The organism is Succinatimonas hippei YIT 12066, from assembly GCF_000188195.1.
Lineage (GTDB): Bacteria > Pseudomonadota > Gammaproteobacteria > Enterobacterales > Succinivibrionaceae > Succinatimonas > Succinatimonas hippei.
In genome coordinates this window covers 1-40,384 of record NZ_GL830971.1, presented here as the reverse complement: position 1 = coordinate 40,384, position 40,384 = coordinate 1, and the positions used below count along the sequence as shown (strand labels likewise).

Below are 40,384 nucleotides of genomic sequence, written 5' to 3'. Positions count from 1 at the left end.
TTTATATATTTCTTTATTATTTTTGTTATTAGTAAACGAAAATTTGTGGGATCTTAAAAAATTTCTTTTATTTTAAGATCTTATTTAAGATTAAGTCTTTGGAAAAATTGTTTTAGCACTTATATTTTTGTGTTAAAAATGGGCTGTTTTTCAACAGTATAGTTTTTATAGTGATTTTACCAAAAGTTTTTATTAAAGTATTTTTGATACTTTTCAACAGGTTTTCCAACAGATCTGTTTTTTGCAGATATAAAAAAAGCAGGAATAAATCCTGCTTTTTGGGAAAAATCGCTTAATTAAACGCGCTTTTTGAACTCGTTGGTGCGAGTGTCGATTTCAATCTTATCGCCGATGTTTACGAAATCAGGAACCTGAATTTCAAAACCGGTACCGGCAAGACGTGCAGGTTTGGTTACTTTGCCTGAAGTGTCGCCGCGAACTGCAGGCTCGGTATACTCAACTTCACGAACAATGCTGATAGGAAGTTCAACACTGATTGCTTTGCCGTTGTAGAAGGTTACCTGGCAAACATCTTCCATACCGTCGACTAAGTAGTTAAGAACATCACCTAAGTTGTCTTTCTCTACGTCATACTGGTTGAACTCTTCGTCCATAAAGACATAAAGAGGATCATTGAAGTAAGAATAGGTGCAATCTTTGTGCTCTAAGATGACATCTTCAAGACGATCATCAGCGCGGAATACGGTTTCAGTACCGGCATCAGACAATAAGCTCTTTAACTTCATTTTGACAACAGCTGCATTACGGCCTGATTTGTTGTACTCGGTTTTTTGAACTACCATCGGGTTGCCGTTAAGCATGATAACGTTGCCGGCACGGATTTCTTGAGCTAATTTCATGAGTTTACCTTTAAAATTTACCTTGATTTAAGAAATATTCTTTAGGTTAACCGGGCTATTCATGCCCTAAACTTTGCTATTTTAGCATAGTAAAGCCTGTAAAAATCGCAGCTTATGAGTTAAGACTTAGTAAAAAATCGCAAAGATTATCGCTAAGCGAGCCTAGATTTTGTAAGTGTATAGACCAAAGTTTAAATATTTCATTGATGTTTTGCTCAAACTCATCGTATGAATCAATTAAAGGAACTTCGTGAGCATCGTTATATGCAAGCATTAAATCTTTAAGAGTTAAAAATGTTTCAGACGGTTTAACTACTTCTTCAAGTCGGTCAAAGAAAGACATCAACTTTAAAATGTGTGCATTGTCTTCCTGAACGTATATTTGCCATAAAAAAGGTTTTCCGCTTAACATTGCACGGACAATCGAATCTTCTCCACGAACCAGATTTAACTCAGATGACAGCAGATAATCGTCATATTCATCTTGTGAAACCATTTTTACTGCTTTTATAGATATTTTTTCATTTAAGTCAAAATGTTGTCCCGGAAGTATATTAATTTTTAATTGCTGATTAAGATTGTTTAGCGCTTTACCTTCAAAAACGGTGATCTCACTTTTTTTGGCGGACTTTGCAAGTAAAGATAATATGTCTTTTATATGAGAATTTTCATAAGAAAATAATGTTACTTTTCTTATTTCATTGTTTTTGTGATTATATTTTTTATTTTCAATTAATTTTTTTATAAATTTTTCTTCGGTAATAATTCCTCCGGTTTTTTTTGTAAATCCCGGGAAAAAGAAATAGCTTGTAAAGCCGTCACCAAAAGACGGACGTTTATGACAATCCTCAATCCATTTTTCAGCACTTAAGTATTCTAAATTGACTACTTTTACTTTATTTTTTTTGATTTTTTCTATAGCGTTTTGACAAAGACGGCAGGAAAAAGCCTGGATAACATATTTGCTTGGATTATAGTCATCAAGTGCGCTATCCCATTTTTTTATGTGAAGATTCGGGTTTTCCTCATCATTTTTATCTTTTATAGTATTAAGAGTTTTAAGGTCGTCACAATATAGAAAAACGTTGAAATTCTTAAGACTTAAATCTCTTGCCAAACGAAGACACACTCCCGCATCCCCGTAGTTATCAAGAACTGTACAAAAAATATCAAAACTATTTTCTATTTTTGTAATCATGAGCTTAAATTTGTTTAAAAAAAAATCGTTAAATAGGAGCATAAACAATTTTAACCGCTAAAACTCATTATCTTTTTTTTGTAGAGATGAGTTTATTTTTTGTATATATAATTATTATATTGATATGGTTAATATTATAGGTGTTTAATATTTAAATTATTCTAATATAAACATTTTAATTTAATTAAATCTGAGTTTTTATTGCTTTGTGCTTTCTGTTTTATAAAGTATAAAATTTATCTTCTGATAAAATTTTTTAACTTTATTTAATGCCAAAGAAAACTCTTTAAAGCCTAATCCATACCGTGTTGAGCGGGATTTTTAATAATGCGTTTATATATAAAATATATTTTTTTTTATATATAAATCAAAATATTGTTTTTGATTTAAGGCTGTATTGATATATCTGCGCTGCATTAGTAAAATTGCCGCGATTATCTTTGAACATACAAAAAAGGCAAAGTCCATGATTAGATTTATTGTTAAAAGAGACGGACGTAAGGTTTCTTTTAACCAACAGAAAATTGCAAATGCCATTAAAAAGGCCTTGGTTTCAGTTCATCCTGACGATGATGTAACACCTCAAGATGAGGAACTTGTCGTTCAGTTAACCGAAGAAGTTATAAATGCTATTGAAAGTGAAGTTACCAAGGTTCCTACTGTTGAACATACTCAGGACTTAATTGAAAGGATTTTAATTAAGCACGATCTTGCTGATGAGGCTAAAAATTTTATTTTGTATCGTCAGCAGCGTACTAATGTGCGTACCTACAATGCCGAACTTACCCAAATTTATCGTGATTTAACCTCTAAATCCACTGATGATATGGATTTAAAGCGTGAGAACGCCAATATTGATGCCAATGCACCGATGGGCCTCATGCTGCGCTTTGGTTCTGAGGGATCAAAAGATTTCGTTAAGCGTTATGTCTTAAAACCAGAGCATGCATTGGCTCACAGCAACGGCTCTATCCATATTCACGATTTGGATTTTTATCTTTTAACTATTAATTGCTGCCAAATCAGTCTAAAGAGTTTATTTAAACGCGGTTTTTCGACCGGACACGGTTTTTTACGTGAGCCGCAGTCTATTCAGTCAGCATCTGCTTTGTGCTGTATCGCCATTCAGTCTAATCAGAACGATATGCACGGCGGTCAATCTATTCCTATGTTTGAGTATGATTTGGCCCCTTATGTAGTTACTTCTTATATTAAGCATTTGTGCAAGGTAATTCAGATAACTTTGCGCGATGACTCTATTGATTTGTCTTTGCTTAAAGATTTTTGTCGTGAAGTTTACAAGGAGTTTGAGACTGTTTTAAGTGATGAGGCGGCAGTAAAAATCAAAGCAAAGGTTATGGATATAATCAAACCGTTCTACAAAGACGATGAAGCTTTGCAAAAAGACGGTTCTTATATCATGACTGAAGCTTATAAGCTTACTGAGCGTGAAACTTATCAGGCTATGGAAGCCGTTATTCATAACTTAAATTCCATGCAAAGCCGTGCCGGAGCACAAGTTCCTTTTTCATCAATTAATTACGGAACAGGAACTACTCCTGAGCAGCGTATGATTATGAAAAACGTGCTGCTTGCCACTGATGCCGGTTTGGGCGGAGGTGAAACTCCTATTTTCCCGGTTCAAATTTTCAAGGTAAAAGACGGTATCAATACTAAAGAAGGCGATCCTAATTATGATTTGTTCCGTCTTGCCTGCAAAGTTTCAGCAAAACGTCTGTTCCCGAACTTTTCATTTTTGGATGCTCCTTTTAATTTGCAGTACTATAAGCCCGGACATCCTGAAACCGAGCTGGCTGTTATGGGATGCCGTACCAGAGTTTTCGGAAATTACTATGATAAAACCAGAGAAATTATTCCTGGTCGCGGTAATTTATCTTTTACCACAGTTAACTTGCCGCGTTTAGGTATCGAAGCTCATGGTTCTATAAGCAAGTTCTATGAATCATTGGATTCTGTCGTTCACCTTATTTTTAATCAGCTTTTAGATCGTTTTGAGATTATTGCCAATAAGCACGTTTATAACTATCCTTTCCTCATGGGACAAGGCGTGTGGATTGATTCAGAGCGCCTTAACATGGATGACAAGATTGAGGATGTTATTAAGCACGGCTCTCTTTCAGTTGGCTTTATCGGTCTTGCAGAAACCCTTGTCGCTTTAACCGGTAAACATCATGGTGAAAGTGAAGAATCTTATAAGTTAGGTTATGAGATTATTAAGCACATGCGTGCCTTGACCGATGAGCAAATGGTTAAGACCGGACTTAATTTCTCGCTGTTCTCAACCCCAGCCGAAGGATTATCCGGAAGATTCGTTAAGATTGACCGTCAAATTTACGGATCTATTAAAGGTATAACCGACAGGGAGTATTACACCAACAGCTTCCATATTCCTGTTTATTACAATATAAGCGCAGCAGATAAGATAAGACTTGAGGCTCCGTTCCATGAGCTGTGCAATGCCGGTGCTATTTCTTATGTGGAAATGGACGGAGATTTGACTCGCAATGTCGATGCTTTTGAAAAAGTTATTTTATATATGAAAGAATGCGGCATCAGCTACGGATCGGTAAATCATCCTGTAGATCGCTGCCCGGTTTGCGGTTATGTCGGTGTTATTAACGACGTATGCCCTAAATGCGGTCGTCATGACGGTGAAGGTGTTACAATAGAAAGACTAAGCAAACTTGGCGTTGATTGTATTTGTCGCGGATAATGGTTTGTTTTTAAAGGAGAAAAAAATGGTAACAAGATTAAATGCCCGTAACGGTGTTGTTGGTGAAGGCGTTAAATTCGAGCGTATCAGAAGAGTAACCGGTTATTTGGTCGGAACTTTAGATCGTTTTAATAATGCAAAGCGCGCTGAAGAAAAAGATCGCGTTAAGCATATGCATGTCTAATTGAGGTAAAAGTTATGGATCTTCGGGTTCTTGATGATACTTATATTCGTATTGCCGGAGTAGTTCCCGAGTCCATCGTTGACGGCCCCGGTATTCGTTATACGATTTTTACCCAAGGATGTCCTTTCCATTGCCATGGCTGTCATAATCCTCAGGCTCAGCCTTTAAACGGCGGTATGGAAGTAAAATTAAGGGTTTTGTATGATGAAATTAAAGCAAATCCCTTAATTACCGGCGTTACATATTCTGGCGGTGAGCCGTTTATTCAAACCCGTCCTTTAATTACTTTATCAAAGATCCTTAAAGAAGAAGGTTATTCTCTGTGGTCTTATTCGGGATATACTTTTGATAAGTTAAGTGATGATTTTATGCGCCATGAGCTTTTAGATCTTTTGGATGTAGTGGTTGACGGTCCTTTTGTTCAATCTTTAAAATCTCTTGATTTAGATTTTAGAGGTTCAAGCAATCAGCGCATTATTGATGTGCAAAAATCATTATCTTTAGGTAAAGTAGTTTTGGCTGAAGGTTTTAAATAATTAATAATATTGCAGATAAATCACAGGTTAAACTTTGCCCTTCCTGTGATTGGGCCGTTACACTGCCTCCTTATAAGAAAGGAATAAAGTGTTCTTGCCCGCGCTGCGGAGCTACTTTAAGAAGCGGCCGAATTTATTCATTGCATCATTGTGCTGTAATTTCGATTGCGGCACTTATCTTTTTTATATTGTCTATTTTTGAGCCTTTTCTTTCCTTATCTATCCTCGGAATTAATCAGGAAATGCGGCTGATTTCCATTTTTACCGTTCTGCATACTAATTGGATTTTGCTGCTCTACGTTTGTGTTCTGTTTACTTTTTTGTTTCCTTTGTTCATGTTATTTACGATTATCGGTACCGGTCTTTTTAATTTAAAAGTTACGCCGATAATCGGTGAGATATATGCCTTCAGTCATCGTTTTTGTATGATTGATGTGTTTATTTTGGGAGTTTTAGTAAGTCTTATCAAGTTAACCGCTTTAGTTGAGGTCGAATTCCATAGCGGTTTTATTTTATCCGGTATTTTTTCCGTCATGATGATTTGGCTTTATACCAAAGTAAAACCTCAAGATATTTGGAATAAAGTAAAATCTGCAAATATTGATATTGTTCCCGGAATTTCAGGCAAAAAACAAGATTTATTGTTATGTAGGCATTGTTCTTTTGTTTATAATGCGCGTTTCTATAAAAGATGTCCGCGTTGCGGTCATATAGGACGAGTAAGAAATTACGATTGTTATCAAAAAGCTGCGGCATTACTGTTATCTGCAATAATTTTATATTTGCCTTCAAATTTATATCCGATCATGTTCACATCATATCTTGGAAATGAAACAGGATCTAACATCTTAGAAGGTGTTGTTACTTTGTGGCAAATGGATTCCTATTTTGTTGCGTGTGTAATTTTTTTAGCCAGTATCTGTATTCCGGTTTTGAAAATTATTGCATTGCTTGTTTTAATGTTTATCGTTAAATATCGTCGTTCGCAAAAGCCTCAATTACTATCAAAATGTTACAGAATTGTTTCTTTTATCGGCAAGTGGTCAATGATTGACGTTTTTGTTGTGATTATAATGACATCAGTGGTCAGATTCAGCGGCTTGATGACAATCGATCCCGGATTTGCCATTATCACATTTTGTCTTGTAGTTATTATCACAATATTTGCAGCTGAAGAATTTGATGAAAGATTGATATGGGATTCAATTGATGAAAGAAGAAAAAAAGCAAGATAGCGATGAAGTTGATTTAAGTAAAGCTAAAGAAAGTAAGGCACATCGTTTTTCCCTAGTGTGGGTTATCCCTATCATCGCTTTTATCGTTTTTGTGATCCTTTTATGGAATAATTCTTTAAATAAAGGTCCGCAAATTACGATTAAAATGCCTAGTGCAGAGTCTGTAGAAGAAGGAAAAACCTTAGTAAAGCTTCATTCTGTAACTGTAGGAAGAGTAACTGAAATCAAGCTTGATGATGATTATGACAGTGCCGTGTTAACTGTACAGATGGCAAAGGATACAGAAGATCTGCTAAATGAAGATTCTTTGTTTTGGGTGGTAAAGCCGCGTGTGGAAACAACAAGCATTTCAGGTCTTGATACTCTTATTTCCGGTTCTTACATAGAAATGAGACGCGGAAAATCAGATAAAATGTCCGCAACTTTTTCCATGCTTTTAGATCCGCCTACGGATATAAACAACACCAAAGGTATTGAGCTTATCTTATATTCTGACGGCAATAAACGTTTAAATCCCGGAGATTTTGTAACATATCGGGGGTTTAATGTAGGCAATGTTTTATCAAGCTCGCTAGATCTTGACAATAAACGCATCCGCTACGTGATTTTTATTGCAGATCCTTATACAAAGCTTGTAGACAGTAATACTAGGTTTTGGATTTCAAGCGGTATTGATGTTTCTATCGGGACTGAAGGAGTTAATTTTAATACCGAATCTATTAACAATATTTTACGTGGCGGAATTGCATTTGACTCCTTCTCTTCAAAGAAAGGAGAAATGTTAGCTCCTTTGAGTGAACATAACCTGTTTAAAAATCAGAATGAGGCTCGTATTGATTCTGCTTCATCCGGTATTTTATATGCAGTAATGGTGGAAAACGGATTACATAAAATCAAGCAGGGAGCTGATGTTGTTTTTCAAGGTATAAAAGTCGGTGAAGTAATTACCGCTCCATGGCTTGAAAATATTGACACTATTTTTACCGATTACAAGCAAATACCTATATTGATAGCAATTAATGCTTATGACAGCTCGAATCTTAATAAGATAAGGGAGTCTTTAGATAATAAGCTTAAACAGGGTAAATTATGCGCATCTGCAGTAGCATCAAGCTTTATAAGCGGAAATAATCAAATAGAGCTTAGATATTTATCAGATAGTGAAAAAGCTGTTTTTGCCGATAATAAAGTTTATAGAAATGTAAATGTTATTCCTTATCTTAAAGCAGGATCCTTACAAAATGAGATCTCTTCTTTCATAAATCGTTTAGAACAATTTGATGTTGAAGGAATATCGAATAATGTAAAAACAGCTTTGGCTTCTGTAACGGATGCTATGAAAGCCTTTGAAAAAAGCAATCTTGATGTTAATAAATCTGAACTTATTCAAAGGTTAACCGTTGCTTTTACAAATTTTAATGAAACGGTTAAATCTTACGGTCCTGATTCTGATACTTATAAGAAATTAAATGCTACTTTAAAAGATTTGGATAGGATTGTTTCAGAGTTATCTTTAACTGCGACAAAGATTGGAAATAAACCTAATTCTTTAATTTTCGGATCTGATAATAAAGATCCTATTCCGCTTAAAAAGCAATAAGAGTTTTTTATGATTAAATTTTATATAACTTTAATTTGTGCAATTCTAACTTTTGGCTGTACATCTTCAAATGAACAGCGTTATTCTTTAGTTGAGGATTTAAGTATTTCTGCCGTTTCGGAGAATTTGTATAAAGTTAATTTAAATATAAGCGGTGTAAGCGATAGCGGTGGGATCATATTACAGACATCCGAAGTTACAGTTAACGAAGCTTTATCTAATCGCTGGAGTTTTGATTTAGGAGATCAGCTTACCGTTTTATTAAAGGATGCTTTATATAAAAACAAAGTATCAACTGATTATTCTTTTGATGTTTTAGTATATCGTTTTCAAGGATCTTATTTAGGTGAAGCACAAGCTGCGGCACTTTTTGTCGTAAAAAATAAAAATGACAAAATAATTTTAAATAAGGATTTTACGGCGGTAAAAGATTTGACTAAAGACGGATATGCAGAGCTGGTTTTAAAATTAAAAGAAGCTTGGCAGGATATAACTCTTAAGGCAATAGATTCTTTGCCTTAAGAGTGCATATTATTTTCCAATACAAAAAGTACTGAAAATTTTGCCTAAAATATCGTCAGAGGTTACTTTTCCTGTAATGGTGCCGAGGTGATCTTGTGCAATGGCTATTTCTCTTGCACAGAGTACTAAATCACCGAGATCTAACATTTCAATAGATCTATGTAATGCATCTATTGTTTCTTTTATAGCATTTACATGGCGACGGCGGGCTGAAAAAACACCTTCTGCCGGAATTTCACCTAAAGCTTTTTTAAGTTCAGCTCTTAAATTATCAAGTCCTGTAGGGTTTTTGGTCGAGCTGCTGATTTGTTTATATTGAGAAAAGTCAGGGTTGTTAAGAAGCTTAGCGGTTTCCTTATTTTCAGGTAAATCACTTTTTGATTTTATTAAAAGTAAATTAGTATTATCCCCGAAAATTTCTTTAAGGCGCTTTAAAGTATGTTCTGCTTCAGGTGCCGGAGATGAAGCATCAACCATTAAAAGAACCAGATCTGCTTTTTTTAGCATCTCTATTGCTCTTTTTATTCCGATAGCCTCGATTTCATCGCTTGGAGTATCGCGAATACCGGCAGTATCGGTTATTGTTACGGGGATTCCGCCTATTTCGATATTAATCGACAATATGTCGCGGGTAGTTCCGGGAATATTGGTGACGATAGCTCTTTCTTCTCCTGCTAAAGCGTTTAGGAGACTGGATTTACCGGCGTTAGGCGATCCTGCAAGCACTATTCTGGCACCTTCGTTTAATTTGACTCCTTGTTTTGCAGTTGTTAACGATTCATCGGCTATTGCAATCAAATCATGCAAATCATCGGCTGCTTTTCCTGAATCAAAGAAATCCTCATGCTCTTCAGGAAAATCAAGACATCCTTCAAGGCGCATTCTGAAGGTGGTAAGCTTATCGGTAAGAGTATTGAGTTTTGCTGCAAACTCACCTTCAAGAGAAGATAATGCTGCTTTTGCCGCACTTTCTGATCCGGCGGAAATCAGATCTTCAACCGCTTCTGCTGCAGTAAGATCCATTTTTCCGTTTAAAAAAGCACGACGGGTGAATTCACCAGGCTCTGCTTGTCTTACTCCTGCAATTTTCAGCACTGAGCTTAATACTCGCTGCGGTGCGACGTTACCACCGTGTCCTTGTAATTCTACGGTGTCTTCACCGGTATAGGAATTAGGCCCAGGAAAGTAAAGTAAAACACCTTCGTCAACGATGCTTTGTCCGTCGTAAAATTTGCGAAAATAAGCTTTTCTTGCTTCAGGAATAATATGACAGACGTTTTTTGCAACGTCCAAAGCTTTAGAACCTGAGACCCTAATAATGGCAATGCCACCGCGCCCTGGCGCAGTGGCAATTGCAGCAATTGTATCTTCACAAGACATAATTACTTTTTGACTTTTTCAGCCTTTATTTGAAGACCTTTCTTTTCAAGAGATTTGTAAATAATAATCTGCTGGAAAATTGTAAAGCAGTTTGATACCAACCAGTATAAAGTTAAACCGGCCGGGAAAGTACAGAACATGAAAGTAAACACGAAAGGCATAGCCATCATTACTTTACGCTGCATCGGATCAGTTATCGGTGTAGGTGACATCTTCTGAATGAAGTACATAGTTACACCGTAAAGGAGCGGAGTTACAAAGTAAGGATCGTGTACTGACAAGTCGGCAATCCATCCGATAAACGGAGCGTGACGTAATTCAGTTGACTCCATCAATGTCCAGTATAGAGCGATGAAGATAGGCATCTGAATAAGTAACGGGAAGCATCCGCCTAAAGGATTAACTTTTTCCGTCTTGTATAAACGCATTGTTTCCTGACCGAGTTTCTGGCGATCGTCTTTATAACGTTCGCGCAGTTCCTGCATCTTTGGTGTAAGAAGACGCATTTTGGCCATTGAAGTGTATTGCGCTTTGGTTAAAGGGAATAATACTGAACGGACTACTAAAGTCAGAACGATAATTGAGAAACCCCAGTTGCCGATATAGCTGTGGATGAATTCAAGGATCTTGAATAGAGGAATTGAGATGAACCATAACCAGCCGTAATCTACGGTTAAATCAAGGTTCGGAGCAACTAATTCCATATTGTCCTGGTTCTTAGGACCGATCCACATTTTTGATTTGAAGTCATGCTCAGATCCGTTTTGTATAACGGTAGGCTCAGTACGAATACCGATGATAGCATCTCGATCTGCATTGCTTGAGTTTGAGTAAATAACGTTTTCCACGTTTTCATCGGTATCACCTATCCATGAAGCAACGAAATAGTGTTGAATCATGGCAACCCATCCGCCTTTGGTCTGAACATTAAGGTTTTGTTTTTCTTTTGACAGGTCGACTAAATCATCAAATGTTTCTTTTTCGTAGCGGGTTGAATCTGTTGAATATGCTGAACCGCGATATGCTCCGGCAACCATACCGAAAGCTCCGCTGTTTTGCTGCTGCGAAACATCAACTGTCTGTTTTAACTGGCCGTAGAAAGCCATGGAAAGATCTTTGCCGCTGTTGTTTACAACCTTATAAGATACGTCAACAACATAAGAATCACGGTTTAAGGTGTATGTTTTAACGTAAGTTACTCCGTCCTGCTCGAAGGTAAGGTTTACGGAGAGTGTATCTTCCCCGTCAGCTAAAACATATTCATTAGCATCGGTGGTAAAGGTAGGGCGGACCTTTGAATCAGGACCGTCTTTTCCTGTTAAACCGCTTTGAGCCAGATATACGAAATTCGGCTCGCTCATGAGTAAATGGAACGGATCGTCCTTGCCTAATTCTTGCTTAACTTTGCAAAGCTTGGCATCAACGATATCACCGCCTTTAAGATCAACGGTTAATTCAAGAGCATCGCTTTTAATTTTTATTAATTTGCCGGCACCTTCGCTTGCGGCAATGCTGTTATTGAATATTTCAGCCTGCGCTGCTTGTTCGGCAGAGACAGCTGCATGATATTTATCACTTTCCCATGTCCAGAACAGGAAAAGAGAAAAAATTAAAAACAAAATTAGCAGTATGTTTCTTTGTTGTTCCATTTTTTAACCCTTTAGCGGTTATTTTGGGTTTATATTTTTCTTAGGAACCGGATCGATGCCTCCCGGATTTAGCGGATGGCAACGGCAAATCCGTTTGGCTCCTAAATAGGAGCCGCGAATAAGACCCCATTCTTTAATTGCTTCAAGGGTATATTGAGAACAGCTTGGATAAAAGCGGCAATGTTGTCCGAGTAACGGACTGATGAGCTTTTGATAGGTTCTTATCATTAAGATTGCGGATTGTCCAAGCGGCGAGAGACGTGGTTCCATAATCTTTGAAGTGTTGAACTCAGTTCGCTGTTGCTGATATCCCCTATCTTTGGTCTGGCAATAAAAACCAGATCAGCTTTGGGAAGGTTGTCTTGTGAATTCCTGAAAGTCTCTCTAACAATGCGTTTTATGCGATTACGCCAAACGGCACGTTTTAAGACTTTCTTTGATATTACCAGTCCGAGCCTGGGCTTGTCGAGATTGTTGTTTTTAGCAAGAACAAGCATTCCCTGAGCACTGGCGCGGACAGGGTTTTTAAATACCTGATCAAAATCCCGAGAATTTAATAATCTTAATTCTCGAGGAAAGGTATTATTAGTCATTAACGGTTGTCAAACGCTTACGACCCTTGGCACGACGACGAGCCAGGACTTTGCGGCCGTCAGCAGTACGCATACGTACGCGGAAACCGTGGGTGCGCTTGCGTTTTAAAACGTTAGGCTGGAAAGTACGTTTCATTTAAAAATACTCCAAGAGACGGTTTTAACGTCTTTTTACTAAGGTTAATGCGATCAATACTTCAGATCGCTTTTGAACACGACATTTTACTCTTATATTAGAGTTTAGGTCAACACCCAAACTATGATATGATCTCATAACTGTATTTCACATTCTTTTACGGTTATAAATTCATGAATTATATGCAAGTTTGGCTGGACTCTGTCGCTGCAGTCGTCAGGTCTATGGATAATGAAAAAGACAAAGCCATCGTGCAGCTGTTTGCCACTCAGGTGCAAATGGATGTCCAAGACAATAAAATCCGTTTTTTATGCAATTCACCGGTGGTTTATAGCTTATTTTTAAAATTCAGTACGACTTTTTATGATGCCGCAAAGTCTTTACTCGGAAGGGAAGATTTAGGTTTGTCCGTGGAAGTCGGCGCATCGGTTTCTCCTTCGTTTTCACAGCCGGTTTCACAAAATGTTTCTCAGACGTCAGCCGTTCATAACGATGGTGTTTCAAGTCAAAATTCTGCTTATGATTTTAAGTTAAATCGTGAAACTGCAGTTCCCCAGGTTCAGGCGCAAAGCACTTACGGAACAAAGAATTTTCATAATAAAAACACGCGCAGCGGTAACATCAATCCGAATAAAACTTTTGAAAATTATGTTACCGATCCTGAAAATAAACTTTTGTATGCAACGGCCGTAGCCGTTGCTGCAAATCCCGGAACCTCGAATTACAATCCTTTTTATATTTACGGAGCTTCAGGGCTTGGTAAAACACATTTGCTTTTTGCTATAGCCAATCGTATCCGAGAAACTCATCCGGAGGTTTCTCTTATATATACCCGTGCCGAAGAATTTATTCGTCATTACGTTGAATCAATGGCACGTATTAAAAAGAATCCGTATGATGATGAAAGAATGCATTTTCAGGATTTATACACATCTTACGATGTGTTTATCGTGGATGATATTCAAAACTTCATAAAGGCTGATAAAACCCGTGATACTTTCTTTGATATCATCGCGGATTTTATTGATCAGCCCAATCGCCAGCTGATTTTGGCATCCGATGTTCCGCCGGGAAATCTGAAAAATTTCAATCCGCGTCTTACTTCCCGTTTCGGCTCAGGTGTTTGTTGCGAGGTTGTTCCCCCAAGTCCTGAAACCAGAGCCGCAATTACGCTTAAAAAGTGTAAAGAACTCAATGCTGATTTGCCTGATGATATTATTCAATATATTGCTCTTCATATTCGCTCGAATGTTCGAGAAATTGAAGGTGCGATAAAAACTCTTAATACGCATAAACAGGCTTTCGGAACTATTACGACCGAAGATGCGGTTAAGATTTTAGGCAACCTTGTAAATGCCTCTAATCAGATCTGTACCATTGATATGATTAAGGAAAGAGTTTCAAAAGAATTCGGTGTTCCTGTTCCATCAATGGAGTCGGCTGAGAAAAAGAAAATGGTGTCAATTGCCAGAGCTACTGCCATGTGCTTAGGGCGTGACTTAATTCCGGCTTTGTCTCTATCTGATATCGGCAGAAATTTTAATAAAGATCATTCTTCTGTTCATGAAGCTATTAAACGTACCAGGACACGTATAGAAGAAGATCCTGAGTATGCTTCACGTTATCGCCATTTATTATTGTCATTAAAGAAAGAATAAACAAACTTAAGAAGTCAGGATTATATTTATGAAGTTTACATTGCCTTTAGTTTCTTTTATAAAACATCTGTCGCAGGTTTCCGGCGTCGCCGGGGCTCCTGGCGGAAAAGACGACATTACTCAGAATGTTTTAATCAGTATTAAAAATAATGAGCTTACTTTTAAATGTACTGTTTACAGCATTGAAATGTCTGTGGTCATTCCGGGGGTTGCTGATGTCGAATCTGAAGGTGCCACAACTGTAAACGCGGCAAAGTTAAGAGATTCTTGTAAAAATCTTGATCAATCTGCTTTAGTAACTTTTGATTATGATGAGAGTAACGAAGTTTTGTTAGTTAGTTCCGGTACTGCGCAGTTCCAAATTCGTACTCGTAACGTGCTTGAATTTCCTACTTTTGAACATGAAGATGTTGAGCAGAGAATTGTTTTAAAGCAAAACCAGTTAAAAGCAATCATTGATAAGTCTATTTTCTGCATTTCAAACGAGGATTTTCGTGAGTATTTAAAAGGCATGCGATTTGAGGTTGACGGAGAAAATGTGTCGGTGTTTACCTCAGACGGTCATCGTATGGCAGTTATTGAGACTACGTTGGATGTGCCGCTTGCTCAGCCTTTAGGCTCAAATCTTACTCGTCGTTGTGCAGCAGAACTTACCAAGATTTTAAAGGACAGTGATGAGCCTGTTGAACTTGCTTTTACCAAGAATTCAATATCGACTTCTTGTAACGGATATACTTTAACGTCAAAGCTTTTGATTTGCGGATATCCTAATGTTCGTGCGGTTATTCCTAAGAGCATAGATGTTTCGGTTGAAGTTCCCAGAGCTGAGCTTAAAAATGCTATTTCACGTGTTAACGTTTTGTCATCTAAACGCGTTAATGCTGTTAATTTAGTATTTGCTGATGACAGACTGAATTTAAAAACAGAAAATTCAGAGCACGAAGTTGCAACTGAGTCTTTAAATATAAGCTACAACTTACATCCTATTGATATGTCTTTAAACGCAGGTTATGTCATGGAAGTTTTAAATGCTATTTCCACTGAGAATGTGCGTTTTTGTTTTGCAAATCCGATAGTAAGTACGCTCATTGAGCCTTGTTCGAATGATTATGAGTATGGTGTGCGTACCCGTTATATTATTTCTCGTGTCGTAGTTTGATTTAACTTAGCGCCTTTTACGGTGCTAATTAAATATGTTTTTATCAAGACTTGTCATAAGCGATTTTCGCAACCTGGAGATGTTGGATTTTAAGCCCGCTCCGGGTTTTAACGTTATATATGGGCCTAACGGGAGCGGAAAGTCTTCGGTTCTTGAAGCTGTCTCATACCTTGCTTTAGGACGGTCTTTTCGCGGATATAATTATCAATATTTGATAAAAAACGGTAGAAAGTCTTTTTCTGTCTTTGCATCTGTTAATGAAAATCATGCAGCTCTTACTGATAATATAGGTATAGCAAAAGGCAGAGGCGAGGATCTTCAGATTAAAATCAACGGGTCTAAAGTTCAAAGACTTATTGATTTGGTGGATAAGATTTGTGTTCAGATAATCCATCCTCAGGGAATTGAGCTCGTAACGCAAGGTCCTGAGTTAAGACGCAATTTTATAGATTGGGGAGTCTATTATTCAGAACCTAAGTTTAAAGATTTGTGGTTTAATTATAAAAGAGTAATAAAACAGCGTAATATCTTGCTAAAAAGCAAAGCTTCAGATTTTGAGATAAGTGTGTGGGACGATCTTCTCTCTTCTTTATCTGAAAAAATTGATGAGTTTCGCTGTTCTTATCTTGAAAAGTTAAATGTTTTTTTAAGCGCTCAATGTGAACAGTTTTTACCTAAGTTTTCTTTAAAATTTGAATTGCATTCAGGATGGAATAAAGACTTTAAACTCAGGGATTTGCTGGCGCAAAACCTTGAAAAAGACAGGGTTTTAGGATATACTTTTTACGGTTGTCATAGGGCTGATTTGAAGATTAAATCCGACTCAGTTTCAGCAGGTGCAACCCTGTCGCGAGGTCAATTAAAGTTATTGGTTTGCGCAATGAGACTTGCACAAGGTCTCTTATTGAAACATGAAACCGGCAGAAGTTGTATCTATCTTATTGATGATCTTAATTCCGAATTAGATAGCAATTCTCAAAAGATTCTGCTTGAGAATCTCAAGCAGTGTTCATGTCAGGTTTTTATCACTAATATTTCACGTGAGATGATGCTTAATAACGATGTAGATATATGCTACGTCGGACTTAATAACGGATTTTTAGAAAACTCTTAAAGAGGTAAAAATGTCTGCAGAAAACAATTACGGAGCTTCAGGTATTAAAGTTTTGCATGGCCTTGAAGCGGTTCGTAAGCGCCCTGGTATGTATATCGGTGATACCGATGACGGATCAGGCTTGCATCATATGGTTTTTGAAGTAGTTGATAACTCGATTGATGAAGCGTTAGCCGGTTTTTGTACAGATATTGAAGTAACTATTTGTGCCGACGGATCTGTAAAAGTCAAGGATAACGGTCGCGGAATTCCTGTAGACGAGCACCCTGAAGAGCATCGTTCGGCAGCAGAAGTAGTTATGACTGTTTTGCATGCAGGCGGTAAATTTGATTCTAATTCCTATAAGGTTTCAGGCGGTTTGCACGGTGTCGGTGTTTCTGTAGTGAATGCTCTGTCCGATAAGTTGGTGCTTACTATTTGGCGTCAGGGACATGTTTGGCAGCAGACTTACTTAAACGGCGGTAACCCGGAGGCTCCGTTAAAGCAAATCGGTGATTCTGATGCTACAGGTACCGAGGTCCGTTTTTGGCCTTCTCCTTCGATTTTTTCTAATACCACGTTTGATTATAATGTGTTGGCCAAACGTTTAAGAGAATTGTCTTTTTTAAACTCCGGCATCAAGATTATTTTGACTGATGAGCGCGAAGCGGGTAAATCGCATACTTTCCATCATAATGGTGGTATCGAAGAATTTGTTCGTTATTTAAATCGCGGTAAAAATCCTTTAAACAATAAGATTTTCCATTGCACCAAGATGTGTGAAGATCACATTATGGTAGAGATATCAATGCAATGGACTGATGCTTATAATGAGAGCGTTTTCTGCTTTACCAATAATGTTCCGCAAAAAGACGGCGGTACTCATTTATCTGGATTTAAGAGTGCCGTAACCAGAATTTTCAATAGCTTCCTCGAGTCTCACGGTTACTCTAAGAAACATAAGGTATCAACCTCTGGTGACGATGCCCGCGAAGGTTTGACCGCTGTTATTTCGGTTAAAATGCCCGATCCTAAGTTTTCGTCACAAACTAAGGATAAACTTGTTTCTTCTGAAGCCGGCAACGCAGTAAGCGGATGTGTTTCTGAAAAATTAAAAGACTTTTTGGAAGAGAATCCTGCCGAAGCTGATAATATCTGCATGAAGATTATAGAGAGTGCTCGTGTGCGTGAGGCTATGCGCAAAGCACGTGATTTATCACGTAAAAACGGGAAACTCGACATTAATTCTTTGCCTGATAAATTAGCAGCCTGCCGTGAAAAAGATCCTGCTTTATGCGAGCTTTTTATCGTTGAGGGTGATTCTGCCGGCGGATCGGCAAAAGGCGGACGAGATTCTAAATTCCAAGCTATCTTGCCTTTGCGCGGTAAGATCCTTAATGTAGAGAAAGCTCGTTTTGATCGTATGATTCAGTCTCAGCAGGTCGGTACTTTGATTACTGCTCTGGGATGCGGTGTAGGCAAGGATGAATACGATCCAGATAAATTCCGTTATCACAATGTCATTATTATGACTGATGCTGATGTTGACGGTGCGCATATCCGTATTTTGCTTTTAACCTTTTTCTACCGTCAGATGCCTGAGATCATCGAGCGCGGATACGTGTATATCGCACAACCTCCTCTTTATCGTTATCAGAAGGGTAAACAGGTTGTTTATGTGCAAAGTGATAAAGAAGCTTTACAGTATCGTACAACTTTAGCTTTGGACAACGCGGCAATTTATGTCAACAAAGCTGCTGCGCCTATAACCGGTCTACCTCTTGAATCATTGTTTAATGATTACAATAAGGTAATGACTTCATTACCTAAAATGTCGCTTAAGATCCATAAGGATATTCTTATTAATTTAATGTATTATCCATTATTCACCGCCGACATGTTTAATGATGAGGGCAAGGTAAAAGCTTGGGCAGACGGTTTTGTTAAGCAATTGCCGTCACAGCCTACAGAAGGCGTGTTTTACCGTTCTGAAGTTAAATATGATGCTGTTGAGTCTGCTTATTACCCTTCAATTGTTCATCATATTCACGGTATTGACTATAGATATAATTTAAATCGCAATTTCTTTGAATCTTCTGATTATTCTTTGCTTAAGTCTTTAAATGCTAAAGTATTAGATTTAATCGAAGCTGACGGTTATGTTGTATCCGGATCTAAACAAATTCCTGTGAAGAATTTCCATGAAGCCTATGAAGTTTTAATGAAGGAAGGTTTTTCAGGAGTTAAGATTCAGCGTTATAAGGGATTAGGAGAGATGAGTGCCGAGCAATTGTCCGACACAACTATGAATCCCGATACCCGTACATTGCTTAAAGTAAGCATTGAAGATGCGATTGAGGCTGATCGTCTATTAACCGAGCTTATGGGCGAAGAAGTTGAATCCCGTCGTGTTTTTATTTCCGAAAATGCCGATAAGGCTACTTTAGATATTTAAATCCTGTCCTAAAGATAGCTCAGATTGACACTGAGCTATCAATTCTTTTTGACTTAATCTGTCGTATATATTGTCACTTCGTCTATTTCTCTATTAGCGCTTACTATAATATCTTTACCTTTGTGATGGTATATGTATGCATTTGCCGGGCCGCAATGTTTATCTATAATTTCACAGGTATAGTTTTTGTCTTCGTTAAACATTAACTTAAATAACTCTTGTTCTCCTTCTCTGTACCCTATAACAACGCATGGACGATTATCAATTTTATCTGCCCATATAGCGTGTAAAAACGGCATGTTTTGGAGATGTTCATATTTAAGTCTGTAGACACCGTTATTATCCAGTTCATATACTTTCAGTTTATTGCCGTGGAACGGAGATAAGGTAATCAGTTCGTATTTTCCGTCATTATTTAAATCGCATAATGCAGCATCGCTTGTCGGCTCTGCTATTAATTGTTTTATGTTCCACGGACCACCATTTTCTTTGGGAGGTTCAACTTTGAAAACACCTTCATCGCTGCAAGTTATTACAAAGTCACCGTCTGCTTCATGCATTATGTAAAAACCGTGGTTTCTATAAAGTTCGTCTTTAATTACGTCAAAGCGGAAAGGTTCTTTTAAGTTTTGTATTTCTTTAGGAAGAGGTGCTGCGTAAATTTTTCCACCGGTTGAAAAATCACCCATGAAAGTGTGTGATGATTTGATTGTGCATGCAACTAAATAATTTTCATGCGGTGTTTTTAAGATACCAAAACGATGAACAAATGGTAAATGGCAAAGTTTTTTGGTTTGCCATTTAAACAGTTCAGTCGGGTAGACTATGTCTATTTCACTGTATATTGAGTCGTCAGGAGAATAAAATTTTTGTGTAGCTAAAAAGATTCCATTGCTATCAGGAATTTGTGCCATGGACATTGTGCCGCCCGGACCATCCCAAATGTTAGCAATAATATTACCGTCAAGATCAAACAATAAGCACGGGTCGTTTTTTTCAGATGCTACTAGAAAATAGTCTTCATTCATGTAGTGTAGGGGAGCTATTGAATAACACTTATTTAATTGTGCTAAAACTTTTTTATGCATCATTCTTCTCCTTATTTCGTTTTCTATATTTATATTTTAATTTTTAATTTTAACAATACAAAATTGTTCCACGTGGAACATTACATTTAATTTATACTTTATCCTGATGTTGATATGTAATGTGTTATGTTAGCCTCATCTTTGTTAATACTTTCTTGATAATCTGTTTGGGGAAGATTATTTAGGAATCCATTATGAGTATTTGCAGTGCAGACGTAAAGCATCTGTTAGTCGCTTTATTATTTATAGTTTTTACAACATATAATTCTTATGCGGCAGGAACATTTGAAGATCAGGTATATAAAGAATTTAAGAGCAGCATCAATTCAGATGAAGTATATGATGGAGCATTAAATAGTTTTCATTTTAAAAGTGAAGTAAAGCGACAACTCTTAAAAGAACACCTAAAATTGTTATTTAGTAATGATGCATTGGTTGATGAATTTTGGCTTGAATTAAAGTCCCTTTTAGGAAGACCTATTACAAATAATCCTAATGACATAAATCTAATAGTAAAAAATTCAGCTCTAGTAGCTATGTCATATGTCGAAAATCTATCTACTAAAGGAATGCTTAGATTATCTGCAAATGAAAGAAAAGAATATTTTATGCAGACTTACGAAATTACAAATTTTATGGATGACAGGACCTGCGCTGCTTTTCAATTTGGAAATGATTTTATTGATCCTCTTAAGATCAGAGAAGTTTTAATTGATTACTACAATTCATTATCAGATGCAGAAGTACGTCATAAATTAGCCTTAGTCAGAAAAGCAGTATTTGCGGAACTTGATAAATATCCTATGCCGAAAATTATTACTTCAAATGATTTATATTTGGCCGATCAAGCAATGTCCTCGGCATTAGAAAATTGGGCTGCTACTGCATCTAAAGAAGAGATACAAAATTTTGTTTTAGTGCTGAGTAATCCCTCAGCCTATTCTTATCGCGATCAATGTCATGCAGCAAAAACATTTTTAGAAATTGTTATCGGTATGGATGGAGCTTATGCTGACATTAATCGTATTCAAATTCTGCAGAGCATAATTAGATGATTATGTTCCACGTGGAACATTTTACAATTGTTTTTATTTAAATAACTTTCTCATCAGTGATTTTTACTGTTGTTAATTTATGTATCAATACGAATAAATGACTTTATTGAAAGAGTTTTAAATGTAATTTATAAATTTTGAATTGTTCCACGTGGAACAAAAAAGCCAGCACGCGGCTGGCTTAATTAATCAAATAAACTTAATAAAGAACTGAAATATCAGCAGTCTTGGAGAAGACAGCATTAAGCTTTTGCAAAATCGCAATTCGATTAGCTTTTACCTGAGGATCTTCAACATTTACCATAACATGTTCGAAGAAACCGTCAACATCTTCTTTGAGCTCTGCAAGCGTAGTCAGTGCTCTTTCATAATCACCGTGATTATAAAGTTCATCAATAACCGGCAATAAATGATTTAAGTGATCAACGAGTTTAATCTCGGCATCCTCTTTAAGAAGATTGGTCATTATCTCGCCATCGTGTTTTTCGTTCTTAGAAAGAATATTTGCGACACGCTTGTAAGCAGAAGCAAGGTCAGTAGCTTCAGGAAGTTCTTTAAACTTTACTACTGCTTTAATGCGTTTATCAAAATCAAGAAGATTTGTAGGATGTGTTGAAAGCACCGCTGCAAAAATTTCTCCGCCGATATTTTGATCTTGATAATACGCTTTCAAACGACCGAAGATATAGTCTGCTACATTCTTTCCGGTGTTATCGGCTTTGAATTTATCTTTTAATAATTCACAACCTTGATTGATGACATCAACTAAATCAAAATCAAGTTTGTTTTCGATAACAATACGGATAAGACCAATTGCAGCTCTTCTTAAACCGTACGGATCTTTATCTCCCTTAGGAAGTAAGTTGATACCGAAAATACCGATTAAAGTAGTGAGCTTTTCTGCCAGGCTTACAGCTATTTGAACCGGCTTTGTAGGAATTTTATCTCCGGCAAAACGCGGTAAATATTGTTCAAAAATAGCTTCAGCGACATTTTGATCTTCACCGTCAAGCTCTGCGTAATGCATACCCATAATACCTTGGGTGTCGGTGAATTCGGTTACCAGTGTGGTAGCTAAATCGCATTTAGCCAAGTGGGCAGCTCTTTCACAAAGCTGCGGATCGGCATTAATGAGAGAAGCTATATAAGCTGCCAGTTTTCCTACTATCTCTGAACGATACGCAATAGTACCGATGTCTTTTTGATAGACGATGGTCTCAAGGCGTGGGAAGAATGATTCTAAAGATTGTTTACGATCAGTGTTGAAGAAAAATTCAGCATCTGATAAGCGCGGTCTTACTACACGCTCATTTCCTGAAATTAATGCAGTTGTGTCAGAAGGATTAATGTTGCTGACAAAAGCAAATTTAGGCAAAAGTTTTCCCTGACCATCATAAATCGGGAAATACTTCTGATCTCCTTTCATGGTGTAAACGAGAGCTTCAGACGGTACTTTTAAGAAGCGATCTTCAAAAGATGCCAGGAAAACGTGAGGGTTTTCTACCAGAGAGGTTACTTCTTCAAGCAATGCATCATCTAAATCAGCTACCCCGTTTATGGAAGAAGCCAACTTTTCAACTTGAGATCTAATTGAAGCTTTACGCTCATCGTAGTTGGCGATAACTGCACCTTCATCTTTTAATTGAGATAAATAAGAATCGGCGCTATCGACGGTTAAGGTCTGCTGTCCCATAAAACGGTGACCTTTAATTGTCTTTGATGAGCTGACCCCTAAAATATTACCTTCGATAAGTTTGTTGCCAAAAAGCATGCACAAGGTATGTACCGGACGGACAAATTCTTCTTTTTTATCACCCCAGTGCATTAATTTAGGAATAGGCAGTGCACTTAATGCTTCTTTAAACATCTGCGGAATTAAAGTCGCGGTATCAGATCCGTGTTTTACGGATTTAATATAAAGCCACTCTCCCTTGTCGGTCTTAAGACGATCAGCTTGATCAACGGTAATACCGTTGGCAGTAGCCCAACCTATAGCAGCTTTAGTAGGATTTCCGTTTGCATCAAAAGCGGCTTTGACTGCAGGTCCTTTAATTTCAATTTCACGGTCGGCTTGTTTGGTCTCAAGATCTTTTATGATTAAAGCTAAACGGCGCGGAGTTGCGTACCATTGTGCTGATGAGAATTTAAGACCGGCTTGATTTAGGTGTTTTACAAAATCGTCATGTAAAGCTTGAGCAAGTTTACGTAATGCTTTAGGCGGTAATTCTTCAGTGCCAAGCTCTAATAAAAGATTTTCAGTGGTCATGATTAATTCCTATTTTGCAGCGTCGTTATTTTTGCACATCGGGAAACCGAGAGCTTCACGAGATTTGTAATAAGCTTCAGCTACAGCTTTGGATAAGGTTCTGATCCTTAAAATATAACGCTGTCTTTCAGTTACTGAAATGGCATGACGTGCATCTAGAAGGTTGAAGCAATGTGCAGCTTTTAAAATACGCTCGTAAGCCGGTAAAGGAAGCGGCTTTTCAAGATTAAGTAATGCGCTGCTTTCTTTTTCCATCTTGTCAAACATGTTAAACAGGAATTCAGTATCGGCATATTCAAAGTTGTATGCAGATTGCTCAACTTCATTTTGATGGTAAATATCCCCATAGGTTACAACACCGGTTTTGGTGTGTGCCCATACTAGGTCGTAGATGGAGTTTTTACCTTGGATATACATGGCAAGACGCTCAAGACCGTAAGTAAGCTCGCCGGTTACCGGATAGCACTCTAATCCGCCTACCTGTTGGAAGTAAGTGAACTGTGACACTTCCATGCCGTTAAGCCAAACTTCCCAGCCAAGGCCCCATGCTCCTAAAGTCGGGTTTTCCCAGTTGTCCTCAACAAAGCGAATATCATTTACCGTAGGATCAAAGCCGAGCTCTTTAAGCGATCCCAGATATAGATCCTGAATATTGTCAGGAGACGGTTTTAAAATAACTTGGAACTGATAATAGTGTTGTAAGCGATTAGGGTTTTCACCGTAGCGGCCGTCAGTAGGACGGCGAGACGGCTGAACGTATGCGCAGCAAATCGGCTCAGGTCCTAAAGAACGTAAAAAAGTCATCGGATGGGAAGTACCTGCGCCGACTTCCATATCAAACGGCTGTGCAATCATGCAGCCTTGGCGCATCCAGTAATCCTGCAAAGTGAAAATCAAACCTTGGAAAGTTTGAAGGTCGTATTTATTTGGCATTTTATTTTATCCGTGGTACGACGTTGATGTTTTTCCGGATTTTCCGGTTTTATAAGTAAGAAAGTAATGAGAAAAGTCTCTGCAAAAATAAACGGAATCAAAATATATAGCTTTGACTCCATGTACAAGAGCTTTTCCTTAAACGAATAAGTCTAGCACTTTATAAGCCTGATATCTACGGCAAAAGCATAAGAGAGAACTATCGCGGAACATGCGACTTTACATGCCTATTCTTTCTTTTTAATGATAAAGCGATGGGGATGTTGGTCATCAGGCAAAGAGACAAGCTTATGTCCCATAAAATTGCAAAAAGCAGGAACATCGCGCAGTGAGACAGGATCGTCCGACAGTAAAGTTATTTCTTGACCGGGCTCTGCTTTTCTTACCAGATTACGCAGCAGGGTCAGCGGTTCGGGACATGAAAGACCGCGGCAATCTAAAGTTTTATTTTCATTTTTAGACATAAAAATCGTATTTATTAAGGAAAAATTTTAAAGAGATCTTGAATTAAACAAGTCTCTTGATATAATTACCACACTTTTGCTGGCTTAGCTCAGTTGGTAGAGCGCCTGTTTTGTAAACAGGGGGTCGCGGGTTCGAGACCTGCAGCCAGCACCACCTTCCTGGTTTTTCTCCTCTTAATAAAAATTATCATTTTTGAAACAAAGAGAAAAAGCGTGTATATGACTGTATTGCGCAAGCGTTGATCTGTCAAGTTTTCATTAATATTAGATTGTTTAATATAAAGATATTTTTTGATACAAAACGGTTAAAATTGATCTGAAAAGGTATAAAAATATTACTTTATATTTTATAAAACTGATATTTAAGCGCTTTTTAGTGATATGATTGAAAGTGGAATTCTATCTCTAATCAAGGTTCATTCTTGGTTTAGATATTTTTCTTGCGAGATTTTTAGATAAAAGCGGAAGTTAAAAATGAAAGCTAAAATTTTATCATTATCAGTTATTGCAGCATTAGGTTTTGCCGTTGCTGCACAAGCTGCAGTCCCTGAAACTGCATACGTCGGTGTTCGCGGCGGTTGGGCACATATGGATAACGTTGACTGGGCATCTGCTGATGACAAAGATGCTGTAGGCTACGGTATTTATGCCGGTTATAACCTAACCTCTTGGGCCGCAATTGAAGCAGGTTACAACTACTTTGACGGTTTCTCTGCTAAAGATGTTGAAGGATCTCATGATTTTGATGTTCACGGTCCTGAGGCTGCATTGCGCTTAGCCTTCCCGTTAGGCCCGGACGGTTCTGATATCTATGTTCGCGGTGGTGCTTTCTGGGCAACTACTAAGGTTGAACATGGTATATCCAACCATGAGATTGCTCCGTTCGTCGGTGCCGGTGTTCAGTATGCTGTCACCAAGAATTTTGGTGTTCGCGTAGGCTATGATTACTACTTTGATGTAATTGATGACAAAGACGCTCCTGAAACTGATATCGGCCTGCTCTATGCCGGTTTGCAGTTCACCTTCGGCGGTTCAGAGCCTGCACCGGCTCCTGCTCATGCTCCGCAGACCGTTACCGAGAACTTCACTTTAGATGCCTCTACCCTCTTCCCGTTTGACGGCTCTTCACTTTGTGAAGAAGGTGTAAAGGCTGTAAACGATGTTGTTGATTCAGTTAACGCTAAGAACATCCAGAATGCTGCTTATGATGTCAAGGGCTATACAGATCGTATCGGTTCTGAGGCTTACAACCAGACCTTGTCAGAGAAGCGCGCTCAGGCCGTTGCTGACCAGCTCCAGGCTGCAGGTGTTGCTCCTGAACAGCTTACCGTTACCGGCATGGGCGAAGCCGATCCTGTTTCAACCGGTTGTGAAGGCTTACGCGGCAACAAACTCGTTGACTGCTTAGCTCCGGATCGCCGTGTTGAGCTCTCAGTTACAGGTGAAGTTACTGAAGCTGAATAATTTATTTAACTAAGATTTTCTAGTTAAATTAAAAGAAACCCCGAGATGAAAATTTCGGGGTTTCGTTGTAATGAGCTTTAGTAAATTTTATTGATTGATTTGTTCGGCGTTGCTTATTACTTCCTGATAATACCTAATCGCTGATTCATCAGGATTTTTAAGTGCTTGCTCGAAAATATACTTTATCTGCTCCAGTACCGTAGCCCTTACGATAAACACGAGCTTGCTGTCATGATCATCATCAGGCCAGCTGTCAAGCTCGGTTAACGGATACAGATTTCCCTGGACTCCGTGAATGACTACCGGTTTTTCCTGATCTTTAATATTGACGATGCCCTTGATGCGCAGGATCGAATCACCGTATTGCTCCTGAACTAGAGAAATTGCAGATAACAAAACCAAAGGATCTAAAGGATCCGATACTGAAACGCAGAAGCTTTCGATATTGGAGTGGGCAATGATTCTTGGTTTGGCAACACCGATAGTATTGGAAACTGATGCCGGTTTAAACGGTGAGGCAACAGTTTTGTCTTTAATGTTAAGCCAAGCTGCAACTTTATCCGGATTTTGGTGATCGGAATTTTTATATGGTCCTATTTCCTCAATGATTTTAGGGGTGATATTGCCTTTTAACATCGGATAGATACGAGCTGACGGATTGATTTTTGATGCAACTTCAGTAATTGCGTCAATTTCGTCAGAATCGATTAAATCGGTTTTGCTTATAAGAATGATATCGGCAAGAGCGATTTGTTTTACGGCTTCATATTGGTTTTTAAGTTGCTCTCTGACAAATTGTCCGTCAAGAACGGTTACCGTACCGTCATAACGATAATAAGTCATAACAAACTCATCACCGGCAAGAGTTGAAATTACGCCTGAAGGATCGGCAAGACCGGTAGTTTCGATTAAAACACGCTTAAAGTTCGGAATAAGTCCTTTTTTGGCACGAATAAAGTTGGTGGTTAACGAGTCGATAAGCTCGCCCTGCAAAGAACAGCAGATGCAGCCCGATCCAAGTAATACGACAGTATCATCAACCGCTTGGACTAATTCATGATCAAGTCCCACGTCACCGAATTCATTGATTAATACCAAGGTATCTTTAAACTCTTCGGTATTTACCCATTTATTAAGCAACGTGGTCTTTCCCGAGCCCAAAAAGCCGGTAATGATATTTACGGGGATTTGAAAATCCTCTTCTTCAATAACTTCTGTCACTTTATTTCACCGTTTAATAAAAAATGAAAAGCATATGTTAACGCTAAATTGCGGTATTCGTCAGATTCATTTAGCAGATCATGATAAGCGCCTGACAAATTGAAGTATTTTGGTCTGCTAAGATCGTTTAAATGCTTTCTCATAAAATTTATTGTGTGAGGAGTTGATACGACATGATCTTCTCCTGCCGTTACGGTCAGCATCGGGATGGTGAAATCAACGTTGCTGTTCATGATTTCAAGCTGCTTTTTTAAGGCTTCTTTAACAAAAGCAAAAGAGGGGCCTCCCAAAGCTAAATCAGGATGTAATCCGTAATAGTCATGATAAGTCTCATAGCGATCAAAACAGTGGCTGTGGATATTCTTTTTAAACTCAATCCTTTTGTACTCAGCTCCGTGCGGAGTATACAAATATTTTAGCAGCGGTATATTGCCTACCGTGTTGACCAATAGTTTTAATACGGGCTCAGGCAGTTTAAAGGCAGGCCATAAATATGGAGCCAGAAGAGCGACGCGCTGCGGTTTGTTTTTTTCATGAAGCAAAAAATCCAAGGAGATGAGCCCGCCCATAGAAAAGGCCATTAACAGATACGGACTTTTGACATTAAGAGCATCAAGTGCAAAAGCAAGATCTTTTCTATAAACATTGAAATCATCAATATGACATTTAAAACTGCCTTTGATGACTTTAGAAGACATGCCTTGGCCCCGAACAAAAATTACAAAAACCTGCAGATTCTGCTGACGTAATGAATATAAAAGTTCAGCGTATTTATGTTCGCATTCAGCTCTACCCGGGACGATTACTAAAGTATGTTTGGGGGTTGCGCTTGTAAGTTCAATCGCACTTAATGTGACTTCATCGGAAACTTTTATAGAGTGCTTAATGATTTTGTGCTTATAAAAATCCTCTATATGCGCAAGTTGGCGCATATAGTCAGATACAGTGGTGAGAAAAGGAAGATCATTCATAATAAGTCCTGCAAACTAGTACACATTCTAGTTTAGCACGGCTAACTACACTGTCTGTGACGCTAATAAAAATTAGCGCTTTCTAAAGATTTTAATTACATTAGGGATGGTTTTTATACGGCGGATAATGCCGGCAAGGTGCAGTCGATCGCGTACGGTAACCGTAAGATTAATGATATACACTTTGCCTTCTTTGATTTCCGAATTAATGGAATCAATTTGCGATCCGGCTATATCAACGGCGTTGGAGATTTCGGACAAAATACCTTGACGGTTTTCCAGTTCAATTCTAAGGCCGGTTTGAAAATCCATGCTGGCTGCAACTTCTCTGTCCCAGCTGACATCAAGGAATTTATTCGGATCTTTTGCCATATCACGAATATTAGAGCAGTTGAAATTATGGATAACAAGGCCTTTTCCGGGAGAAATATGCGCAATAATATGATCGCCGGGGATCGGCATGCAGCATTGAGCAAAAGAATAAGGCAAACCTCCGGTTCCGGTAATCGGCAGGGTCTTTTCATCGGCAATCTTTTTGCCGATTTCTTTAGATAGGCGTTTGGCAACAATTACGGTAAGGATGTTGCCGAGGGCGATATCAATTAAAAGAGCATTAAGATCAGGCTCTTTAAACTCTTTAAGGACTGCGCTTAAGTGCTCAGGCTTGATTTCATCAAGATGTACGCCTTTTAATGAAGTTTGCAGCAGACGACGACCGATAAGCACGCATTCCTGGGCTTTTAAGCTCTTTAGATACTGTCTTATCTTGGAACGGGCCCGAGGAGTAACTACTGATGATAGCCAGATGGCATTAGGCTGAGCGCTTGGAGAAGTGATGATTTCGACTGTTTGTCCTGATTCAAGGGCATGACTTAAAGGGAACATGCGGTGATTGACGCGAGCACCGATACAGTGTTGCCCTATGTCGGTGTGGACGGCAAAAGCAAAATCCACCGGTGTTGCTCCTGACGGCAAATCATAAATCTTACCTTCAGGCGAGAATACGAAAATTGTATCAGGATAGAGATCGTTCTTAACGCCTTCGATGAACTCACGAGAACTGGCTGAGCTCTGCTGTAAATCCAGAATATTGTTGATCCAGCGCTGTGCGTTCTTTTGAGCTGTTGTAGAAGTAGGCTCTGATCCTTTCTCTTTATAAGACCAGTGGGCTGCAACGCCGCGGGCTGACATCTGATCCATAAACTCGGTACGGATCTGAATTTCAATAGGGACTCCGTGCGGTCCTATAAGTGAAGTATGCAGTGACTGATAACCGTTAATCTTAGGAATGGCAATATAATCTTTAAATCCGTCAGGGCGCGGTTTAAAGAGATTATGCATTTGACCTAACACGCGATAGCATGTATCGACGTCATTAACGATGATTCTAAAGCCGTAAACATCCATGATTTCACGGAACTGCAGCTCTTTGTGCACCATTTTCTGGTAAATGGAGTAAACGCGCTTTTCGCGGCCCAAAACACGAGCTTCGATCCCTACTTCATTTAAGCGTCCGCGAATATTTTCAAGGATGTTGTTTACTATTTCTTTACGGTTTTTACGTGCCTTTATAACAGCTGATTTCAGTACGCGATAACGCATCGGATGCATTGCCGCCATTCCGAGTTCTTCAAGTTCGGATTTTATCTCTGAAATACCGAGACGGTTGGCTATAGGTACGAAAACGTCAAGGGTTTCTTTGGCAATACGGATGCGTTTGTCAGGACGCAGTGATCCGATGGTGCGCATGTTGTGAGTTCGATCGGCAAGCTTGATGAGAATGACGCGGATGTCCTGCGTCATAGCTAAGATCATTTTTCGGAAGTTTTCCGTTTGTGCTTCGCGATAATCGTGAAAACGCAGTTTATCAAGCTTGGTAACGCCGTTTACGATTTTCTGTACTGTAGGACCGAAATTTTTTTCTATATCTTTTTCATTAATAAATGTGTCTTCAACCGTATCATGAAGCAATGCTGCCTGAATCGTCTCAACGTCAAGGTGCATTTGCGCAACAATGGTTGCTACGGCCAGAGGATGAGTGATATATGGTTCGCCTGATGCTCTTTTTTGTCCGTCGTGAGCACGGTCGGCAAGCTCAAAGGCTTTATCGATATAGTGTATTTTTTCAGCAGGTAAATAAGAACAGACCAGATCGCGCAGCGACCAGTAAAATTCAAGGTTGGGAGCGTTTAAAACATCACGGGATAAAGCCGGAGGAGCAGAGATTTCTTGCACCGGAATGTCTAAATTTAAAGTATCCTGCTTGTTTTCTCCGGCCATAGTGTTTACCTTTGTGATTAGCTGAACATTTCGGCTCCGTCAATAGGAGCGAACTCATTATTTCCTGTACGTAAAGAAGCATCGCGTAAATGATCTTTACGATCTTGCTTATCTAAGAACTCTTCGGAAATTAAACCTTCTTCAATTTCGCGTAAAGCGATTACGGTAGGTTTATCGTTTTCTTCATCAACTAAAGGTTTGCTGCCGTTATTGGAAATCTGACGGGCACGACGTGCTGCAAGAAGAACTAGATCAAAGCGGTTGCCGACGCGAGCAACGGCGTCTTCCACAGTAACTCTAGCCATTTAATCACTACCTCAAAAAAACAAAAAATAAAAAGCTGAATATTTATTATAACCGATTATCGGTACATTTAACGCTTCTTAGCGTTTTTTGGATCCTTATTTGCTGTATCCTTCAAGCATAGCATCCAAAAGCTGCTTATGCTTATTGCTTTGACGCTTAAGCTCAAAACGATGGGCAAGAACAATGGATCTTAAAGCTAAAACACTTTCATCAAATACATCGTTGACGATAAGATAGTCATATTCATTGTAATGAGAAATTTCTCTTTTAGCTTTTTCCATGCGTTTTTTTATAACTTCGTCACTATCTTGACCGCGTTTTTTAAGTCGGTTTTGTAATTCTTCAAGCGACGGCGGCAGAATAAAAATACTTTTTGCATACGGGGATTGTTCACGAATCAGTCGTGCACCCTGCCAGTCGATATCAAGAAAAACGTCTTTACCGTCATTTATCCATTCTTCAACAATCTCTTTTGAAGTCCCGTAATAGTGATCAAATACTTTGGCGTATTCGTAAAAAGCATTACGAGCAATTAAAGCTTCAAATTCTTCATTGCTGACAAAGTGGTAGCTTACGTGATTAGTTTCACCGGGACGCGGCTCACGAGTAGTATGAGATACGGAAAGTCTTAGCGAGTCATCTAAATTAAAACGCTGCATTAAAGCTGCAATAAGTGATGATTTTCCTGCGCCGCTTGGTGCGGATACGATAAATAAGGTTCCTTTTTCTTTAGACATTTGCGTTTTCTTCTATAGGTTGAAAGCTTGAATACCACATGGATAAAAGTTTACGTGTTTCATCAACACCGATGCCGCGCCATGCTGAAAACGGAATAACGGTAAAACTTCCGTCAAATTCCGAGAGCAAAAGTTTCACTTCCTTAAGTGCTTTACTGCGGGCGTTTACTCCTAATTTATCCGCTTTGGTTAAAAGAATAATTGCCGGAAGATTTGCCGCAGTTGACCAATCTAAAATCAAACGGTCATGATCTTTTAAAGGATGGCGAATATCCATGGTTATGACGATTCCGCGTAATGCTTTACGTTTTTGCAGATATTCGCTCATGGATTTTTGCCATTGTTTTTTCATGGCCTCAGGAACTGCCGCATAGCCGTAACCCGGAAGATCAACTAAAAATTTATTTGCTTGTACGGCAAAGAGATTAATCAGGCGGGTACGCCCCGGTGTGCTGCTGGTTTTGGCTAAATGTTTTTGATCGCAGATTGCGTTAATGGATGAAGATTTTCCGGAGTTTGAACGTCCGGCAAAGGCGATTTCGATACCGTTATCCGGCGGCATTTGGCGGATATCAGGAGCTGAAGTGACGAATTTGGTTTGGCGAAAATCCAAAATAGGTACGGCAGGGGCCTGTTCCATGTGATCCTCTTTTTAACGGCTTTGTGAAATTCGGTTATTAATGTAATAAGAATTTAAGCGGCGGACTTTAAGATATTGAGCTCCGCATTTCAAGGGGTTTATGTAAAATTTTTGTAAATTATATCATGCGCCTTGTATATGAAAGTCAGGAAGAAAAAGAAAAGCCGGCAAAGCCGGCTTAAAATTACTGGAGATTTAATTCTTTTATCTTTCGTGTAAGAGTATTTCTACCCCATCCTAAGAGCTTGGCCGATTCCTGCTTATGATTGCCCGTATAGGCAAGTGCCGCTTCAAGCATGACGCGCTCAAATTCGGGAGTTGCTTCTGAAAGAATGTCTCTTTCTCCTGCTTTTAATCTTCCGTCAACCCAATTACGCAGCTGTTCCTGCCATGAAACCGGCTCTTTAGAGGTTCCTGAGATTGAAGTTGTGGTTTTAACCTGGGTGTTTCTCGCTTGTAAAAACTCGGCCGGTAAATCGCTTAGTTGAATGTCTCTGCCGGTAACCATGATGGTTAAGTATTTACAGAGGTTTTTCAGTTGACGTACATTACCGGGCCATTGCTGACGGCACAAGAAAACCAGAACCTCAGAAGTCAGTTTTTTAGGCTCGGTATTATTTTCAATCGCACTTTGATTTAGGAAGTGCTTAGCCAGCATCGGGATGTCGTTGTTGCGATCGCGCAGCGGCGGCATATTGATGTGAATAATATTTAATCTGTAGTAGAGATCAGAAATAAAAGTTCCTTCTTTTACCAGATTTTCAAGTACGCGGCTTGTCGCAGCAATAATTCTTACATTCACTTTATGCGGTTTTTGTTCTCCTACTGGCAAAAACTCGCCTTTTTGTAAAACCTGCAGCAAACGAGTTTGGGCTTCCATCGGCATTTCGCAGATTTCATTAATAAACAAAGTGCCGTTTTGTGCTTTTACGATAGCCGCTTCTTCTTTATCACCTTTGCCGATACCGCCGAAAATTTCATGTTCAACCGTTTCTTTGGGCATTGAAGAAACATTTACTGAAATAAACGGCTGCTCTTTGCGATCGGAGTGGTTATGCAAAGCCATGGCAACAAGTTCACGCCCTGTTCCTGTTTCACCGTGGATAAGAACCGGAACCTCAGTACGCGATACGCGTCCTATGAATTTAAATACTTCCTGCATGGCCGGAGATTTGCCGATTATTTCGGCTTCTTTACTGTCAGCTACGGCATCGCTTGCTAAAACCATTTCCTTTTTACGGGTTAGGTTAAAGCGGTGCAGTGCCGCACGACGGATAAGACTTACAGCCTGCTCGATATCAAAAGGTTTGGGCAGATATTCAAAAGTTCCGTGCTCATAAGAATCAATTGCGGCGGTTAAGTCGCTATGGGCGGTTATGATAATAAACGGAATATTACAGTCAACCTCATGTACTTTTTTTATAAGGGAAAGACCGTCGGTTCCCGGCATGTTGATATCAGAGACTATAACATCAGGGATCTCTGTTTTTAAGTAGGCGAGAGCTTCATCTCCGGTTTCAAATAAGCGATGGGAAATACTGTTGACATCAAGCGCTTTATCAAACACGAAACGAATGCTGGCATCGTCATCAATAACCCAAATCATGGGATCCATAGTTAAATTTCCTCGCTTTTAAACACATCTTTTTTTATGGGTAAAATTACGGAAAAAGTCGTTTTTCCTTTGTGGCTTTCACATTCGATAGTGCCGTTATGGCGTTCGACAATGCTTTGAGCAATGGATAAGCCTAGTCCGTTCCCTTTGGATCTTGAAGTTACCATCGGGTAGAAAATTTTAGGCATGATGCTTTCCGGAATACCCGGTCCGTTATCCGTTATAGATACGCAAATAGAAGTCGGATATTTAAAACCGTTTATCACCATACCGTTGACAGCTCGAGTTTGGATTTTAATGAGCGGTCTTTCAGTATTGGATTCTGTGAGCGCTTGAATGGCATTACTGATGATATTGATGAAGGTCTGCTGCATGGCATCAACGTCAAGCATCAATTCCGGCAGCGAAGGATCGTAGTCCTTTTCAAAACGGATTTTATCTTTCGTTGCCATGGCTTCAAGCGACAGAACCTTTTCTACTACATAGTGGATATTGGCAAGGCTCATCGGGTTGGGACGCTGCGGACCTAATAAATTATCCACTAAGGTTTTAAGGCGATCGGACTGTTCAATAATGACTTTAGTGTAATCGGTAATGTCCGCGGCTTTACCGAAGGTCATTTCAAGCAGTTGGGCCGCTCCGCGTATTCCTCCCAAAGGATTTTTGATTTCATGGGCAAGATTGCGGATTAGATCGCGGGCTGCCAGATGCTGGGTACGTCTCTGGCGTTCATAACTAAGTTTTTGTTGGTAATTAATTGATTTTATTTCGACGATAAGACCTTTATTTTTTCCTGAGTATTGGCTGATGCTCATATCAACGCTTATGGTATGAGACGGATCGATTCCTACAGCTATATCGGAGGCAGAAAAACCCTGAAAATTGGCTTTTAAGGCACGAGAAAGATTTTCCATTAAATTCTTTTCGTGTCGATTAATAAGATCGGTAAGTTTTAGTGAACGCAGTTTAGAACGCGACATGCCGAATAGCTGCTCGGCGGACGTATTGGCATATATGATCTTATATTGCCCGTCCGTAAGCATGATAGCTGTCGCTAAACTTTCAAGGATAGTCTTCGCATCTGTTGGCATATAAAAACCTGCACCTGTTCACAAATACATTACATGAGCAATTTTAGTGCATTGCTCTTTTTATCTGTCTATTGTATGAAAAAAAAGAATCTAACGGGCAATTTTAGTGCATTGTTTTAATGAGTGGTTTTAGAAGATATTTTTATATTTTTCAATTTATTAATAAATTAAAGGCCCTGTTTTGTTGCAAACAGAGCCTTTTTTAAGATCAATTTTAGAGCATTTGATTATTCTGCTTTTTTTCCGCCTGCAGCACGGAAGGCACGAACACGCTCCAAATCCGAAAGGAATTTCTTACGCAGACGAATACTCTTGGGAGTAACTTCGACAAGTTCGTCTTCGTTAATAAATTCAAGGGCTTGTTCCAGCGACATATGAACTGCTGGGGTCAGGATGATATTATCATCCGATCCTGCGGCACGGACATTGGTTAATTTTTTGGTCTTAAGGCAGTTGACGGTTAAGTCATTGCTGCGGTTATGCAGACCGATAATTTGTCCTTCATAGACTTCTTCACCGGCATCAACGAATAAACGTCCGCGCTCCTGCAAGAACCATAAGGCGTACGGTACCGCTTTACCGGTATCATTAGAAATAAGCACGCCGTTTTGTCTTTCACCGATGGAACCTCCGGCAAATGCATCATAGCTGTCAAAGGTATGGTACATAAGACCGGTTCCTGAAGTTAAGGTCATATATAAAGTTTGGAAGCCGATAAGTCCGCGGGCCGGAATTCGGTAGTCAAGGCGAACGCGTCCTTTTCCGTCCGGATTCATATTTTTAAGCTCACCTTTGCGGCGGCCTAATTCTTCCATGACGGGGCCTTGGTTTTCTTCGTTAAGATCTAAGGTTAAGACTTCATACGGCTCTAATACTTTGCCGGATTCATCTTTGTGAAGAATTACTTCAGGACGGGAAACACCGAGCTCGTAACCTTCGCGGCGCATTTGCTCAATTAAAACCGATAAGTGCAATTCACCACGTCCTGAAACTTTAAAGCGATCAGGATCTTTGGTGTTTTCAACACGTAATGCTACGTTATGCACAAGCTCCTGACGCAGACGTTCTTCAATATTGCGTGAAGTGATGAATTTACCTTCTTTGCCGGCAAAAGGAGAAGTGTTGACGCAGAAGTTCATAGATACGGTAGGCTCATCGACGGTTAAGGCCGGCAATGCTTCAACCTTGGAATTGTCGCAGATTGTATCTGAAATCTTGAGTTCGCCAAGACCGGTTACGGCAATAATATCGCCGGCTTCAGCTTCTTCTACTTCGTTGCGGTGCAGTCCTAAATAGCCTAAAACTTGACCGACGCGTCCCTGGCGGGTAGATCCGTCAGCATTGACAATAGTTACTTGCTGATTGGAACGTACGCGACCGCGGGTAATGCGGCCTACACCGATAACACCTACATATGAGGTGAAATCAAGAGAGGAAATCTGCATCTGGAACGGACCGTTGATATCGGCTTGCGGCGGGGAAACTTTTTCGATAATGGTCTCAAATAAAGGTTCCATAGTGTCGCCGTGTGAACTTTCATCAAGGGAGGCCCATCCTGCCAGAGCTGATGCGTAAACTACCGGGAAGTCGAGCTGTTCATCGGTTGCTCCTAAATTATCGAATAAGTCAAAGACCTGATCGATAACCCAATCGGGGCGAGCTCCGGGACGATCGCATTTATTGATTACGACAATAGGTTTTAAGCCGCGAGCAAAAGCTTTTTGGGTAACGAAGCGAGTTTGCGGCATAGGTCCGTCAACGGCATCAACCAGAAGTAATACTGAATCTACCATTGACATAACGCGTTCTACTTCACCGCCGAAGTCAGCATGTCCTGGGGTGTCAACGATATTGATGCGATAACCGTTCCAATTAATTGCTGTGTTTTTGGATAATATGGTGATTCCGCGTTCTTTTTCAATAGCATTTGAATCCATAACGCGCTCTTGTCCGAGCTCGGTACGATCTAAGGTTCCTGATTGGCGCAATAACTTATCGACTAAGGTGGTCTTGCCATGGTCAACGTGGGCGATAATGGCAATATTACGGATCTTTTGTACGTCCATATATGCAAACCTGTATAAATAAAAAAGGATGGTGTCTTTAACGTAATTTATAAAATTTGCGATATTTTACCTTAAAAAAGCGCTGTGAGCTTTAAAATCAGATATTGTTCACACTTGTAACGGTATTTTAACTTTTGATTTTAATTTTTTGCCAAATTAAAGAGTGCTTTCAAGATAGATTTATCAAAAAAGATCAGCGGCTAAAACCCCGTACTTTAGGGCGGAGATCATCGCGAGAAAAATCTCATTTTTTAAGCCGGAGGTTTCTGCCGGAAAATATATTGTTTGATAATAGATATCGGAGTACCGCTGCATGCGGAAGCAAAAAAGATAGTGACCTGGATGCATTATTCCACAGCTTTGTTCTAACGGTAGGATAATTACGCTTACGGATGAGCATGGAGAATGTGCCCTCAAGTCTAAAGACAGGCTCCAAGATAGATAATTGCGGCAGATTTGAAACTAGCAAATGCATAAGCTGTTCACCGCCGTTATTGTTATTAATTGCACATATACTGGGCAGATGTTTTATTTTTAGTGCAAAATTAAATGCGATAAAAATCCCAAAATGGTACACTTATAAGATTATGATGCAACAGGTAGGCTCTAAATAATTTTAGAGGTATGTTTGCAATCGGTTTTCACTGTGAGCACGCTATTTGCGTTAAGTTTGCCTTTTTTAAGGAGATTTCGGTTTATGACAACCGTTGCTGATGTATTAAAGCTTATTGAAGAAAACGGCGTTAAGTTTGCTGATTTGCGCTTTACCGATACTAAGGGAAAAGAGCAGCATGTTTCAATTCCTGCAAAACTTGTGACGGAAGATTTCTTCTCTGAAGGTAAGATGTTTGACGGTTCATCAATGGCCGGATGGAAAGGCGTTGATAAATCCGACATGATTTTGATGCCGGATGCCGACAGCGTGCACTTGGATCCTTTTTATGCCGATCCTACTATCATTGTAAGATGTGATGTTCTTGAAGCCGATACAATGACCGGTTATGACCGTGATCCGCGTTCTGTAGCCAAGCGTGCAGAAGAATATTTGCGCTCAACCGGTATCGGTGATGAAGCCTATTTCGGTCCTGAGCCTGAATTTTTCTTATTTGATGATGTTAAGTTCTCAAATGAGATGGGCGGCTGCATGTATAAGGTAGATGATTATGAGGCCGCTTGGAATTCAGCTACTGACTATGAAGGTGGAAATTTAGGTCACCGCACTATGGTAAAGGGCGGTTATTTCCCGGTTCCGCCGGTCGATCCTTCCCAGGATATCCGTTCAGCAATGTGCCTTATCATGGAAGAGTTCGGCCTTGAGGTTGAGGCTCATCATCATGAAGTTGCAACATGCGGACAGAACGAAATTGCCACCAAATTCAACACCCTCACCAAGAAAGCCGACGAAGTTCAGGTCTATAAATATATCGTACAGAATGTAGCCAATCAGTACGGCAAGAGTGCTACCTTCATGCCTAAGCCTATTTTCGGTGACAACGGATCGGGTATGCATTGCCATCAGTCAATCGGCCGTGACGGCGAGAATATTTTTGCCGGAAATATGTACGGCGGATTGTCACAGGAAGCTTTGTGGTACATAGGCGGTATTATTAAGCACGCTAAAGCGTTAAATGCTTTCACCAATCCTTCTACCAATTCTTACAAGCGTCTGGTTCCGCACTTTGAGGCCCCAGTAATGCTTGCTTACTCAGCTTCCAACCGTTCTGCTTCAATTCGCATTCCGGTAGCTCAAAATCCTAAAACTGCTCATATTGAGGTCCGCTTCCCGGACTGCATGGCAAATCCGTATTTAGCTTTTGCCGCTATGCTTATGGCCGGACTTGACGGAATTCTTAATCACATTGAGCCGGGCGATCCGATGGACAAGAATCTTTATGATTTGCCTCCTGAAGAAGCTGATTCAATTCCGTCAGTGTGCGCAACTTTAGCTGAAGCTTTGGATGCATTGGAGAAAGATCATGAATTCTTAACCGAAGGTGGAGTTTTCACTGAGGACATGATTAAGTCCTACATTGAATTAAAGCGCGGTGAAGTTTCACGTTTGCAGACCGCTCCGCATCCGATTGAATTCGAGATGTACTACAGCCTCTAATTTTTTAGTAATTAGAGATAGTTAGCTGTTTTAGAACCCTGCTGAAGATAAAATAATCTGTGCAGGGTTTTTTATTTTTTGGTGTCTGATTTTGAAAGAGTTGTTTAAAAAATTATTGATAAGAGTGCGGGCTGATGATTTGTTCATTGAAGCGGCAGCATTGTCTTATACAACTATTCTGGCCTTGGTTCCGGCTCTTACGGTTGTTATCTCAATTTTTGCCATGGTCCCTGCTTTTACACCGATAAAACAGGCATTGCAAAATTTTGTGCAGAATAATTTCATGCCGGTTTTTTCTGAGGCTATCGGGGACTATATAGGAATTTTTATTGCTCATGCCGGACAGATGACGGTTACCGGTACGGTGATTTTATTTATTGTGTCTTTCTTTCTGGTAAGGGCGGTAGATAAAGCTTTAAACAGAATTTGGCGCGGCGGAAAGCGTAAAATGACAATGACCTTTGCGGTGTACTGGATGCTGTTAACTTTAGGTCCTTTGGCAACCGGTATTCTTATTTGGTTCACTTCAAAAGTTATTGCTTATTCTTTCCTGGATACACCTTTATCTTTTGCTACGGGACTTGCCTATTTTCTTGTTCCGGTTGTTGTTGAATTAATCTTGGTATCCGCTTTATTTATTACAGTACCGGTGGCGGTTGTAAAGATCCGTGATGCCGTACGCGGGGCCCTTTTTGTTATGGTGCTGTTTGAAATTTGTAAGCGTATTTTCAGTGCTTTTATTTTGAATTTTTCCGACTATGAGGCAATTTACGGCGCTTTAGCCGCTATTCCGGTTTTAATGATTTGGATTAATATTAATTGGGTTATAGTTTTATTCGGAGCTGAATTTACGGTGTGTCTTAGTGAGTTGCGTGAGGAAAAACACCGGATCTCTCAACAAATAACGTGCAGCCGAAAAAATTAAAAGTAAAGGAAAACTAAGCTTCTGTGATTATCTCCGAAAGATTGATAAAAACATCTTTATTTTAGTATAGAGAGATAAAGAAACATATAAAAATCAATGCAAAAAAATCTTTTTTAAGTCATTAATATATGGCAAAACGATCAAACTGATGGAGTTCACA

General features: G+C 39.2%; 34 protein-coding genes and 1 tRNA gene. 15 read left to right on the top strand and 20 right to left on the bottom strand.

What is annotated here, in order from left to right; all coding sequences use genetic code 11:
- Window positions 1-296: 296 nt before the first annotated feature.
- Together efp and earP are read right to left on the bottom strand one after the other, a co-directional pair.
- The gene (gene efp, locus HMPREF9444_RS03360) at window positions 297-860 is read right to left on the bottom strand and encodes an elongation factor P (RefSeq protein ID WP_009142946.1); all 564 of its coding nucleotides are present in this window, start codon (window positions 858-860) and stop codon (window positions 297-299) included.
- A gap of 112 nt (window positions 861-972) precedes the next feature.
- The gene (gene earP, locus HMPREF9444_RS03355; protein ID WP_187363644.1) at window positions 973-2,058 is read right to left on the bottom strand and encodes an elongation factor P maturation arginine rhamnosyltransferase EarP; all 1,086 of its coding nucleotides are present in this window, start codon (window positions 2,056-2,058) and stop codon (window positions 973-975) included.
- Between the two features lie 466 nt (window positions 2,059-2,524).
- Between earP and HMPREF9444_RS03350 the strand changes: the two genes are divergently transcribed.
- From HMPREF9444_RS03350 to HMPREF9444_RS03330, 6 genes are read left to right on the top strand one after another with little or no spacing between them, the layout of a single operon-like run.
- Window positions 2,525-4,792 (top strand): anaerobic ribonucleoside triphosphate reductase, encoded by a 2,268-nt coding sequence (locus HMPREF9444_RS03350; protein WP_009142944.1) that lies wholly within the window; start codon window positions 2,525-2,527, stop codon window positions 4,790-4,792.
- 25 nt (window positions 4,793-4,817) lie between these two features.
- A complete protein-coding gene (nrdD, locus tag HMPREF9444_RS11315; RefSeq protein WP_148514346.1) occupies window positions 4,818-4,976 on the top strand; it encodes an anaerobic ribonucleoside-triphosphate reductase in 159 nt (52 codons plus the stop codon).
- A gap of 14 nt (window positions 4,977-4,990) precedes the next feature.
- The gene (gene nrdG, locus HMPREF9444_RS03345; RefSeq protein WP_009142941.1) at window positions 4,991-5,512 is read left to right on the top strand and encodes an anaerobic ribonucleoside-triphosphate reductase activating protein; all 522 of its coding nucleotides are present in this window, start codon (window positions 4,991-4,993) and stop codon (window positions 5,510-5,512) included.
- Window positions 5,509-6,747 carry a PqiA/YebS family transporter subunit gene (locus HMPREF9444_RS03340; RefSeq protein WP_083801111.1) on the top strand — a complete coding sequence of 413 codons (1,239 nt, stop codon included), beginning with the start codon at window positions 5,509-5,511 and terminating at the stop codon, window positions 6,745-6,747. Before nrdG ends, HMPREF9444_RS03340 begins: the two co-directional genes overlap by 4 nt.
- Window positions 6,722-8,347, top strand: a complete 1,626-nt coding sequence (locus tag HMPREF9444_RS03335) for a PqiB family protein (protein WP_009142939.1) — start codon at window positions 6,722-6,724, stop codon at window positions 8,345-8,347. The genes HMPREF9444_RS03340 and HMPREF9444_RS03335 overlap by 26 nt, the downstream gene beginning before the upstream one ends.
- A 9-nt stretch (window positions 8,348-8,356) precedes the next feature.
- Window positions 8,357-8,869 (top strand): PqiC family protein, encoded by a 513-nt coding sequence (locus tag HMPREF9444_RS03330; protein ID WP_009142938.1) that lies wholly within the window; start codon window positions 8,357-8,359, stop codon window positions 8,867-8,869.
- A 9-nt stretch (window positions 8,870-8,878) separates the two neighbouring features.
- Here the strand turns inward: HMPREF9444_RS03330 and mnmE are convergent, their stop codons facing one another.
- Genes mnmE through rpmH form a run of 5 tightly spaced genes read right to left on the bottom strand, consistent with a single transcriptional unit; the run spans window position 8,879 to window position 12,627 of the window.
- On the bottom strand, window positions 8,879-10,249 hold the full coding sequence (gene mnmE, locus HMPREF9444_RS03325; protein WP_009142937.1) for a tRNA uridine-5-carboxymethylaminomethyl(34) synthesis GTPase MnmE: 1,371 nt from the start codon (window positions 10,247-10,249) through the stop codon (window positions 8,879-8,881).
- A 2-nt stretch (window positions 10,250-10,251) separates the two neighbouring features.
- Complete coding sequence (gene yidC, locus HMPREF9444_RS03320) at window positions 10,252-11,898, bottom strand: membrane protein insertase YidC (RefSeq protein WP_009142936.1); 1,647 nt, start codon at window positions 11,896-11,898, stop codon at window positions 10,252-10,254.
- Between the two features lie 18 nt (window positions 11,899-11,916).
- Window positions 11,917-12,126: a membrane protein insertion efficiency factor YidD gene (yidD, locus tag HMPREF9444_RS03315; RefSeq protein WP_009142935.1), complete on the bottom strand. Its 210-nt coding sequence runs from the start codon at window positions 12,124-12,126 to the stop codon at window positions 11,917-11,919.
- Window positions 12,126-12,491 (bottom strand): ribonuclease P protein component, encoded by a 366-nt coding sequence (gene rnpA, locus HMPREF9444_RS03310; RefSeq protein WP_009142934.1) that lies wholly within the window; start codon window positions 12,489-12,491, stop codon window positions 12,126-12,128. Before rnpA ends, yidD begins: the two co-directional genes overlap by 1 nt.
- Window positions 12,484-12,627 carry a 50S ribosomal protein L34 gene (rpmH, locus tag HMPREF9444_RS03305; protein WP_009142933.1) on the bottom strand — a complete coding sequence of 48 codons (144 nt, stop codon included), beginning with the start codon at window positions 12,625-12,627 and terminating at the stop codon, window positions 12,484-12,486. Before rpmH ends, rnpA begins: the two co-directional genes overlap by 8 nt.
- A gap of 173 nt (window positions 12,628-12,800) precedes the next feature.
- Between rpmH and HMPREF9444_RS03300 the strand changes: the two genes are divergently transcribed.
- From HMPREF9444_RS03300 to gyrB, 4 genes are read left to right on the top strand one after another with little or no spacing between them, the layout of a single operon-like run.
- Complete coding sequence (locus tag HMPREF9444_RS03300; RefSeq protein ID WP_009142932.1) at window positions 12,801-14,285, top strand: chromosomal replication initiator protein DnaA; 1,485 nt, start codon at window positions 12,801-12,803, stop codon at window positions 14,283-14,285.
- A 28-nt stretch (window positions 14,286-14,313) separates the two neighbouring features.
- The gene (dnaN, locus tag HMPREF9444_RS03295; RefSeq protein ID WP_009142931.1) at window positions 14,314-15,444 is read left to right on the top strand and encodes a DNA polymerase III subunit beta; all 1,131 of its coding nucleotides are present in this window, start codon (window positions 14,314-14,316) and stop codon (window positions 15,442-15,444) included.
- A 34-nt stretch (window positions 15,445-15,478) separates the two neighbouring features.
- Window positions 15,479-16,558, top strand: a complete 1,080-nt coding sequence (gene recF, locus HMPREF9444_RS03290; RefSeq protein WP_009142930.1) for a DNA replication/repair protein RecF — start codon at window positions 15,479-15,481, stop codon at window positions 16,556-16,558.
- A 10-nt stretch (window positions 16,559-16,568) separates the two neighbouring features.
- On the top strand, window positions 16,569-18,992 hold the full coding sequence (gene gyrB, locus HMPREF9444_RS03285; RefSeq protein WP_009142929.1) for a DNA topoisomerase (ATP-hydrolyzing) subunit B: 2,424 nt from the start codon (window positions 16,569-16,571) through the stop codon (window positions 18,990-18,992).
- Window positions 18,993-19,045: 53 nt separating this feature from the next.
- On the opposite strand, the gene HMPREF9444_RS03280 is transcribed toward gyrB, so the two are convergent.
- Window positions 19,046-20,083 carry a hypothetical protein gene (locus HMPREF9444_RS03280; protein ID WP_009142928.1) on the bottom strand — a complete coding sequence of 346 codons (1,038 nt, stop codon included), beginning with the start codon at window positions 20,081-20,083 and terminating at the stop codon, window positions 19,046-19,048.
- A gap of 191 nt (window positions 20,084-20,274) precedes the next feature.
- On the opposite strand from HMPREF9444_RS03280, the gene HMPREF9444_RS03275 reads away from it, so the two are divergent.
- Complete coding sequence (locus HMPREF9444_RS03275; RefSeq protein ID WP_009142927.1) at window positions 20,275-21,135, top strand: hypothetical protein; 861 nt, start codon at window positions 20,275-20,277, stop codon at window positions 21,133-21,135.
- A gap of 199 nt (window positions 21,136-21,334) precedes the next feature.
- On the opposite strand, the gene glyS is transcribed toward HMPREF9444_RS03275, so the two are convergent.
- From glyS to tusA, 3 genes are all read right to left on the bottom strand, one after another.
- On the bottom strand, window positions 21,335-23,401 hold the full coding sequence (gene glyS / locus HMPREF9444_RS03270; RefSeq protein ID WP_009142926.1) for a glycine--tRNA ligase subunit beta: 2,067 nt from the start codon (window positions 23,399-23,401) through the stop codon (window positions 21,335-21,337).
- A gap of 9 nt (window positions 23,402-23,410) precedes the next feature.
- Window positions 23,411-24,334 (bottom strand): glycine--tRNA ligase subunit alpha, encoded by a 924-nt coding sequence (gene glyQ / locus HMPREF9444_RS03265; RefSeq protein WP_009142925.1) that lies wholly within the window; start codon window positions 24,332-24,334, stop codon window positions 23,411-23,413.
- A gap of 227 nt (window positions 24,335-24,561) precedes the next feature.
- Window positions 24,562-24,798, bottom strand: a complete 237-nt coding sequence (tusA, locus tag HMPREF9444_RS03260) for a sulfurtransferase TusA (protein WP_009142923.1) — start codon at window positions 24,796-24,798, stop codon at window positions 24,562-24,564.
- 78 nt (window positions 24,799-24,876) lie between these two features.
- On the opposite strand from tusA, the gene HMPREF9444_RS03255 reads away from it, so the two are divergent.
- Together HMPREF9444_RS03255 and HMPREF9444_RS03250 are read left to right on the top strand one after the other, a co-directional pair.
- Window positions 24,877-24,952 (top strand) — tRNA-Thr (locus HMPREF9444_RS03255).
- 320 nt (window positions 24,953-25,272) lie between these two features.
- Complete coding sequence (locus HMPREF9444_RS03250) at window positions 25,273-26,262, top strand: OmpA family protein (RefSeq protein WP_009142922.1); 990 nt, start codon at window positions 25,273-25,275, stop codon at window positions 26,260-26,262.
- A gap of 87 nt (window positions 26,263-26,349) precedes the next feature.
- Here the strand turns inward: HMPREF9444_RS03250 and HMPREF9444_RS03245 are convergent, their stop codons facing one another.
- From HMPREF9444_RS03245 to typA, 9 genes are all read right to left on the bottom strand, one after another.
- On the bottom strand, window positions 26,350-27,483 hold the full coding sequence (locus HMPREF9444_RS03245; protein WP_009142921.1) for a CobW family GTP-binding protein: 1,134 nt from the start codon (window positions 27,481-27,483) through the stop codon (window positions 26,350-26,352).
- On the bottom strand, window positions 27,480-28,454 hold the full coding sequence (locus HMPREF9444_RS03240) for an alpha/beta fold hydrolase (RefSeq protein WP_009142920.1): 975 nt from the start codon (window positions 28,452-28,454) through the stop codon (window positions 27,480-27,482). Before HMPREF9444_RS03240 ends, HMPREF9444_RS03245 begins: the two co-directional genes overlap by 4 nt.
- Window positions 28,455-28,526: 72 nt before the next feature.
- Window positions 28,527-30,734: a bifunctional GTP diphosphokinase/guanosine-3',5'-bis pyrophosphate 3'-pyrophosphohydrolase gene (spoT, locus tag HMPREF9444_RS03235; protein ID WP_009142919.1), complete on the bottom strand. Its 2,208-nt coding sequence runs from the start codon at window positions 30,732-30,734 to the stop codon at window positions 28,527-28,529.
- A 17-nt stretch (window positions 30,735-30,751) separates the two neighbouring features.
- The gene (gene rpoZ, locus HMPREF9444_RS03230) at window positions 30,752-31,039 is read right to left on the bottom strand and encodes a DNA-directed RNA polymerase subunit omega (RefSeq protein WP_009142918.1); all 288 of its coding nucleotides are present in this window, start codon (window positions 31,037-31,039) and stop codon (window positions 30,752-30,754) included.
- 96 nt (window positions 31,040-31,135) lie between these two features.
- Window positions 31,136-31,777, bottom strand: coding sequence for a guanylate kinase (gene gmk, locus HMPREF9444_RS03225; protein ID WP_009142917.1), 642 nt, complete (start codon window positions 31,775-31,777; stop codon window positions 31,136-31,138).
- The gene (yihA, locus tag HMPREF9444_RS03220) at window positions 31,770-32,417 is read right to left on the bottom strand and encodes a ribosome biogenesis GTP-binding protein YihA/YsxC (RefSeq protein WP_009142916.1); all 648 of its coding nucleotides are present in this window, start codon (window positions 32,415-32,417) and stop codon (window positions 31,770-31,772) included. Before yihA ends, gmk begins: the two co-directional genes overlap by 8 nt.
- A 184-nt stretch (window positions 32,418-32,601) precedes the next feature.
- The gene (locus HMPREF9444_RS03215; protein WP_009142915.1) at window positions 32,602-34,032 is read right to left on the bottom strand and encodes a sigma 54-interacting transcriptional regulator; all 1,431 of its coding nucleotides are present in this window, start codon (window positions 34,030-34,032) and stop codon (window positions 32,602-32,604) included.
- 2 nt (window positions 34,033-34,034) lie between these two features.
- A complete protein-coding gene (glnL, locus tag HMPREF9444_RS03210; protein ID WP_009142914.1) occupies window positions 34,035-35,123 on the bottom strand; it encodes a nitrogen regulation protein NR(II) in 1,089 nt (362 codons plus the stop codon).
- A 227-nt stretch (window positions 35,124-35,350) separates the two neighbouring features.
- Window positions 35,351-37,189, bottom strand: a complete 1,839-nt coding sequence (typA, locus tag HMPREF9444_RS03205; protein ID WP_009142913.1) for a translational GTPase TypA — start codon at window positions 37,187-37,189, stop codon at window positions 35,351-35,353.
- Between the two features lie 697 nt (window positions 37,190-37,886).
- Here typA and glnA point away from each other — a divergent pair.
- Together glnA and HMPREF9444_RS03195 are read left to right on the top strand one after the other, a co-directional pair.
- Entirely contained in the window at window positions 37,887-39,299 is a 1,413-nt protein-coding gene (gene glnA / locus HMPREF9444_RS03200; protein ID WP_009142911.1) for a glutamate--ammonia ligase, read from the top strand.
- 91 nt (window positions 39,300-39,390) lie between these two features.
- Entirely contained in the window at window positions 39,391-40,224 is an 834-nt protein-coding gene (locus HMPREF9444_RS03195; protein ID WP_009142910.1) for a YihY family inner membrane protein, read from the top strand.
- Window positions 40,225-40,384: the final 160 nt, after the last annotated feature.

Coding starts and splice junctions, on each gene's coding strand:
- rpoZ (WP_009142918.1), bottom strand. CDS start 31,039: ATGGCTAGAGTTACTGTGGAAGACGCCGTTGCTCGCGTCGGCAACCGC.
- HMPREF9444_RS03240 (WP_009142920.1), bottom strand. CDS start 28,454: ATGAATGATCTTCCTTTTCTCACCACTGTATCTGACTATATGCGCCAA.
- glnL (WP_009142914.1), bottom strand. CDS start 35,123: ATGCCAACAGATGCGAAGACTATCCTTGAAAGTTTAGCGACAGCTATC.
- glnA (WP_009142911.1), top strand. CDS start 37,887: ATGACAACCGTTGCTGATGTATTAAAGCTTATTGAAGAAAACGGCGTT.
- efp (WP_009142946.1), bottom strand. CDS start 860: ATGAAATTAGCTCAAGAAATCCGTGCCGGCAACGTTATCATGCTTAAC.
- gmk (WP_009142917.1), bottom strand. CDS start 31,777: ATGTCTAAAGAAAAAGGAACCTTATTTATCGTATCCGCACCAAGCGGC.
- gyrB (WP_009142929.1), top strand. CDS start 16,569: ATGTCTGCAGAAAACAATTACGGAGCTTCAGGTATTAAAGTTTTGCAT.
- rpmH (WP_009142933.1), bottom strand. CDS start 12,627: ATGAAACGTACTTTCCAGCCTAACGTTTTAAAACGCAAGCGCACCCAC.
- rnpA (WP_009142934.1), bottom strand. CDS start 12,491: ATGACTAATAATACCTTTCCTCGAGAATTAAGATTATTAAATTCTCGG.
- HMPREF9444_RS03350 (WP_009142944.1), top strand. CDS start 2,525: ATGATTAGATTTATTGTTAAAAGAGACGGACGTAAGGTTTCTTTTAAC.
- spoT (WP_009142919.1), bottom strand. CDS start 30,734: ATGGCCGGAGAAAACAAGCAGGATACTTTAAATTTAGACATTCCGGTG.
- HMPREF9444_RS03300 (WP_009142932.1), top strand. CDS start 12,801: ATGAATTATATGCAAGTTTGGCTGGACTCTGTCGCTGCAGTCGTCAGG.
- glyQ (WP_009142925.1), bottom strand. CDS start 24,334: ATGCCAAATAAATACGACCTTCAAACTTTCCAAGGTTTGATTTTCACT.
- nrdG (WP_009142941.1), top strand. CDS start 4,991: ATGGATCTTCGGGTTCTTGATGATACTTATATTCGTATTGCCGGAGTA.
- typA (WP_009142913.1), bottom strand. CDS start 37,189: ATGGACGTACAAAAGATCCGTAATATTGCCATTATCGCCCACGTTGAC.
- HMPREF9444_RS03280 (WP_009142928.1), bottom strand. CDS start 20,083: ATGATGCATAAAAAAGTTTTAGCACAATTAAATAAGTGTTATTCAATA.
- yihA (WP_009142916.1), bottom strand. CDS start 32,417: ATGGAACAGGCCCCTGCCGTACCTATTTTGGATTTTCGCCAAACCAAA.
- HMPREF9444_RS03215 (WP_009142915.1), bottom strand. CDS start 34,032: ATGGATCCCATGATTTGGGTTATTGATGACGATGCCAGCATTCGTTTC.
- nrdD (WP_148514346.1), top strand. CDS start 4,818: ATGGTAACAAGATTAAATGCCCGTAACGGTGTTGTTGGTGAAGGCGTT.
- HMPREF9444_RS03335 (WP_009142939.1), top strand. CDS start 6,722: ATGAAAGAAGAAAAAAAGCAAGATAGCGATGAAGTTGATTTAAGTAAA.
- yidD (WP_009142935.1), bottom strand. CDS start 12,126: ATGATAAGAACCTATCAAAAGCTCATCAGTCCGTTACTCGGACAACAT.
- earP (WP_187363644.1), bottom strand. CDS start 2,058: ATGATTACAAAAATAGAAAATAGTTTTGATATTTTTTGTACAGTTCTT.
- yidC (WP_009142936.1), bottom strand. CDS start 11,898: ATGGAACAACAAAGAAACATACTGCTAATTTTGTTTTTAATTTTTTCT.
- recF (WP_009142930.1), top strand. CDS start 15,479: ATGTTTTTATCAAGACTTGTCATAAGCGATTTTCGCAACCTGGAGATG.
- tusA (WP_009142923.1), bottom strand. CDS start 24,798: ATGTCTAAAAATGAAAATAAAACTTTAGATTGCCGCGGTCTTTCATGT.
- glyS (WP_009142926.1), bottom strand. CDS start 23,401: ATGACCACTGAAAATCTTTTATTAGAGCTTGGCACTGAAGAATTACCG.
- HMPREF9444_RS03250 (WP_009142922.1), top strand. CDS start 25,273: ATGAAAGCTAAAATTTTATCATTATCAGTTATTGCAGCATTAGGTTTT.
- mnmE (WP_009142937.1), bottom strand. CDS start 10,249: ATGTCTTGTGAAGATACAATTGCTGCAATTGCCACTGCGCCAGGGCGC.
- dnaN (WP_009142931.1), top strand. CDS start 14,314: ATGAAGTTTACATTGCCTTTAGTTTCTTTTATAAAACATCTGTCGCAG.
- HMPREF9444_RS03330 (WP_009142938.1), top strand. CDS start 8,357: ATGATTAAATTTTATATAACTTTAATTTGTGCAATTCTAACTTTTGGC.
- HMPREF9444_RS03275 (WP_009142927.1), top strand. CDS start 20,275: ATGAGTATTTGCAGTGCAGACGTAAAGCATCTGTTAGTCGCTTTATTA.